The sequence below is a fragment of the Streptomyces sp. NPDC043876 genome (assembly GCF_056435825.1).
Genome location: NZ_JBWKDV010000003.1, coordinates 899,313 through 947,437, shown reverse-complemented (window position 1 = coordinate 947,437; position 48,125 = coordinate 899,313). Strand labels below are relative to the sequence as shown.

Below are 48,125 nucleotides of genomic sequence, written 5' to 3'. Positions count from 1 at the left end.
GGATCAGGATCATCTTGCGGAGCAGTTCGAATCCGGCTCGGCCGCAAAGCTGCCGCTTGATCTTCTTGATGCGGTTGACGGCGCCCTCGATGCTGTCGGCGCTCCAGTCGAGAGTGCATCCGGCTGTCACGGCAGCGCTCCTTGCGGCTCGCGGCCGAGCTGCGTGACGGACCGCCCGGCGAGCCCTTGTGGGAGGCAATCACTCGGGCGGCACTACGGCAGCTGGAGCCCGGCCCGGAGGTGGAACACATGCCACCCCAGGAGCCCGGTGAGTGGGCGGACGGTCTGCGGGTGATGTTGGCCGAACCCGCAGAACGCATCGCCCGCCTGCTCGCTGGAACCACCGAGGACTTCGCGCCCGACCTCGTGGTCCACACCGGCGCAGGCACCCGTCGGCTGGCCGACTTGACCACCACCGCCCGGCCCCTGCTGCTGGAGCTGTGCGGTGACTTCGCCGAGACCGCGAAGCCCTGGCACGACCGGGTCGATGTCATAAGCAGCAAGGCGGAAAACACGAGCGTGACCGGCCTGCTGCTGCGCCCCGACTCCCACATAACGTGGACCGGACACGAGCCGAAAGACGCCAGCGGTCTGCGAGCCGCACTGCACCAGTGCTTCGGCACGCCGCTGAGCGGCGCCCGTGAGCCGGAGCAGGTCAGCGGCTGACCCGGGCCATCAGCTCGCGATTCGCAGCGCGGGCGGCTTCAAGGTCCTCGTCCCGTTCGGCGTTGCAGTACTCGGTGGAACTGGTGCTACTGGTTGGCAGGGGCCTGCTGATAGAGCGTCACCAGCACACCGTGCAGCGGCTGGTCTTCTGTATCCTCCTCGGCATCGTCGACCAGTTTGGCGAGGGCCTCGCCGAGTTCTCTTGCCTTCGCGGGGCTGAGGCGCAGGTGGCGCAGTGTCAGGTGGGGCTCGCCGGGAGAGAGGTCCAGCTCCTGGGCGAACGCGGTGAGCATCGCGGAGGTGCCTGCCGCTTGGGGTTCGGCGACGACCATGTGGCGGGCAGTGCGCTGGTAGTACTGCTCCGTGCCACCGCGGACCTGGCGGGTCTCGGTGATGTGGACCAGCCCGGCCTCGCGGAGCACTTTGAGATGGTGGGCCACGTTGCCCTTCTTCGCATCGAGCTGCGCCGCAAGCTGCCCGACGGTGGCAGGCCGGTGGCCCAAGGCGAAGAGCAACCGTTGACGCAATGGGTGGGCGAGCGCTGCGAACTGCTCGGGCGCACCGATCTCCAGGACATCCTCGGGAGGCGGCGTGTGGGAAGGGTGATCACGCATACCGAAAGTGTCTAAATTCGTTGACGCTTTCGCAAGGGCGGTGCTCTACTCCCTGCCATGACGACTCTGACGAACCTTCAACCCGCCCCTGTCATCGATGAGACAGCCCGGCTCCTGACCCAGCACTACGTCTTCCCCGAGATAGCCGAGCAGCTCGCCGGCCTGCTGCAACGACGCCTCGCCGAGGGCGCCTACGACGTCGACGATGCCGAGGAGCTCGCCCGTCTGGTCACCGCGGACCTGCAGTCGGTCAACGGCGACCGGCACCTGAGACTGAAGCACCACGCCGACCCGGTCTCCCCGAAGCAGGGGGCGGCCACCCTGGACGCCATGCGCCGGGACTTCGACACCTCGCTGGGCGGTGCGCCCCGGGTGCAGTTGCTCGACGCAGGGGTCGCCGTGCTGGAGCTGGCGCCGATGCTGTTTCCGCTGGAGTGGGCCGCCGAACCGCTGGCCGCCGCACTCACCCTGGCCTCCCGCGCCCAGGCACTGATCGTGGACCTTCGCGCCAACCGGGGCGGCGACCCGGACACGGTCGCCTTCGTCTGCAGCTACCTCCTGGACGAGCGCACCCACCTCAACACCATGCACTGGCGCAGTGGCGACCGCAGCGAGCAGTCCTGGAGTCTGCCGCACGTTCCCGGCGCGCGCTTCGGCGGCATCAAGCCGTTGTATGTGCTCTCCAGCGCCACCACCTTCTCTGCCGCTGAAGAGCTGGCGTACAACCTCCAGCAGCTCGGCCGCGCCGTGATGGTCGGCGAGCCCACCCGCGGCGGCGCACACCCGTGCAAGGGCTGGACGGTGCACCCGCACCTGGAAGCCACCGTCCCCATGGGCCGTGCCATCAACCCCGTCTCCGGCACCAACTGGGAGGGCACCGGCGTGCAGCCGGACATCCCCTGCGCTGCTGCTGACTCCCTCGACCGCGCTCACGCACTGGCCGTCGCCCGCCTGGCAGGCTGACCCAGCCCCAGTTCATGGACGGCACTGCACGCAGCGCCTCCCCTATCCACGTCGGCGGCTGACTTCAGCGGCGGAGGACCCGGTCCCCGCCGTCCCCCGGCTCCAAGGGCGCGGTGAGAACCACTCGGGACGGCCTCCCCCAGCGAGCCGCGCGTGTACAGCAGGCCGAGCCGGCCACAGGACCCCTGCCATGGCAACAAGTGGGGCAGGCTACGGGCTCGCAATCAGCGAGCGGTCACAGTGGTCGCGGGCGAGTTCACCCACACCGCGGTGCCGGCTGATGTCATGGTCAGGCCGTACTTGTCGATGCGCGGCCGGCCGAGCTCCTCCCATCGGCGGTATGCCTCGGTGATCTCCTCCCACAGCTTTCGGGGCCCGGCCTGAGCGACCGCGAAGTCGGCGGCGGTGCGCCCGTCGTAGTCGACGCTCGCCCACGAGCCGGTGGCCGGGTCATCGACCGCGAGGCGGGTGTGGGCGTGTGCACCGCTGGTGTCCCAGGCGAAAGAGGCCCCGGGGACGGTGAGGCCGATGTGGAACTCGGCATCGAGGTCGCCGCCCGCGACAGTCCACGGAGACAACGTCGTCGACGAGTACACGGCTGCGCCCGCATCGCCCCCGGCTGCGGCCGGCGGCGGGTCCGTCTCGGCGTCGGGGCGGGCGATCTGCATGAAGGAGGCGAAGGGGTGGAAGCGGCCCTGGGCCCGGCCCTCGTCAGCCGCCGTCAGTGCGAGGGTGCCGTAGCGGCACCAGGCCGAGGTCCAGGGGGTCACGATGCGGCCACCGGGCCGGAGCTGGGCCGGCCATGCGGGCGGGATGCGGTCCACGGAGAACGTGGCAAGGACCACGTCGTACGGGGCGTTCGGCGGCCAGCCCAGGGCGCCGTCCCCGGCCACGACCGCCGGCGCGCGGCCGAGCGCCTGGAGGTTCTCCTGCGCGCCGGTGGCCAGGGTCGGGTCGAGGTCGACGGTGGTCACCTGCTCATCGCCCACCAGAGCGCACAGCAGACCCGCGTTGAAGCCGGTGCCCGCGCCCAGCTCCAACACCCCCGTCTGGGTGCCGTCCTGGGCGGGAGGCCCGGTGAGGCCGGCCAGGAGGAGCATGCGGGCGACCATGGAGGGCATGGACGCCGACGAGGACGGCAGATCGTCGGTGAACCGGGTCACCAGCGGCTGGTCCGAATAGGCCGCGGCCAACCACCCCTCGGGCTCCGCCGCGCGGTCCAAGGGCTCGTAACCGCCGCAGCCGTCGCGCAGCCAGATCCGGCCGGGCAGGAACCGGTGGCGCGGTACGCGGTGGAAGGCCTCCTGCAGACGGGCGGGCAGCGGTCGGCCGAGCTGCTCGGCGACCGCCGCCAGTAGAGCCTCAACGAGCACGTCCGCGGCGGGCGCGCCAGGGGCCGTGGGCACCGCTACTTCTTCGGACCGGTGTCCGTGGGCGGCGGCGGAGGAGGTGGTGGTGGGAGGGGCCGGTTCGGCTGATGACCGTCATCACCGATCGGTGAGCGGTGCTTACCCTCCACGATCCCCGCCACAGCAGCCCTCCCTCAGGTCCCGAACACCCAACGGTAGAACCGGAAGAACAGATACGGCAGAGCGCGCCCCAGACATACGGGGCAATCTCATGGCTACTTCCCGCCCCCCGGACCCGGGGCTCACGGTCACAGCGTGGCAGACCGCCGGGGGGCCAGGCCCCTTGGCACGCAGTCCCCATGGAGAGCGGTTGAGGGGCCGCCACGTCGTCGGTGCGTGGGCGTCATTGAACGCAACAGCTGACCGTTGTCGCCCAGACTGCTGGGAGCGCCTACGGTGACGGGGATGAGCGATGATTCCGTGATATTGCGTCCAGTGGTCCAGGATGACCTGGCGGTGCTCGAGCGGTTCCTCACGGATCCGGAGGCGACGGGGCCGTTCCAGTGGCTGGGCTGGTCAGATCCGGGGCGCTGGCGACGGCGTTGGGCGCAGGACGGTCTGCTGGGCGATGACGGCGGCCAGCTGATGGTGGTGGCCGGCGTCGACGGGCTCGGTTTCGTGGCATGGCGCAAGGTCGTGACGTCGCGGAGTTCGTACTGCTGGAACGTGGGGGCCCAGTTGTTGCCGGAGGGCCGGGGGCGTGGGGTCGGCACGCAGGCGCAGCGGTTGCTGGTTCGCTACCTGTTCGCCCACACCCCCGTGGTCAGGCTCGAGGCGGACACCGAGACGGAGAACATCGCCGAGCAGCGCGCCCTGGAGAAATCCGGCTTCACCCGTGAGGGCGTGCTGCGCAGCGTCGTGTTCCGGGACGGGCAGTGGCGCGACATCGTGCGCTACAGCGTCCTCCGCCACGAAATCGCCTGGGCGCAGTCGGAGGAAGGGGCCCGCACCAGAGGCGGGCAACTCACCTGATCCCGGATCGGGTTCGCGTCAGGGAGCCCGGCCGCACCGGCCGCCACCAGCACGGAGAGGACGCCTTCATCCCCACCGTGAGCTTGGCGGCCTTTCCGAGATCGCCCAGAACATCCGGTGCGTCGGTGCCGCAGCACCCGCGCTCCACACCGAACCGAGCAGGTCGACTGGAACGTTCGCCCAGCCTTGGCCCTCGACGCCTTCGCCAGTTCGACGGCGTGCCTCACGAAGCACTCGATCCCCTCTGAGGAGGACCGCGCCGCCGGGTAAGCCGCTCCCGTTTCCCGTCCCGTCGTTGGGGCTCAGTCGGCAACGGCCTCGATGAGGAAGTAGGGCGCGGCGCCCTCCAGCGGGGTGACCGCGGTGAGGGCGAGCCCTGCGCGGCGGCAGAGGTCCTCGAACTCCGCGCGGGTGCGTTCCCGGCCACCCATGTTCACCAGCATGTTGAGGTCGCTCAGGTAGGTGACCTCCTGGCCTCCGCGGGCGTCGGGGCCAGGGTCGGGGTCGACGGTTTCGGGAAGTACGGGCTCCACGATCAGCACGCGGCCTCCCGACGGGAGAACCTCACGGCAGTGGCTGAGGATCGTGACCGCTTGTTCGTCCCGCCAGTCGTGCAGGACGCTCTTGATCAGGTAGAGGTCCGAGCCCGGGGGGACGCTCCGGAAGAAGTCCCCGGCGACCAGCGAGCAGCGCCCGGTAAGACCGAGCCGCCGCAGTGTGTCGGGCGCCCGGGCCAGGCCCTGGGCCGAGTCGTGGACGACACCCACGAGTGCCGGGTGCGCCGCGAGGACAGCGGCGAGAAGGGTCGCGTCCCCGCCTCCGACGTCCGTGACCGAGGCGAACCGGCCGAAGTCGAAGGCGTGCGGGAGCGCGGCGGCGGCCGCCCCGGTCGCCTGGCTCATCGCCGTATTGAACGCCGTGGAGAATTCGGGGTGTTGGGCGAGGTGGCTGAAGAAGTCGGAGCCGAAGACGTCGTCGAACGCGACGTCACCGGTGCGGACACTCGTGTCCAGGTGCTCCCATGCCCGTATGGCCAACGGGTCTGTGAACACCTGCACGAAGGACGTGAGGGAGCCGGGGGCCGCGGGGTCGAGGAGCGCTCCCAACGGGCTTACGCAGAAGGTGCCGGAAGCGGGTTCCGTCAGCAGGCCCAGGCCGGCCAGGGCACGTAGCAGCCGGGTCGTGGCCCGAGGCTCCGCCCCGACGGCCGCGGCGACTTCACCGGCCCGGCGCGGTGCGTCGCCCATCAACTCGACCACCCTCAGCCGCACCGCCGCGCGCAGGGTCTGCGCGGCCATGCTGCCGAAGGCGATCCGTACGATCAGCTCGCGGTCGGCTGCGGCTGCTGATCGGTCATCAGTGGTCGTGGTCACAGGTCTTCCTTCGATCGTGTCCAGTGGGGTGAAGGTGAATGGGGCGAGTCACCGCAGGAGCGGTGTGGCAGCGCCGCGGGCCGCCGAAACCGTGTCATGCAGGCCGTGTCTCGTAGAGCCGGGCTCTGGTGCGAACCGGGCCCGCCTACGAATCGGCTCAAGCAGGAGAGGACTTCGGCGTGGCCAGGGCACTCGGTGTGCAGCCGGCGAAGGCCAGCACGTCACGATGGAGGTGGGGCTGGTCCACGTATCCGCAGGCCAGGGCGACATCGGCGGGGTTCTCCCCCGCTCTGAGCGCCCGGGCGGCGTGATCGAAGCGCACCAGCATGGCCGCACGCTTGGGCGTCAGGCCGATCTGGGCGCTGAACCTCGACCACAGCCGTTTACGGCTCCAGCCGCAGGACGCGGCGAGCTCGTCGACCCGGACCAGGCCGCGGCAGGCCACGATGTGGTCCCAGACGGCCGCGACCTCAGGCGCCATGGAGGGACCCGCAGCGGCCCGTCGCAGGAGGAACTCGTCCACCAGGAGCAGGCGTTGCTGCCAGGCCGTGGCCTGCGAGAGCTGTTCACGCAGGCGTTGGCCGGGCCGTCCCCACAGGTCGTCGAGGTCGAGGGCCGGCCGGTCGAGTTCGCGTGGACGGACACCGAGCAACGCATAAGCGGCGGGCGGTGACAAGCGCATTTCGATGCACTCGACCCGCTCGCCGCGCACGCGTGCCCGGCCGGGCGACAAGGGGGAGGCGAAGCCGCACAGGGGTCGTGCCCCGCGGTCGTCCTCGACCATGAACGGAAGGTCGCCGAGCCCGATGACGACGACCACGGAAGCCTGCGCGAACACCCGCTTGTCCAGGCCCAGGCCGACACGGTCACGGAACCCGGCCATCCGGACACCCCCGAGGGGCGGGCCACCGAGAGGGCGAGCGACCTCCCACCCTGTCCCGGCGTCGTGATCCGGCGCTGCCGGACCCGTTGCGTAGCTCTGCATGCCCCTACGGTCGCCGACTTCGGCGGCCCTGTCTTGGACGAAAGTTCCCCGCTGCCCCGGAGGACACGAAGCCGTCGCCTCGATAGGCGCCGTCTCGACGACCCTGCTGCTGCTCAACGCAGCCTGCATGCTCGGCGGCCGGGGGCTGGCGGGCACGTCATGGACGGTCACCCGCTCATCCAATCCGATGCCACAGACACCCCGACCCGCCAGGGATATCGTGAGCCACTCAGTTCCACGACTTCCCAAGTTCAGCCCTGAACCGACTGGTTGGATGCAGGTCCGAGCCCGGCGAAGGAGCGCATCATGCTCGAGTTCCGACACCAGCACCATCCCGAGGCGACTGGCACGGGCACCTTCCGATACGACGGACGCCGCTACCGGCGCACCGCTGGAATATCCGCCGACGGTGCGTGGACCCTGATCACGGCGCGCGCCGATCCGCGTCTGGGGACAGGCGTGCGGGGCTACCGCGGCTACCGACTGGCCATGCACCGCGCGCAGCGCCGCATCGAGATGCCCATAGGCGCGGTTTCGATGATCTTCAATTTCGGCGACCCGCTGCACATCTCGCGGATGCCCGGATCGGAATGCGACGAGCCGGCCTGGACCCCCCACGCCTCGCTGGTGGCGGGCCTGGAGACCCGGGCTGCGCTGGGAGAGCACAACGGCCGCATCAGGGGCGTCGAAGTCCTCCTGGAACCCTGGTTCGCTTTCACGGTCCTGGACCTGGCCATGCACGAGATTCAGGGGAGCATCCTGCCCCTCACCGATGTCGTCGGCCCGGCTGGTGGCCTGCTTGAAGAACAGCTCGCCCACACCCTGGACTGGTCCGACGCCTTCGCCTTGATCGACACCTTCCTCCTGGACCGCCGGACACGCGGCCGAGAGGCCGCGGCCCAGGTGGTGCACGCCTGGCAGCATCTGACCCGCACGACCGCGACGGAGCCGATCGGCCGCGTGTCCCGTTCCGTCGGCTGGAGCCAACGCCACCTCGAAGGGCGATTCCGTGAACAGATCGGCCTGCCGCCACGACGTGTCGCCCGCATGGCTCGTCTACGGTGGGCGCTACGTCTGCTGGCAGCGGGTCACCCCCCGGCCCACGTCGCTGCCGTCTGCGACTTCTACGATCAGGCCCATTTGAACCGAGACTTCAAGGCCACGGTCGGCTGCGCCCCCGGTGTTCTGGTCATGCACCATGCCCACCAGCCGCGCCCCCTCGACCGCCTCACGAACCAGCCGACCAGCGCGCTGCTGCCAGGAGCCGGCGGGTAGCCGGGCGGAACACGCCTGCGCGGCGGCGCGGCGGCGCGGCGAGCAGGGTGGTCGGCCCGGTGCACCGTCCGCTGGGACTGCGGTTTTTTCCTATACCGCTGAGATCGCCGTCTGCCACCGTTCCCGGCAGGCCAGCCAGGCCGATCTCCGTCCGAAACGAAGGATGCTGATGAAGACCCGAATCAAGTGCGCTCTCGGCCTCGCCGTCGTACCCGCCCTCGTGGCTCTTGCGGCCGGGCCCGCGCAGGCCGCGGGCGGGACGTACGACGTGACCCACTCCGGCGGGGACATCGCGGGCGCCTGGGCGCACGGAACCTTCTGGAAGGCGTCGGACGGCCGCTGGCACCTGAACGGCGAGCTCAAGGACACCGCCAGCGACGGGAAGGGCGCGGCCCTCAAGATCCTGGCGTACTACGCGGACGGCGGCACCCGCTACGAGGAGGTGAAGAACGCGAATGGCAACCAGGCGGTCGTGAACATAGGCGAGTTCAACTTCGCGTCGAGCCTGCGGTACATCCAGCTCCAGGAATGCACCATGACCAAGAACTCCCAGGGAGTCCCGTACATCAGCGCCTGCGCCAACGGCACCTTCACTTTCGCCGCCTCGTAGCGACAACGTCAAAGCCTCAACCCCGCTCACTCGTGACGGCCCATCGGTTCCCCCGGTGGGCCGTCTCGTCCGTCGAACGTGTGCGTGGTCAGACCGATGAGGCAGCTGCCGAGGCCGGAAGCGGAACGCAATATGCTTGGCTGAGCACATGTCTGACACGCTGAGTTCCAGAAAAACCGCGTCCGCGCTGCGGGCGTCCGCCCGGGTATCCGCCGAGTTGCTGCTGGTCCTCGTGGCGGTCGCGGTGGCCTTGTGGCTCCTGGGCCGTATGTGGTCGGTGATCTGGCCGCTGATAGTGGCTCTGTTCCTCACCACTCTGACGTGGCCCGTGGCCGCCTACCTCCGCCAGCGCGGGTGGCGCCCCGCCCTGGCCGCCTCATCGGTCACCGTACTGTTCCTCATCGCCGCCGCGGGCATCGTGGCGCTGATCGCCGTGCCCGTGGCCTCACAGTCCGGCGAGCTGGGCGACGGCGTGGTCAAGGGCATCCAGCAGCTGCGCGAGTGGGCCGCCGGGCCACCGCTGAACATCGGCGACGCCCAGATCACCGGGGCGTTCGATGCCGCCGTCGACCGCGTCCAGAACAGCGTCGGCAGCGCGGTCTCCACTGTCGTCACCGGTGTGAGCACTGTCTTCAACGGCCTGGTCACCGCCGTCCTGGCGCTCTTCCTGATGTTCTTCTTCCTCAAGGACGGCCCGCGGTTCCTGCCGTGGCTCACCCGTCAGCTCCCGGGCCGGCTCGCCACCGACGTCCCTGTGGTCGCCGCGCGCGGCTGGGAGACGCTCGGTTCGTTCGTGCGTTCCCAGGCCTTCGTCGGCCTGCTCGACGCCGTCTTCATCGGCCTGGGCCTGTGGATCGTCGGCGTCCCTTTGGTGCTGCCGCTGGCGGTGCTGACCTTCGTCTCCGCGTTCGTGCCGATCGTGGGCGCCTTGTTCGCCGGCCTCGTCGCTGTGCTGATCGCGCTTGTCTCGAACGGCCTGACGGACGCACTGATCGTACTGGCGATCATCATCGTGGTGCAGCAGCTGGAGGGCAACGTGTTCCAGCCGATGATCCAAAGTCGCGGTCTCGGCCTCCACGCGGCGGTGGTCCTCCTGGCCGTGACGCTGGGCGGCAGCCTGGCCGGAGTGGTCGGCAGCCTGCTGGCGGTACCGGCGGCGGCGCTGCTCGCGGTCGTCTGGAACTATCTCCGCGAACAGCTCGTCGAACCCCCGTTCGATGCCGAGACCACCGGGGCGACCACCGGCGCCGCCCCCTTGTAGCGCCCCCACAGCAACGGCCCGCCCGTGGGCCGATCCCGGGGCCTACGGGTCAGGGAAACCCCTTACGAGCGCGGACCGTCCGGCAGCCCGGGCGCCGATCCCGACCAGGGCGAACACGACGGCGAGCAGTACGAGGGCACGCGGGGCACGCACGCGCGCGGCCCGGCCGCGACAGGAGGACTGCCGCGGCCGGGCGCGTGGACCGCGTCAGCGGCGGGGGCCGCCACGGCCTTCGTCGCGGCGGGAGTCCTTGCCGTCCTCGTAGCGGATCTTCTCCTTGCGGACGGTGTCCGAGACTTCCTGCTGCTCGGTGACCTTGTCCGTCTCCAGACGCACGCGCTCGACGGGCACGGTCTCCTTGCGCGTCACCGCGCGCTCCGCGTGCAGGGTCACGTCCGTCTCGGCCTCGCCGATGTTGCCCCGGACCTTCTCCCCTTCACGAATGGGCTCGCGTACGACACGAACCTCCTCGTGGCTGACCGGGACGGTGGTGGTGACGTTCTCGGTGACGACCACCTTCTTGAGGCGGGCGCGGCCGACCTCCTCGTTGGTCGTCCCCACGCGCAGCCGCTCCTCGGAGCGGATCAGCTCGTCCTTGCCGCGTCCCTCGCCCCGGTCCTCGACGTACGTCCCCGTGGCGATGCCCGGCGCGTCCACGGCCGTACGGTGGCCGTTGCCGTTCCCGTTCCCGTTGCCTGCGGCAAGGCCGTAGTGCTGGTAGAGCCTCTGCTCCTCGTCGACGTCCAGGTGCTGGTCGGCGTCGACGCGCGGCGCGTCCTTCACGACGTCCTTGGAGTGCGGGACGTGGAGGGCCTCGCCGTCACTGCGGGCGCCCGACAGCGGAACGAACGACTCCTTCATGCCGAACAGACCGGTCTTGACGGTGACCCACTCGGGCCGGCCGGTCGCATCGTCGCGGTAGACCTGACCGATGCTGCCGATCTTCTCGCCGTCGGCGTCGTACGCCGTCAGCGTCATGAGCTGCTCGGTGCTCAGGAATCCGTTTCCAGCGCTCATCGAAAAATCCTCCAGTGCGTGGGCACGCGACGCGCGGCGACCTCGATGTCCCGCGTTCACCGCGTCCTATCCCAGACCGCCCCGAGAACGAGAAGAACGCAACCGGTACGAGCGGCCCGCATGCGGTGCCGATCCCGTTTCGCGCGGTGCTGAAGCCGTAGGGCCCGCCCCGTGACCCGGGCCGCGCTGATGGCCCCAACGGGTGACGCCGTCTGGGGTGACGCGCACGCGGGCATCGTGTCGGCTAGGTCCGCGGCACAGTGGTCGATGACCTGCGCGGCCCCCAGGGGCCGGGCATGGGCGTGGTCCTCACCGGCGGCGACGGCGATCACGTGGATGCCGCGGGTTGATCGAGACCACCCGCCATCGCTCCTTCGGCCTCCTTCCTGTGCCCTCAGACGTTCGGCGCCCGGAACACCATGTGGCCGAACTCGCTCGTGCCCGTCGCGGTGAGGGCTAGGTTCCCTTCGGCGTAGTCCACCGCCAGGGAGGAGATCGCGAGCAGTAGGTCCGGTGCCTGGACCGTGCTGATCTCCTGACGGGTGCCGTCCTTGGCCGCGTACGAGTAGATCCGCATGCCGAGCGAGGTCTTCCCGCCAAGGACGTTCGGACCCCGCGTGGGGGGTGATCAGCGGGGAGGCCCGTACGGCCGCACCCTGACGGTCGTGCACCACCACGGCGGGCGGGGTCGTGCGGTCGAAGGGCGCGGGCATGATGATCACGGTCAGGGGTGCGGCGGAGAGGATGCTCGCGGTGCCCTCCTCGGGGACGACGAGGCTCGGGGTGGCGGCGGCCGACAGCTGACGTCCACTCGCGTCCAGCGTCGAGAGGGCCCAGACCTCTCGCGTCGAACCGCGGGTCCGTAGCGTCATCATGATCGAGACCCGGTCCGGCGCCGTCACCATGTCGCCGTTCACGACGGGAATTCCGGTGGCGCTCGGGTTCACCCAGGTCCAGGCCTGGCTCCTGTCAGCGGTCCGCAGCCCCACGACCTTGGCCGATGACATGACGGCAAGGACGTCCCCGGTGAATCCGAGACGCAGCGTGTGCGCTGGGCGGCCCTTCGTCGCCTTCCACTCGTCGAACTGGGAGGCGAGGGAGAGGGACCACACGGTCTTCGTACCGGCACGGGTGTCGACCAGAGAAACGCGGTCACAGGACGCCATGGGTGAGAGCGGGTCACCCTCGACCCAGGCCAGCGCACCGAGGCCGTCCTTGCTCAGGCCGTCCGTCATCCCGCACAGGCTCAGGCCGGGCTCCGGCGGCTACACCGTGCCCAACGACGTCCCCTTGGCCGCGTCGAACACCTCCACGCCGGTACCACGCCCCACGTAGTACGCCGTGGGCGTCCGCCACGTGGTCAGCAGCTTCGCCAGCAGGGGTTCACCCCCCACCTGCGGACTCTTCCACGCCGGTCCCAGGTTCGCCCCACTGGGGGCGGCGCCGGAAGCGGAGGGGGAAGGCGCCCCACCGGATCCGCCCGTGGCCCACACCGCGGCGGCCGCTCCGCCGACCACCAGGACCGTCGCGCAGGCTGCGATGACGCGCCGCCAACGCCGCGAACCCGCTGGAGGCCCCCGGTGAAGTGGCTGGACCTCCGCAAGGCATTGGCCGCTGCCCGAAGGGACGTTGCCCGTTGACGCCCAAGAGGCTGGCGCCATCTGGACGGTGTCGGGCCGCGCTGGGGATCGGTCCTGTACCGGCTCGGGCGCGAGCACCATGTACGCGCCCGGGTGGCGCGCCGGGTCCGCGAGCCCGCCATCCGGGACATCGGCGCCGGGCGGGCCCGGGAGGCGTGTCACGACTGGCGGGCCGCAGGCCGCATGCGCTCCGCTCTGCCTGCGGCACGCCGGGCCCCGGGCCCTTCGCCGCCTTCTCGTTCTCATGACGCCGATGGGCCGGCGGGCGATTCCCGCTTTGACAGTGCTGACGAAGCTGATGGGGCGGCGTACCCGCAAACCGGTCAACTCCACGCGGGACGGAGAGGCGAAGCTGGACGAGAGGCTGTTCGCCGCCGCGATCGACGCCCGCATCGTGCGGTCCTCACAGCCCCGGCTCGTGGCCCCGTCGGGTGGTCGTCGTCAGCTCTGACCCGCGGCGCGCAAGGCCCGCGCCAGCCAGCGCAGTTCCTCCGTCGCGTCGGGCGACGCACGCTGCCCGCGCACACGGGCTACGAGACTGCGGTAATGCTCCGCTCCTGCCTCGATCCCGGCCTCCAGACTGCGCAGTACGGCGGCCCGATCGGTGTCGCCGAACAGCTCGGACAGCAACTCGGCCGCTGCCGGTGCCTCCGGAGCTGTCCCGCCCCTTCTGGCCTCCGCGACGGCCTGTACGGTCTGCCGCGCCCACCAGATGGACGCCCCGGGGGGACGGCCCTGCCCGGGTACGGGAGTGTTGAGTTCCATCCAGGTGCGCAGCCGCGCGCGGAACCCGGAGTCCCGCACCAGTTCGGCCAGTTCGATCCAGGCGTCGACCTGCTCCGGGGTGGGATCGTCGGGCAGGTCGACGGCGTAGCTGCGCATGCGGTCGCGTAGGCGCGGGTCGTCGAGGTCGCGGAAGACCTCCTCCTTGAACTCGTCGATGATCTGCTCGCGTTCGGCGGCGGAGAGCCGTGCCAATCGGTTCATCAGTGTTGTCTCCTCAACGGTCGAGCGTCGTTTCGCCACGGTGGACAGGACGGCCCGGCTCACCTTGAGCGACCGGATCCGTGCGTCGAGCGCGGCCACGTGCGCGTCGGCGACCTCGGCGACCGTGGTGCGGCCGCTCAGGATGCGGCCCACGTCGTCAAGCCCGAGGCCCAGCTCGCGCAGGGTGCGGACCAGCTCGACGCGGGCCACGGACCGGGCGTCGTACAACCGGTACCCGCCGGCGGAGCGGGACACGGGCGGCACCGCTCCCTCGTCGGACCAGAAGCGCAGGGTGCGCACCGGGAGTCCGGTGCGGTGCGCGAGTTCACCGATGGTGAGCACGTCGGGGTGTTCGTCGTCCATGGGGAAGATCCTGAACCTTCCAGCGGGTGGAGACGCAAGTGCCGTGCTCCCGCGCCTCCGAGGAAGGCGCCGCCCTCGATGGGGGCGTAGACGCCGATGCTGTCAGCCCTGTCCGCTGCCCCCTGGGATTACGGGTGGGTGTGCCCCTTCGAGGCCGGGTGTCCCGCCGATGTCGCACGGCGCCCGGATCGGGCTCACGAGGTGGACGGGACGGGGCCGGCCCGACAGTCGGCATGCCGAGGCCGGCACGCGCCGGGGCGCTCCGGCAGGATGCCCGTCGGCGTCGGCGCCGTACGAGCGGGACGCCGAGTACGGCGGGGCCACGGTCAGGGCCGCGAGGGCGGGCCGGCACACGGCTCCGATCGCCGAGAACGCCGATGCCGCCGAGGGCGGCCAGCAGCGGTCCGACGCAGCACACCGCGCAGGCAGCGGCTGTTGCAGCGCTGGCGCCGAGCGTGCCCGAGCGGCGGGGCGGGCGGGGAGCGGAGGCGGTCCCAAGGACGTTCCGCTCGGGGGCCGGGGCCAGACGCCGGCACCGACAGCACGTCGGTCACCAGCACGGTCATCTCCATCATGGCCACCACCACCCGGTCCCGGCCCTATCCCAGCCCTGTCCCACCTCTCTTCCGCGCCGGTCCCCCACCCCGGGCCCGGGTTCAGGGGTGGCGCGGCGCGTCCAGCCGGCCCTCATTGTGCCGAGCGCCCAGCACCGACGCACGGCGATGACACGGAGGGAGTCGATGCCCGAGCCGACCTTCTCCGTTGCGTCGGGGCATGTTCAGCAGGACCTGCAGCAGCAGGTCGTCGTCCTCCTGCTCGACGACCTGCCCGTCACCGGCGGCACCTGCCTGGCGGAGCCGGAGGGGCCGGAATTACTCCGCGATGTTGAGGCGCGCGATGTCCGCGGCGTACGCGGCGGTACGGACCGTCGCGGTGCCGGACATGAACAGGCCGGTGCCCCCGATGGCGAAGGGGAGGGAGAGCAGAAGGCCGGCGGTGATCTGGCCCCAGTCGCGCGCATCCGCACAGCTGTCGCCCGCGCCGTAGGACTCGCTGAGACGTCCGGCCTCGTGGAAGGCGCGGGACTTGCACTCGATGGTGCCGGGGTGGCCGTCAACGCTGAAAGGGAACACGAGGAGGTACCCCAGCCACAGCCAGATGAGTACGGCCACGGCCATCAGGCCGCGGCCCGCGCTCTGTTCGCGCAGACCCGGTACCCGAAACTCCCTGTCGTACGCCTGAGCCAAAGAGTTCATAGGGTTGACTTTCATACGTGTGAACCTAGCCCAAGCGGCCGTTGACCTCGTCCACTCGACTTCGGCATGGGGCCACACCTTGAGGTCCACGCAGAGGTCCACGCACCGTGAAGGCCGCATGGCCCGCCAGCATCCGCTGCATCGTCTCCGCTGCCCGTACGGACGCGTCGGCACAGCAGTTGTTGAACAGCACGTGGACGGAAGCGGATTGCTCCGCCATGTCCCGCAGCCGCGGCAGCCACTCGGCCAGCTCCGCCTCGGTGTAGGTGTGGCGGTACTTCGCCTCCCTGGAACCGGGGCCGCTGGAGCCCCATGCGGCGCTCCGCCCGTGGAAACGCACCACGGCGAGGTCCGGTGAGGTGACGCACGCGACCGGAGGGACGGACGTGGGCAGCCCCTGGGCCGTATCGACGGCCACGGTCGCGATCGCGTGCCGCGCCAGGAGGGCGGCGGTGGCCGCCCGCCGCTCCTCGGCCCACCACCCCGGATGGCGCAACTCCACGGCCAGCGGCCAGCCGACCGCCCGTTCGGCACACTCCTCCACCACCGCCTCACCACGGGCCCCCGGCGCGAGCGAGGCCGGGAACTGGAACAGCAGCATCCCCAGTCGTCCGGCCTCGCGCAGCGGCGCGAGCGCCCCGCCGAAGCGCTCCCACACTTCCTTGCGGAGTGCGCCGTCGGCCCGCACCCAAGGGCTGCCGCCGACCGGCCGCAGATCCGCGGGGAGGGCGGAGGTACGGGTCGGCTGGCCGGTCAGCAGTGAGAACGCCTTGACACCGAACAGGAAGCCCGGCGGGGTCCGTTCGGTCCACAGCCGGCTGTTGCGCGCGCTCGGCAGCCCGTAGTAGGTGGAGTCGACCTCCACGACGGGGAAGCGGGAGGCATAGTGCCTCAGCCGCCCCTCCGCGTCCCGCAGCCCTGCGGGGTACCAACCGCTGGCCACCAGCGCCGGATCCGTCCACGAACACGCGCCCACCAAGATCTCACCCATGGATCGCCGTATACCCCGCCGTGCCGACGGCACCGGCCGCGCCGTTCTTCAGCCGGGAATCCACGGGTGTACCGCGGGTGCGGGGTCGGGAACGGCCGCGGACGTTCGGGGTTTACGACGGGCGCCCGCCGAACTGCCAGTCATGCACATCGATGTCGGCGTACCGGTCGGGGGTCAGGATGGCCCGTGCCGCGTCCGGGTCCGGTGCCCGGATCAACGCCGCTGTGCCCAGCCAGGTGGCCCCGTCGTCGGACAACAGCGGCCCGTACGCGATCAGCGCGTCCCGGTCGGGCGGCGCCGCGAGGTCGGCGGGCTGTCCGGCGCCGAGGCCGAGCACCAGGTACCGGTTGCCGCCGGTCCGGCCGCCGGGAAAGTCCCACATGGTGCGCCCCAGCGTGTTGCGCCACCGTCGTAGCAGCACGTCCCGGTAGACGCCGGCCTGAAAATTCGGCTCGTCGAAGGCGAACGCGCGGGCCGCGCCGGGATCCGGCAGGTCGACGATGTGGATGCTTCCGGTAGGCGGGCCGCCGTCGCCGGCGAAAGTCGGGCCCCGGGCGATCATCTCCTTCGCATAGCGGTCCATGTATGCCAAGTGTTCTGCGAACAGCTCATCGCGCAAAGGCAGAGAGCCGGGCCGGTCGCGGTGATAGCAGAGGAACTCCATGTGCGTAGCGTCTCCTCAACGGGGTACCCAGGTCGAGGTTTCACTGCGACAACCTGCGACGACCGGTCGCGACCCACAACCGGCCGCGACCGGCGACAACCACTCGCCGGCCTCGCCCAGCAGCGCCCGGGCCGGACTAAGGCCGGGCCAGGACGTCGGTCACCCGGTGCGCGTAGATCACCCGGCCGCACGGGGAACCCGTGTCCGTGCACGTGGGGTCAGCGGTGTCCGCGCGGTGTTCGGTCAGCGACCAGAGGTACTGCGTACCGCCGCCCGGCACGCCCTGCCCGTGAGCGAAGGACAGGTCTTCGGGACCGACCGCATTGGTGATGTTGGCGCCGTAGTCGACCAGGCGCCCGCCGGAGACGGTCGCCCGGCGCAGGCTGCCGCTGTGCGTCGTCCAACTGCGGTTGAAGTAGTACATGCCGCCGTATCGCGCTGCGCCCTGGGTGAGGTCGCGGGGAAGGTAGAACGCTCCCGTGGCGCTGACCACGCCGTTGACCGACTTCAGCAGACCGGTGCTGTCGTCGATCGGCAGTGCGCCGACCCGGCCCTTCTCGGGGTGATCGGGATCGGAGTCGCAGTACTCCCCCATGATCAGGGCCGAAGCGGCCGGGGCGCTGCGGTCGACGGAAATGTAGGACGCCTTGGGCGCGCCGGTGGCGACGCACGTCCCGGCGGAGGAGTTGCCCTGGGCGCTGACGAACTTGTACGACGCCACCTGCGGCATCACGTACCGGTACGTGTGGCTGTAGTAGACGTTGTTCTGCCGGCCGATCTGGGATTCGTCCCGGACGTTGCTCTTCAGGCCGTCCAGCGTGGTGTCGTCCACCGAGGCGTTCTGGTCCGGGTTGAGGTCCAGGATGGAACGCATGTCGAAGACCCGCAGACCGTTCATGGTGTCCGCGACGTAGAGGTAGTACTTGTACCAGGCGATGCCGCCCGCGTGGACGTCGACAGCCTTGTACGAGACGTGGGCGTTGCTGTTGTAGTACGGCTCCACCAGCAGGACGTGACGGTACCGCCGGCCGTCGGGGTCTCCCGGCAGCGCGGTCTCCGGGTCGAGGAACGACAGCCGCACGCCTTTGCCGCCGACCTTGTCGTACCAAGAGGTGACCAGCGGCTTGCGGGACCCCCAGAGTTCATCGGTCTGGGCGTCCGAGACGCCGGTCAGGCCCTGGGGAATCCATTCCTCGGTGGCGGAGTCGCCGGGATCCCAGCAGAGCTTCCTCTCGGGAGCCAGCACCTTGCCGTCGTCGCCCGTGCCGAACGGGTCCGTGGCGCAGGACGTGCCCGTCCTCGCGACCCGGTTGCCCTGGTCGAGCAGCTCCTGAACACCCTGCACGGGCAGGGCACCCTTCAAGTCGGCCACCTGACGGCTCAGGTCGGGGCCGGACTTGAGATTGAAGGAAGAGGCGGCTGCCGGGTCTCCGGGGGCCGCCTGAGCGGGAGAGCCCGACACCGGAACCAGCAGGACCGCCGCGACGGCGGAAGCAATCCAACTGGCACGTCTGCCCTGGGCCTTACGGGATGTCATCGCTGATTCTGCACCTTCACTCGGAGCGGAAGCGAAGATCATACGCAGGCCCCGGGGGCGCCCGTGCGCCGGGGAAGCATCAGCGTCGCAGTTCGCAAACCCCCTCGGTGCAAGAGCGTTGCAGCCGCCCGGCCGAGATGGTTTCCATCAGGCCGATCGCCCAGCACATCGGGCAGCCGCGCAGCGCGATGAGGCCGACCGGGGCCAGGAGCAGGCTCACCGGCCCGGTGAGCGGCAGCAGCGCCAGCGAGCCGGCGAGGGCGCCGAAGCCGATGGCGCCCCGGGCCAGGTGACGGGGGACGGTGGTGCCTGCGAAGCCCCCGCGCTTCCGCGGGCGGGCGGCAGTGACGGACGAGGAGCCGGGCGGGGCGACGCTCGCCGTGGTCGGATCAGCTGTCATTCGTCGGCTCCCCCGGTGTGTGCCGGTTCCTCGCGCAATGCCTCGCGCACGGTCGAACGGGCCCGGTGCAGGCGGGACTTCATGGCGGCGGTGCTCAATCCGAGCCGGTCTGCCACCGTGTGGCCCGGCAAACCCTGGATGTCCCGCATGACCAGCACCTGCCGCTGGTCGGCGGGCAGGGCGGCGACCACGGCCGCTACGCGTTCGGCTTCCAGGCGCAGCAGTACGTCGTCCTCGGCGGACCGTGCGGTGGGGCCGGGCATGTCGTCGTGCCCGGCCGGCGACTCGTACGGTTCCTCGCGGCAGCCGGGTCCACCGCGGTCCCCGGCGGCCGGACCGCGGGGAAGCAGGGCCCGGGTGCGGCGCAGACATTCGTTGCGGACGATCCGGAACATCCACGACGCCAGCGCCCCCGACGCCCGCAGCATGCCGATCTTGCGGTAGAGGATGATCAGCGCTTCCTGCGCGGCGTCCTCCGCGTCCTGGGGGGTGGCGCACAGCGTGTGCGCGAACCGGCGCACGTGCGGGTACGAGCCGTACACCAGGGCGGTGAGCGCCTCCACCTCGCCGCGCTGCGCCGCGGCGACCAGGGTCGCGCCGGGCCAGATGTGCTCAGCCACGCCGACGCCCCCGGCGGCGCAGCAGCGTCACGGTACACGCGCACAGCAACAGCACGGCGGCCGCGACGATGACGGTAGTGGTCATGGAATCCTCCCGGTGGGACGGGGCGGACCGTCTCGTCCGCACACTCATGAGAGAGACGGCGGGCCGGAAAGGATTCACCCCGCGCGGAGAAGGATTCGCACGACGCAGTGGGCGGCAGTGGATGCCCCAACGGGCCCGCCCCCCAGCGGTGCCGGGCAGCGGGGCCGGGTGGGCCACCGGTCACGAGCGCGGAGCGGACTCCTCCGGCGCGAGCGAGTTGCCGTCGGCGATCCGGCCGCAGTCGGACGGCGCCGTCCGGCCGGCGAAGCGGTCGCCCAGCCAGCCCAGCGCGGCGGGGGCCCAGGCCAGGGTCGCGCCCGTGTGGCTGAGCACCTCGTACTGGCTGTACTTGACCGCGGAGCCGCCGGTGGCGCAGTACTGCCGGGCGAGCGAGCGCACGTCACCCGCGACCATCACGCCGTCGCCCGTACCGATGCCCGGCCGGTTGCTGAAGGTCCCCTCGAAGACACCACCGTTGCCCTGGGCGATGAACCCGGGGACGGAAGGAGTCCCGGCGGAGCCGAGGTTGAGCTTGTTCATCGCCGTCACGAAGGCGGGGATCGAGTTCGGGTCGGCGTATTCCGGCTTCGCCATCTTCTTCCAGGTCAGACCCGGGTAGTGGCCGAGGGCGTCGATGATGGAGCCGCGCTCCAGGTCCTGGTAGACGCTCAAGCCGTAGCCGTTGAGGTAGCTCTTGAGGTCGATGCCGTACGAGCGGGAGACGCCGATGACGGCCATGGGAATGACGCCGGACCACGCGAGCGAGCCGTCGACGTACTTCAGGTTGTGCGCCGGGTCCACGAGCAGGCCGCCCTCGGCGTATCCGACCAGTCGGCGGTTCACGTCCGGCGCGTAGGTCGGCGCCAGCGCGGCGGCCCAGTTGGTCGCGATGGCCCCGCCCGAGTAGCCGATGAGGCCGAACGACGTGGTGGGGTTCAGCCCGGTTTCGGCCGACCTCGTCGCGGCACGGATCGAGTCCAGGGTGTTGGTCCCGTACTCCGGTCCGGCGGCGAAGTTCGCCTGCTGTCCCTCGGTGTCCGGGATGACGAGGTTGTATCCCTGGAGCAGCAGCGGCGCCATGAAGAGCGCCTCCGCGTTGGGGATGGCGCCGCCGAGGCTGACGCCGCCGGCGATCGCCCGGGAGGGGCTGTCCTCCGGGTTCAGCGAATCGTAGAACGACTGGTAGGAGACCGCCTTGCCGCTGTCACCCGTCAGACTGCGCACCACGGTGGTCACGTTGGCGGCCGGGCGGCCCTGGGCGTCGGTGGTGCGGTACAGCAGCTGGACCGCCTTGAGCGGCGTGGGGATGCCGACGACGTGGTACTGGAGGGTCCGCGTCTTCAGCACGGTGCCCGGCGCGAACGAGGACAGCGGCTCGCTGCCGGAGTAGCTGTAGAACGCATCGCTCGCCGCGGCGACCGGGGTTGCCGCGACGGCGGTGACGGCGGCCGGAGCGGCCGCGACGGCGGTGACAGCGGGTGCGGCGGCCATGGCCGCGGCGGCGACAGCGACGGAGATGAGGCGAACGGCAGTCCTGGACACGCGTTCCTCGATTCCTGTGTGGGGGTCCGACGCGCCGACAGGGGGTCCGGTGCGCGGCACATCTGACCGGGCGGGCGGTGCCCGGCAGGGAAGTGCGGTGAACGATGCAGCCGAGGTCCCGCCACATCTGGCCATGCACCGGCCAGTCGTGTTACCAACCAGTAGGTGATGTCCCGGAAACATCATGGGGCCGGTACGCGGCCGCGTCTCCGGGTGGGGAAACAGAGATGTGCGAGGTGGATTGTGACCGCATCCAACGCGGCGGCAAGGGACCGGGTGCCGCGGTTCGGTGGTGTGCCGGTGCACAAGCGACTCCAGGACGCGGCCGGTGCGCTCGAACGCGCCGTCATGATCCGGCTGGTCGAGGGGCTCCCCGTGTACGGAACGCTGCCGGCCGAGCAGCTCGGCGGCGACATCGCCAAGCAAGTCACCCACGGCATACGGGGCTTCGCCTCGGTCCTGTGCACCGGCGAGATGCCCGGGCAGGCCGAGGCCGCGGTCGTCCGCGAGTCCTCGGCCCGGCGCGCGGACGAGGGCGTGCCGCTGGAGGCCGTGGTCGGCGCCTACCACCTCGGTGCGGAGGAGTGCGCCGCCCAGGTCTTCTCCGCGGCCGAACCGGGTGACCTGGCCGACGTGCTGCTGGTACAGCGCCAGATGCTCGCGTACCTGCGGCTGATCAGCTGCGAGGTGGCCGCCGGGTACGTACAGGAGCGCCAGACGGCGCTCAGTGACGAGCAGGTCGCCCTGCAGTCGCTGCTGTCCCGGCTGCTGGAAGGCGGCAACCCCCAGGGCGCGGCGGACCGGGCCGGCATCCGGCTGCCGGCCTGCTACCTGGTGCTGAGCATCGCGGTCGGGCCCCACCCGGACGAGCTGGTGCCCGGTGTGAACCACTCGGTCGCGGCCCGCCGCAAGCTCCGGCGGCTGCGCAACGAAATCCAGCGCCAGACGACGGGCGTTCCGCTCTCCGTCCTGTCCGGCAGCGGCGGCCTGGTCCTCATCCCGTACGAGGCGCCGCCGGCCGACTTCGGCGGCGCGGACCGTGCCCGGCTGTCCCGCCTGGTGGAGCAGCTCGGCCGGATGTGCGGCGCCGAGCTGCTGACGGCGGCGACGGCCGCGGCGCCCGAAGGGGTTGCGGAGGCCGCCCGGCTGGCCGGCGAGGTACGCGCGGTGGCGGAGGCGTCCGGCCGAGGGCCCGGGCTGTACCTGCTCGACGACGTGCTGCTGGAGTACCAGCTGAGCCGGCCGAGCCCGGCCAGGGCGGGGCTGGCCGCACTCCTCGACCCGCTGGACGCCCGCCCCGAACTGCTCGACACGCTGCGCGCCTTCCTGGCCGGGGGGCTCGACCGGCGCCAGGCCGCCGCCCGGCTGCAGGTGCACCCGAACACGGTCGACTACCGGCTGCGCAAGGCCACCGAACTCACCGGCCTGGACGCCTCCCGGGGCGCGGACATCCTGACCTTGCGCGCCTCCCTGGCCGCCCACGACGCCGTACGCCAGACCGCGCCGGGCACGAGCGGGCCCGTGACGCCCCGGCCGCCGAACCGGTGGTCGGGCCCGGCATGACCCTCCGCACACGATGCGGCTCCCCCCACGGGCGCGGGTACGGCTCGGCACGGCAGGTCCGGGTAGCTCGCCGGGGAAATGACCCGGGCCGCATCGGCGGTCGGCGCAGGATCACGACGGCGCGTCTACCGAGTACTCCCCCACGGGCGGCAACAATCGGCTGTGTACGGGCGTGCTCCGCACCCGGGTCGCGGGCCGGTTCGTGAGCGGGTCATCGAGGGGGGACGGGAGCACCGTCGTGAACACGTTCGCATTGATCCATGGCGCTGGTGACGGCGGCTGGTACGGCATGCTCATCGGCATGGTGGCCGATTCGGGGCGGGACGGCTGTTGACGGCCCACCATTGGCAGCCAGGGACCGGCGGACGATCCCACACCGTCCGAAGCCGCACTCCCAACGCCTCGACGACCTGGCGCCCGCGACAAGCCACTGCGAGAATCCAGGACATGCCCAGCCACACCACGGAAGAGCTCCTTGCGAACGTTCACGGACTGACCCCTGAACAGGCGCAGCAGACCGGTGATCGGATCGACGAATGCAGGCGGCTACTCGCCGCGGGCGTCGACATGGACACCGTCCAGCAGCATCTCAAAGACAACGGCATCAGCATTCTTCAAGCCATCCTGATCACCACCAGACTGGTGGGCGACAACCGGAGCACGCTGCGTGCAGCGCGAGAAATCGTGGAATGCAGCCCAGCCCGGACACACAGCACTCGCCTCCCCGCCGAGGCAACCGTCCCAGCGCCCCCTCGTGCCCGCGGCGCCCACCGGCCACGCTGACCACCGGCCCGAGCCGCACTTTTCGACGTGCCACCGCCAACCAGGCACGTACTCGTCAGCGTGCGTTGAACGCAACCCAAGTGTTCGCCGACAACTCGGGCCGCCCGGGCACCGGGCGCCGCTCCTCCGTCCAGGCCTCGCCCGCGACTTCGGAAGCGACGCGACGCCAGAAGCGTGCCGCGCCCACGTTCTCTTCCTGAAAGGCGATCTCCCACCGGCCGGGGTGCGCGCTCAGGACGGACTGCACCGCCCGCAGCCCGAGGCCCGCGCCAGGTCTTCCATCCGATCCCCTTTTCAGCGTGCCGGATCGGCCGCCTCCCGCGCCCGCGCGACGTAGCAGATCGTCGAGGACGACACCGCTGGTCTCATGGCCAGCGTACGGGCGCACCTGCCGCTGAACCCGTACACGCGGGTGTGCGGGCGGCAGCCTCACCCGAGTTCCCGTCATCGGCCTTCTGCCGACCCGGCTCCAGGCGGCCGCTCCGCTGAGGCCGCCGCGAGTTCCCTGAGGCGCCGCTTGTCCGGTTTGCCGCGGTCCGTCAGCGGGAGAGCTTCCATCCAGAACACCGCCGTCGGCCGGTGGCCCGGCGCCAGCGCCGCCTCGACCAGTGCGCACGCCTCGGCGGCCGCCGCGTCCGTCGGAGCGTGGCCGGGGGCCGCGACGAGGAAGGCGCACACCGCCTCCCCCGTGCGGGCGTCGGTCCGCCCCACCACGGCCGCCCTAGCGACGGCGGGGTGCCGGGTCAGCGCCGTCTCGATCGGGCCGCAGTAGATGTTCGCCCCGTGCACCATGACGACGTCCTTGATCCGGTCGTCGAGGTACAGGTACCCGTCGCCGTCGAAGTGGCCGACGTCCCCGGTGCGCAGCCAGCCGTCCCGCAGTACCTCGGCCGTCAGCTCGGGCAGGCCGCGGTAGCCGGCCATCACCATCGGGGACCGCACCCACACCTCCCCGGTGGCGCCCGGCGCGGCGCCGCGGACCTCCACCTCCACCCCGGGCACCGGGCGGCCCACGGAGGCGAGCAGGTGCGGGCGGTCGGCGAGCGCCGCCTCGTGGTCGGCCGGGGTGAGCCGGCAGAGCACCCCGGCCTCGTTCAGGCCGTAGCCCTGGCGCCAGCGCACCCCCGGACCCCAGCGGGACAGGGCGCTGCGCAGCCGCTCCGGGTGGACCGGGGAATCGCCGTACGAGACCTGCGCCAGGCCCGGTATGCCGTCGGCGGTTTCCGGGTCGTCGAGCAGCCGGTACAGCGTCGAGGGCGTCAGGTACGTGGACACGGGCCCCAGCCGCAGGCACGCGGCGGCGAACTCCCGCGTGCCGAAGGGGTGGAGGATCTCCGAACGGCCGCCGGTCCTCAGCTGTTCCAGGCAGCGGCCGCCGGAACGCTGGGAGAGGGCATCGGTCGACACGAACACCATGGGGCCGCCGGAGTCCGGGGCGGAGCCGCCGCGCTCGTCGCGGGTGGCGGTGCGGGCCGCCATCGCGGCGAACGTCGAGGCCACGCCCTTCGGCCGGCCCGTCGTCCCGCCCGTGTAGGTCACCCGGGCCACGTCCTCGTCGCGCGCCGCCACCGCCAGGGGCAGGGGCAGGGCCTCTCGGCCGGAGGCCAGCTCGAGGAGTGCGGCCAGGCCGATGCGCTCGCCCGGACCCGGCGGTACCGGGGTGTCGTGGACCACCAGGGAGGGTGCGCAGTCCCGTAGGAGGTGATCGAGGGCGTGGGTGGTGGGGCCGACACACACCTGGGTCAGCCGCGCGCCCAGCAGATGCGCGGCCAGCCGTACCAGCAGCGTCTCGGGCGGATTGCCCGCTGAGACACACGCCAGTCCGGAACCGCGCCGGATCCCCGACTCGCTCAGGACACCCGCCAGCCGGTACGTCCAGGACAGCACCTCAGCATGGGTCAGGACCCAGGCCCCCGAACCGAAGGCCGGGCGGTCGGCGTACCGTTCGCACGCTTCGACCAGGTCCGTCACGTACCGCGCGGCGCCGCTCATGACGCCAAGATACCCGGCGCCCGGATTCGGCGGGGGCGGCTACGGACCGGCCGGGCGGCGGGCGATGATGCAGGGCCGGTCAACCGGCTTGGGGCTGCCACATCTTGACGGTCGTCTTCGGGTTGTTCGCGGAGTTGGATTTGTGCGTCACCAGGCACCGGTACTGCTTGCCGAAATGAACGACACGCTCGTTCTCGGAATACTGCCGGTTCACTTTCCATTCCGAATGCCCTGCTGCCATGCGACGCCACCTTTCACCGGGCCGGCTCACTGCCAGCCCGTATGAAGCATCGCACCCTTCCGAGCAGGTCAGGCACCTGATCCTGACGGGCAGCCCTCAGTCGGCATCCGCCAGCACCCTCGTCCGCGCCGCCTGGTAGTGGCAGCCGGCGGCCTCGAATGCGTCCGCCGTGGCGAGCAGGCGCTTGTGGTCCTGGTCGAGAACGGCTTGTGCCCGCTCCACGATGGCGCCGGCGACCGGGTTGCCGGCCGTGATGGTGCGGCCTTCGGCCAAGCGCTCCGGCGCCTCGGGACTTCCGGCCAGAACGGCGGCCTCGGCGCGTATCGCCACGTACCAGTGCAGCCAGATCCAGGTCACCCATTTCCACACCTCCTCGGGTGCGGGCGCCATCCGCTGCACGGCTTCCTCGGCGCGTCCGTGATGGAGCAGCCGCATCGCGTCGAAAACCGCCCCGTAGCCGTACGTGCGCTCGGACGACTCGCCGAGCCGGTCCAGCACCACCCGCCATGCGCGCTCGGCATCGTGGTCGCCGCGGAAGTTGTGGATCATCGCGACCGCGGCAGCGGCCGGGCCGAGGACCGCCTTGGCCGGGCTCCCCGCGCGCTGCCACGCGTCGAGGAAGCGCGTGCTGCCCGTAAGCACCTCCTCGGCGTTGCCCGCCAGCGCGTCGGCGACCAGCAGCCAGCTCGTCGCGCGGTGGCCCACCTCGGCCAGGGCCGGATGGTCGGCCAGCCGGCGTCCACAGCGGAGGGCGTCCGCCAGGTTCCCCGCGCCGAGGCTGGTCTGCACGGCCATGCCGAGCGCGTCGATCAGTTCGTGGACACCGCCCGGCGTCTGCGGCCCCTCCGCCGTGGAGGAGAGCAGCGTGATCCGGCACCCGGCCGTCGCCGCGCAGGCGAACGTGTCACCGGCCCAGGCGTGCGCCGCAGTGAGCGCGTCCAGCGCAGCGGACTCCGCGAGCGGGTTGCCGGTACGGCGAGCCAGCTCGACCGCGCGTTCGGCGCGCGCGAGCGTCTCCGGCACGGCATTGTCGGCCGGGCCCTGCACCGCGCCGAACGCATCGCTGAGCACTCCCGCGTCCGCCAGCGCCACCGCCGCCCCGACGGCCGGGTCGTCGCCTCCCAGCTCCCGCGCTTCGCCGACCAGGGCGAGCGCCTCCTCTTCGGGCGGGATCCGCGTGAACGTGCTGGAGAAGCGGTACGCGACGGTGGCAGCGGTGGCCAGGTCCACCGCGGCCCCCGCGCTGTCCCCCGCACGGCGAGCGGCGGCCGCGGCGGCGCGGTGCAGGCGGTACATGTCGTTGCCGTGCGTACGGCAGCCCGCCACCTCCGCGGCCTGCCGGAGCATGTACGCGGAGACGGTGGGGTCGTCTGTGAGCGCGGACGCCTGCTCGTACCGCTGCTGCGACTCCCCGATCAGGTGGCGGGTGAACGTCAGCTCACCCAGACACCGGGCCAGGCGGCAGGCGGCCGCGCGCTGCTCCGGCTCGCTCGCCGCCCATCTCAGCGATGCGCGCAGGTCATCGGCGGCCGCGTCGAACCGGGCCCGCCAGTCCTGCCCGGCCACCGCCAGGTCGGCGGCCCGGGTGAGGCACCACTGCAGGTGCCGGGCCCGGACTCCGGCCAGCTCACCCGCCTGCTCCAGCCGTTCCGTGCCGTACTGGCGGATGGTTTCCAAGGCCCGGTAGCGGGTGCCCTGCGGGGATGTCGTCACGCCCAGCAGGCTCTGCTCGGCGAGCCGGGCCAGGCCGTCGGCGACCACGTCGACCGTGGATCCGGCGATCTCGGCCGCCGCCGGTACGTGGAACGGTGCCACGAAGACCGACACCCGGTGCAGGAGCTCCTGGTCGACCGGCTCCAGCAGGGCGTGGCTCCAGTCCAGCACAGCCCGCACCGAGCGGTGCCGCTTGTCGGCCCGGGAGCCGCCGGTGAGCATCCGGAGCGGGTGGGACACGGCGGCGGTGATGCCGTCCAGTCCGAGCGTCGGGCAGCGGGCCGCGGCCAGCTCGATCGCCAGCGCCATCCCGTCCAGCCGCGCGCAGATCGCGGCGACCTGCTCGTACTGCGGCTGCTCCAGCGGCCGGCCGGCCGCCCGGGCCCGCTCCATGAACAGCGCGACCGCGTCCGACTCGTCCGCCAGCGACAACGGCGGCACCTGGTACACCCGCTCGAACGGCACCATCAGCCGGGCCTGGCTGGTCGCCAGAACGGTCACTCCCGGACAGGCCGCGAGCAGCCGCTCCAGCAACAGCGCCACCCCGTCCACCACGTGCTCGCAGTTGTCGAACACGAGGAACGCCTGGCGGGCGGCCAGCGCCGTGACCACCGACTCGGTCAGATCGCGGCCGGGCTGCTCGCCGAGTCCCAGCGCACCCGCGAGAGCGGTCGCGATCAGCGCGGGGTCGGTGACAGGGATCAGATCGACGAACCACACCCCGTCGGCGTACCGGCCGGCCACCTCCGCCGCCACCGCCAACGCGAGCCGGGTCTTGCCCACGCCGCCGGGGCCGAACGCTGTCACCTGACGATGCGTCATGACAAGCTCGGACAGCTCTGCCCGCTCCCGGGACCGGCCGACGAACGAGGTCAACGGGGCCGGGAGCGGCGCCGGTTCCCGATGAGGCCGATCGACGGCCGCGCGCTGGGCCAGAGCCCGCCGGTCCGGCAGGTCCAGCTTGCGCAGCAGCGAGGAGACGTGGCTTTCGACGGTGCGAACCGAGATGAACAGCCGCGCCGCGATCTCGGCGTTGCTGAAGTGGGAGCCCAGGAGCCCCAACACCTCTGACTCCCTTGGGGAGATGTCACCTTCTCTGGCCATGGCCGCATTCTGTCGCATCCGCTCCGCGGCCTCCCCGGGACGGCGTTCCGTGATCCGTTACGTAGTCCATTACGTGGTCCGTTACGCGGTCACCACGGATGCCCGCAGACCCGGCCGGGACGGAAGCTGAGACCACAACCGAGCGCGCCGCCCACAGGAGCGAACATGATCAAGACCGTGCTGCACCCCGTGTCCGACCTGAGCAAGGCCAAAGCCGTCTACGCGGCCCTGCTCGGCCTTCAGCCGGTGAGCGACACCCCCTACTACGTCGGCTTCGAGGCCGACGATCAGCACATCGGGCTCGTGCCGAACGGTGGACCGCAGGGCATGACCGCCCCGGTGGCCTACTGGCACGTACCGGACATCGAGGCCAGGCTCACCGAGGTGACCGCGGCGGGGGCCACGGTGCGGGAAGCGGCGCACGAGGTCGGCAGCGGCCGCCTGGTGGCCACCTTCACCGATCTCGACGGCAACGTCCTCGGCCTCATCCAGGACCGGTGAGCACCGCGCCCGCGAGCGATTCATACCGGCGGACACACGCGCCGTGGTGGTGTCCGGGCCCTGCCCGGACACCCGATGGACAGACCCGGCACCCACGCACCACATGACCACTCACGCACAAGGAGCACGCCATGAAGGCACACGTCAGCTCGATCCTGCTCGGCGTCCGGGACATGGACCGGGCCAAGCAGTTCTACACCGAGGGACTCGGCTGGAAGGTCCGGAACGACTTCGGCATCTCGGTGTTCTTCGCATCGGACGGCGCCTCGCCCGTCGGCTTCTACCGCCGCGAAGGCCTGGCCTCCCAGGTAGGTGCGGACCCGGAGGGCACTGGCTTCAGCGGACTGGTCCTCACCTACGTCGTCCGCAGTGAGACGCGGGTCGACGAGATCATGGCGGAGGCCCGGGAGGCCGGTGCCACGGTCCTGAAGCCCGCCGACGCTCTGCCCTGGGGCGGCTACGGCGGCACCTTCGCCGACCCCGACGGCTACGTCTGGAGCGTCGGCTTCAGCGACCGGGGATCCGACCAGCCCTACGCCGAGTAGCCAGGACCTCCGTCTCACCGGCGTCCGGAACGGCGGTGCGCGCCGCTGCCCGTCCCGGACGCCGGTGACCCCCACTGCGGGAACGGGGGACGTGGCCGCCGTCCTGCCGCTGATCCCCGACAGACGAACGTCGCTGCCCGCATCCGACACAGGAGACCCGACACCATGACCACCTCGCCCCGACCGCTCCCGCAGCGCATACAGGACACCCTGCGCCGCCTCGACGAAGACGTCGATGCCTGGGTCGCCACCGCCGACCGGGCGGGTACGCCGTATCTGGTGCCGCTGTCGTTCCTCTGGGACGGCGAGGCGCTGTTGATCTCCACGGCGGCCGGCAACGCCACGGCCCGCAACCTCCGGGCCGGCGGCCTGGTCCGGCTCACGATCGGGCAGACCCGCGACGTGGTCCTGATCGAAGGAGCCGCGGCGGTCGCCGACGGGATCACCGACGAGGTCGCCGACGCGTTCGCGGCCAAGACCGGATTCGACCCCCGCGAGCAGCGGGACTGCCCGTACTTCCGCATCCGGCCGAAACTGATCCAGGCCTGGCGCGAGGTCAACGAGATCGCGGGACGGGACCTGATGGTGGACGGCGCGTGGCTCACGTAGCGGCTCGACCCGGCTGGGCAACAGGCAGTTGCCGGGCGAAGCGGGGAACCGCGCCGGTGAAAGCAGCGGGGTCGTCGAAGTTGAACAGGTGCCCGGCGCGGGATCAGTTCGACGCGTGCCTGCGGATGCGCCGAACGTCGCTGCCAAGGGGTCCGGACCTGACCTCGGACCGGACCCCTCAGCGCTGCTACGCCTCGCTAGACCCCTTGGCCCGCCGGGTGGAAGTTGATGCGTTCACGGATGACGGGGAAGCCGGCCTTGGCGAAGTTCGCGGCCATGGGGAAGTTGCCCTGGTCCGTCGCTCCGCTGACGAACTCCGCGTCATGCTCGACGAGGAAGTGGGTGCACTCCGCGAGGAGGTCGTAGGCGTAGCCGCGACCGCGCTGTTCCGGGACGACTCCGATGAAGCCGATGGTCGGGCCGGAGGGGTTGTGGGCCGGGATGTGGATGCCGGCCAGGTCACCCTCCGGCGTGTGCGCGATCTGCCACCACTCCCGGGGAGAGGGGCACCAGTGGAAGAAGTCGAGTTCCTCCTGGGCGGCCTGGTCGAGGCCGCCTTCCTCGATGGCCCTGAGTGCGTGGGCGTCCAGGGTGGCGGAGTGGATGCGCCGCAACGCGTCGAAGAACACGGTGTCGTCGGGTTCGGCGCTGAAGCGCAGGCGTCCGGGCCGCTCGGGCAGACCTCGCTCCGGGGTCCAGCGGTACAGGAAGCGTTCCACCAGGAGTTCGTACCCCGCTGCCCGTGCGGCGGCGAATCGTGCCTCGGCGGCGGCGCGCAGGTCGCTCTTTTGCCGCCAGTCGCCGGGCAGGTTGATCTCGAGTTCGACCTGCCAGGGAGCAGAGCGCAGGAGTTCGGCCCCGGCCTCCTCCTCGCCCTCGGCCACGTCGAACCAGTTGATGTTGACAGGCTCCGAGTCGTCGGGGCCGCCCCACCACGCGCCGCGTGCGACGACCTCGCCGTCGCGCAGGACGACGCGCTTCCAGTCGGGGCGGAAGTGGGTGCGCCGATGTCCTTCACGGGCACCCAAGGGGTCGGGGAATGCGTCGAAAAGATGAGCGTCGCTCGCAGAGAGCGTGCGGATGACCAGATCGGTCATGGATTCCTCCGGGGTACAGGCTGCTTGGAGCGCTCCCGGTCAGAACTTGTGAACCACGCCGGGACAGCGGAAAAGGGAGCGCTGGAAAGGTGTGAACCGCACGGCACTCGCCTCCTTCCATCCCTCTCAGGGCGTGGAGCCACACACTAAGTGATCTACCGCGGGCCCGTCCACGGATTTCCTGGCGGCGCTGGACTTCGACCCGGTTCAACCGGGACATCGTCGGCCGACCGCTGCCGAGCGGACGAGGGGGCGCAGGGTTGGAAGACGGCCTCGCGGCAACGCCCTTCGCTGTCGCACTTCTTGACAGTGCATGGACAGTGCGGGAGTGTCCTCGTGCCGGAGCTTCTCGGCCCTATCCCGCCATGGACATGATTCTGGCTGTCATGAATTGTTAGCGCTAACAATAAACGGATCTTGCTCAATGCAGAGCTGGGAGATCACATGAACATGCTCATACGGGCATGCCGTCGAGCCGGCGCGAAGCGCCGGGCACCAGCTCCGCCCCGCGGCGCAGGAGGGTCGCACACGCCGGATGCGGTCGCCGTCCGTCGGCCGACCCGTGGACCGGGCCGCACGCGGCTGGCCCGTCTGGGGGCCGCTGCCGCGGTGCTCCTCGGCGTACTGGCAGGCAACACGTCCACGAGCGCTCCGGCCCAGGCCGCTGTCCAGACGGTCGCGTCGATCAGTACGCCGCCGATGGGCTGGGCCTCGTGGAACAGCTTCGCCGCGCAGATCGACTACAACGTCATCACGTCGCAGACCGACGCCTTGGTGGCTTCGGGCATGAAGGACGCCGGATACCAGTACGTCAACATCGACGAGGGCTGGTGGCAGGGAACCCGCGACTCCGCCGGCAACATCACGGTGGATCCCGCCGACTGGCCCGGCGGCATGAAGGCCATCGCCGACTACATCCACAGCAAGGGCCTCAAAGCCGGAATCTACACCGACGCCGGCCGCGACGGCTGCGGCTACTACTACCCCACCGGCCGTCCGGCGGCGCCGGGCAGTGGCAGCGAGGGCCACTACGACCAGGACTTCCTCCAGTTCTCCCGGTGGGGCTTCGACTACGTCAAGGTCGACTGGTGCGGCGGCAACGCCGAGGGGCTGAACGCACAGGGCACCTACCAGGCGATCAGCGACTCGATCGCTCGCGCCACCGCGACAACCGGCCGGCCGATGGTGCTGTCGGTGTGCAACTGGGGCAACGACAACCCGTGGAACTGGGCACCGGGCATGTCCAGCCTGTGGCGCACCAGCGGCGACATCATCTTCTTCGGCGAGAGCGCGTCGATGCCCCGGGTGCTGTCCAATTTCGATGCGGCGCAGCATCCGAGCGCCCAGAGCCCGGGTCACTACAACGATCCGGACATGCTGGTCGTGGGAATGGCCGGGTTCACCGCGGCGCAGAACCGCACCCACCTGAGCCTGTGGGCCGTCTCCGGCGCCCCGCTGTTGGCGGGAAACAACCTGGCCACGATGAACAGCGACACGCGCAGTGCCCTGACCAACCCGGAAGTGATCGCTGTCGACCAGGACGCCCGAGGCCGGCAGGGCGTGAAGGTCGCCGAGGAGCAAAGCGGGCTGCAGGTCTACAGCAAGAACCTGTCCGGCAGCGGCCGGCGTGCGGTGGTCCTGCTCAACCGCACCGGCTCGGCGGCCACGATCACTGCCAACTGGGCCGACCTCGGCCTGACCGGCGCAGCGTCGGTACGCGATCTGTGGGCCGCCACCGACCGGGGCAGCTTCACCGGCAGCTACGCCACCAGCGTCCCGGCGGGCCAGGCCGTCCTGCTCACCGTGACCGGCACCGACGCCAGTACGACCGGCGCGAAGCAGATCGTCGGCGGTCAGTCCGGCCGCTGCGCGGACATCAACAACTCCTCGACCACCAACGGCACCCAGGCGCAGCTGTGGGACTGCAACGGGCAGGCCAACCAGAAGTGGACGTATACCGCGAGCAAGCAGCTGATGATCTACGGCAACAAGTGCCTGGACGCCTACAACCACGGCACCACCAACGGCACGGCGGCCGTAATCTGGGACTGCAACGGCCAGGTCAACCAGCAATGGAACGTGAACGCCGACGGCACGATCACCGGCGCCCCGTCCGGGCTGTGCCTGGACGGGGCGAGCGGCGCCACCGCCAACGGCACGAAGCTCCAGCTGTGGGCCTGCCATGGCGGCAGCAATCAGCTGTGGGCCATGCGGTAGACGGCGGGCGGTGGGGACGCTGTCTGCGACCAGCGCCCCCGGACCGGTCCGGGGGCTTCCGGCCGGGTCTCGATGACTGAGACCTGGCTGACCTCGGCGACTGCGGCCTGACCGCCCGGTTCAGCCGCGCTCCTAGATGATCAGGAGTGTTCAAAGCCCTGGTGATCATGCAAGTGTGCAGGTCACGGCGGCATGACAGGACCGCGCCAGGCTGTTGCGGACGGGCAGTGGGCCGCCGAGGCGCCCCGGTCCGGCGCGGAGCGCGGACCGTGGGCGCGTTCGGCGTGTGCGTGGCGTCCAGCACCTCGACGTTCCAGCGGGTGGTCGGCGCGGTGTGCCCCGGCCAGCCTGGCCGATGTGACCGGGAAGGATCCCGCCGGGACGGACACGGTCGCGGTGGCCGACAGCCCCGGTGAGCTGGAGCTCCCGGCTACTCCTGACGGGCGCTTCAGGGGGCGCGGTCGCCAGAAGGCTGCGCGGTCAGCGCCGGCCGCCGCCCATGCGGCGGTCGTCGGCCAGGGCGGTCAGCGGGCCGAACTCGCTGGCAAGCTCGTTCCACGTGAGGACCTCGCCACAGCGGGCCGGGAACTCCTTCGGGTTGAACTCCGGCATGGTCCAGTTGCCAGTGCCCCGGTCCCGCAGCCACAGGTCCCCGTCACCGTCGACCACAGTCGGCGGGACCGGTACGGGCTCGGCCTGATCGGTCGGATCCCAGGTGACCCGGCCCGGGTGGGAAGCGCGGCGCAGCTCGGTGGTGGCCAGCCGCGCAGCCAAGTCACGGGTGGACTCTTCGGCGTCCTTGACCGACGCGAGTCGGAATGCGTCGTCAAGGACGGGCAGGGCTGCGGTCTTGCTGCGCTTTGAACTCATACGCTGACTACCTCCGGTGGGGGGCGTCACATCCGATATGGCACCCCGTAGGGGAACACGGTATCCGACGCGGGAGCCTGGCCGGGGCGGGCTCGGTGGCGGTCGGTGATGTTCCCTGGTCTTCAGGTCCGGCCCTGCGGGTGGGGCCAGGCCGCTCTCAGCGGCGATACTGCTCTGGCCCTGGCCAGAGGGCCAGACTGGTTGTTTCAGCTCACCAGAACAGAGCGGTCCGGCTACTGCCACTGCCGTGAACCGACCCGGACCGCCGAGGCCGGGCCGCACACTGCGAGCCACAACCCGAACGAATCCGGAACGCCTGACCGGCGACGTGGCCCAACATCACACCACCGAGCGATGACAAGCCGGACGGAAGAGCACGTACCGCGGCGCTCTCACATCCCCAGTACGTCGTATACGGCATCCATGGTGGCATCAGTGCGGGTCAGCCTCCTGATGCGATCAGCCTTGGCCGTGGAGCCGAGCTTGTCGAGCACCGCGGCGTAAGTGATCAGTGCGCCTCTCAGGTCGTCCGCGTACTCGTGCGGCGCGTACGCGGCCAACTGCACGAACAGGGCGACCGCTTCCTCCAGCGCGGCCTCGGCCTGGGGGAGCCCGCTGCCCCGGGCGGCCCTCAGCCGGCCCGCTCCCCACAGCGCCTTGGCGATGAAGGGGCGGTAGACGGCCGGGTCGGCCGGAGAGAGGCGGCGCAGGTTCCCGACGACGTCGTCGGCCGCGGTGAGTGCTTCGTCGTACCGCTCATCTTTGACCAGCAGGCTGTTGAGCCTGTTCACGGATACGGCGAGATGCGGCAGATGGGTCGCGGGATCCGCTGCGACCAGGTGCCAATAGACGGCCAGCGCCTCGCGCGCGGCCGACAGCGCCCCGTCCTCCTCAGTGTCGGCCAGCAGACTGCTCAGGTCGACCAGGCTCCTGGCGAGGCCCGCCTGGTGGGCCTCGGAGCCGATTCCGGCCAGGCGCCGGTGGATCTCGACCATCTCGCGCAGGGGCACCAGCGTCTCCCGCAAGCGCCCGGCTGCCCGGAGGCGGGTGGCCGACTCTTCCAACAAGGCGAGGAGACGGTCGAGTTGGGCGTCCGGGTCGGCTTCGGCCAGTCTCCTGCGCACGTCGGTCGCCTCCCGCAGGGCGGCCAGCACCTCGGGGCGCCGCATGCCCCCCAGCAGGGCGCACAGGTTGTCCAGGGCCAGCGCGAAGTCGGCCAGGTGGGCGGCGGGGTCCACCTCGGCCAGTCGGCGGCCCACGTCGACCGCTTCCCGTATCACCTGCGACGCCTCGTCCAGACGCCCCAGGCGGGCGAAGGCGGCACTCAGGTTGTTCAACGACTTGGCGAGGTCGGGCTCGTGGGTGTCGGGGTTGACCGCGGCCAGCCTTCGGAAGAGCGCCACGGCCTCCTCAAGCGTCGGCACCGCCTCGTCCGGCCATCCGGCCTCGACCTGGTAGCTGCCGAGATTGTCCAGGGCCGCGGCGAGGCCCGGTTCATGGGCAGCGGAGTTGGCAGTGACCAGTCGTCTCGAGGTGGTGACCACCTCCTGCAGGGCCAGGGCCGCCTCCTGCGGCAGTCCGAGTTCCCGCAACCACATCGCCCGGTGGCGCAGCGCCCGGGCGAGATCGGGCAGGTAGGCGGAGAGATTCTGCTCCGCGACCAGCGAGAGAAGCTCGATGGCACTGTCGGCTGCCGCCAGCGCGTCCTCCGGCCGCTCCAGGGCGGAGAAGATCATCCCGAGGTTGTCCGCCGCGGTGGCGACGGGGACGACGTAACGCTGTCGCGTGGCATCGTCGCCCTGGAGCAGGATGGCCGCCGCCTCCATCGTGACCTGCAGAGCCTCTTGGGGCCGTCGGTGTCGAAGCAGGGCGGAGCCCAGATTGATCAAGGCTGCGGAGAGGCCGCTCGGGTCGCTCTCCGGGTCGGCCCGCATCAGTTCCCGCGAGATCGCCACGGCCTCTTCCGCCACCAGCAGTTCCTCGGCCTCCCTGCCCACGCCGGGCAGGCGGGCGCTGAGGTTGACCAGAGCTCCTGCCAGGCCTGCCCGGTGAGCCCGAGGATCGGCCTCTGCCAGCGAGCGGAACATCGCGGTGGCACGTTCCGCAGAGGCCACTGCTTTGTCGGCCAGACCGGCATGGGCGAAGCGTGCGGCGAGATGGCTGTGCAGGATCGCCCGGTCGACGGCGGATTCGTTGTCCGCCAGGCGGCGGTCGGTGAGGCGCTCGGCCACCGCGGCGATGCCCGCGTCGAGGTCGATGTGCCGGTGGGCGGGCAGGACCGTGTCGATCGATTCGAGGACCCCGAGCAGGCTGCCGTCCAGCACCTCGCCGTCCGCGATCCTCGCCAGGGCGCCGAGCGCGGCCGAGCCCGCGTCCAGCGCGATCCGGGGATCGGCCTGCACCAGCGGGTACAGGTACCTCTCCCCTACGTGCGGCCAGCGGTCCGCCGCCGCCGCGAGGTGGGCGACGGTCCGCGGCGTCCAGGTCGGCGCAGCGCCGTCGTCCCCGCGACGCAGGACCGCGGCGGGAACGGAAGCCGCCCAGTCGTCCGACGGGTACCCGGTGATCGGGCTGCCGGGCAGCATGAGGGCGACGAAGTCCTCTGCCAGGCGATCGGGCAGCAGCGGTTCGAAGGAGTTGACCCGTGCGGGGTCGCCTGGCGGGTAGCAGATGCCGTGGTCCAAGAGGATCCGCTCGGCGGGTGCGTGCGGCATCAGTCGTTCGATGACGCTCCTGGCCGTCCCCCGGTCAGCGGGTCCGACCAAGGTGGCGGCGAACACCGCGCGTGCCATGTCCCGGTCGGGGGTCCGGAAGTCGAGGCCGTGCCGGGCGTTCTCGTACAGCTGGCGCCAGTTCTCGTGCTCCCGGTCCAGCAAGTAGACCGTCCGGCCGACCATGTCGGCGGGGGCACGGCGGCCGTGGGCCGCCGCGTCCACCGCCACCAGGGCGGTCATGTGCACCACCAGTGTCACCCCGGAGTCCGGATCGTCGAGGGCATCCGGAGGCGGGATCGCCCGGGGGTCGTCGATCTGCGGGTAGTGCCGGGCGAAGCACTCGCACGCCGTGGTGAACATGCGCTGGCGCGCACTGCCATCGTCGGGCAGCGGCGGCAGGAACTGATCGGACGTGCCGATGCTCTCCCGGAACTGGCCGAGCTTTCCCCGCAGTGCCGGCCATCCGGTCGCCGACCGTGCGATCAGCAGGACCCTGGCCGGGACGGAGTGGCGCAGGATGCGGTTGTGGAGCAGCCAGCTCAGGTCCGCCAAGGGCCAGCGGTCCGCGTAGTCGATCAGCAGCAGGATCCCGGTGTGCCCGTCGGGACGCAGGTCCTCGCCGCCTTCCGTCGGCGGGTGGGCATCGGTGCCGTGGATCGCGTCGACCACTTTCCAGCCCGCGCCCAGGGACTCGGCGGCCAGCAGGTTCGCCAGGCGCGTCTTTCCCTGGCCGCCCTTCCCGTGCAGCCACCGCACCGAGAGCCGCGGCCCGGTGTCCCGCCACGTGACCAGCTCCGCCAACTCGGCCGCGCGGCCCGTGAAGTCGACGACCTCCGCACGTGCGTCGAGCATCCGGCTGGGCTGGGCCCGTAGCCACGGCGACTCCAGGCCCGTCCGCCGGCGGTGGCCGAACAGCAGGTACACCGGCCTGCCGTCGCCGAAGACATGGATGTCCGCGCCGACGCACCCGTAGCCGAAGCCGTTCTCGACGTGCACGACCTGCTGGACACCGGCCGATCCCCCGGAGGGCGCCTGGGTCATTCGGGGGCCTCGGACTCGTCGCCGACGACGACCGAAGGTGCGGGCGGCAGCTGCGCCGGCCCGTGATGGACGATCACATTGCCCCCGAGAGAGGCGAACACCTGCCCGTGGTCACGGGCAATGTTCGTCTGTCGCTGCTGCCATACCTGTTGCGCCGACGGCAATTGCTCCTGGATCTCGCGCACCAGCAGCTGAAGTTCCTCCGCCGCGTCGGGATGCTGTCGCAGCAGGGCCGCGAGCTGGAGCCGCCAGACCGGAACCAGGTCCTGACGGACCGCCTCGGCGTCGTCGGAGTTCGCCACCAGCGCGGCGTGTCCGTCCAACTGTCCCTCGACGGCAGCTCGCTGGATGTCATCGGCACGGCGGAACAGTCCGGCCATCCGTGCGCGCGCCGTCGACCAGCCGTCGGTGGCCATGGCAGCCACTACCGTTGTCGCCCCTGTCATGGCCAGGGCGGCCACCTCTTCGAACACGACGCTCCTTCGCCATCCGGAGTCGGATCCCGCTCCCTCGACCACTCAACTTAACCGCACGCACTGCAAGTTGGCCCCCTCCTCTCCCTCCTCCCCTACGTGACGGCACCGTGGGACGCCACGTCTCCGTCGAGTAGGGCGACCACCAGCGGAGCGAGCTCGGGCCGGCAGAACACCACGGCCGCGAGCCATTCCGGGTCCTCGTCCGCGTCGCCAGCAGGCGCATGATGTAGCGGCGGCAGAGCGCGGGATCGACGGCCACGGCCGCGAGCACCAGTGCCCGCACCTCGCGCTCCTTGTTGGCCAGGCTCCGCGAACCGAGGCAGCCGAAGGCTTCCTCCAGCAGGGCGGCGGCCGCGTCCTGGTCGCCGTCGCGGGCCAGTGCCTCGGCACGGGCGGCGAGCACCGGGATCCGCGGGTTTCCGAGCGCATCGTCCGCGAGACGAAGCATCACGTCGGCGCGGTCCGGACGGCCCATGCGTACGGCCGCCTCCGCCACGGCCGCCCCTTGCTGTACCCGCACGCCCTTCGTAGCCTCCGTCCATCCCTCGGCGGCCTGACGGGCCAGATCCAGGAGGCGGTCGACATGCTCGTCCCTCCCGAGGGCGGCCGCGATCTCCGCGACTCTGAGCAATGCCTGCGCCCTGTTCGGCTTCGCCACCGCCAGCGCCTCGTACTCGGCGGCGGCGAGATCTCCCCCGACCGCGCGCTTCACCGCCGGTCCCGACTGGTCGCTGAACATGTCGGGCATCCGGATCCGGTCGGCGAACCTCCCGGCCCACTCCGGTTCCCCGCCGCGCAGGGCCGCCGACGCCGCAACGGCGGCGGGGTCCTGCTCCAGGCCCCTGCGGGACCTGGAGACCGTGGCCTTGGACGCGGACCGGGCCGCGGTCAGCAACCGCTCCGCCAGGGCGAAATGGCCCCCTTCGGCAGCTCCGATCGTGGCCTGTTCGAGGGCGAAGACGTGGCTCTTCTCTCCGGCGTGCGAGGCGAACTCCCGGGCGAGGGCGTGATCTCCGGCGTGTCCCGCACCCCGCCCCAGGATCGCCGCGATGCGGTGCACCGCATCGGCGCCGCCGTTCGAGTGGGCCAGCGTGAACAGCGGTCCCGCCTGATCGAACCGGCCGTGGTGGGCCACCGCCTCGGTCACTGCCAGGGTCTCCCAGAAATGGCCCGTGCCGGGTGCGTCGAGGTCCCGCAGGATCCGTTCGGCGCGGCCCGGACTCCCGCATCGGGCCAGGGCCACGGCGAGATCGACCCGGCTGTCCGAATGATGGCGTGGCCGGTCGATCGAGGCGGCCGCCCGCACGGCGTGTTCCAGATACACCGACGCGGCATCGGAGTTGCCGCCCTCGTGTGCCGCCTCGGCGCAACGTATCAGCGCGGCCAGCCGCGCCTCCGGGTCCACGAGACCGTCGAGCAGACGCCAGGCCTGACCGGGGCGGTCGAGCAGCTGGTACAGGTGCGCCACGCGGGCGGCCCCCTGGCTGCCCTGCCCGGCCGCCTCTTCCACCAGACGGAGGCAGAGGTCCCGATCGGGCACGCGCGCCGCGGCCTCGGCGAGGCCGAGCACGGCGAGGAACCGTTCCCGGACCGCTCGCAGCACAACGGCGTCCGTCGCGCCCGGTACGGGAGCGGGGAGCCTGGCCAGCATCTGCTCCGCGACCCGCAGCAGCGCGGCACCGGCCTCGGTCCCCTCCTTGTGGGCGGCCCCTCGGGCGAACTCGGCGTACACACGGATCTGCGCGCCTGCGCCCTGGGGCCGAGGAAAGACGAGAACGCACTTCTGCGCCCCGCGCACCTGGGCCGAGCGGGCGGCGATGCCGACGAGGGTGTCGATGCTTCGCCCGCCGGCGCTTGCGGCGAGGCCCTCGGCGGTCCCGAGAATCCGCAGGGCGTCGGCGCGGTCGCCGATCTCTATGTGGGCCTCGGCCACCGTGGCCAAGGCCACGGCCATGAGATCCGTGCCGGGGCTGGGCGGTGCGGCACAGGCGATGTGCTCCGCCTCCCGGAGCAGTTCCAAGGCCGTCGTCCACGCACCGCACGTGTGCGCGGTGCGGGCCAGGGCGGCCAGGGAAGGAGCGTTCCAGACTCCGCCGGCCGGATCGTCGAGCGCGATGGCCCGGGCCCGAGCGACGTACCGGAGGGCGCGCTCGGTGTCCCCGCGGCCTGCGGCCACCCCGGCCATGCCCGTGTACGCCCGGACGGAGTGCCAGATCACCGATGCCAGGCACTCGGCCCAGGACCACTCCCCCTGCTCGGCCCAGGCCACCGGGAGAGCCGGTGCGAAGCCGAAGCTCACATGCCCCGGACCTTCGGTCAGCCGGTAGCGGCGCATGGCCAGGACGCAGGCCTCGCCCAGCCTGTCCGCCTCCGTCGCGGCCAGGACGTTCAGGACATCGGTGATTTCCTGCCAGGCAGGGGCGGGGTGACCGGCCCGGCGCTGCCACAGCGCGATCCGCTCGGGCGAGGGGAGGGCGGCGAGCGCGTCGATGTCCGCGCCCGCGACGAGCACCGCGGGGTAATGGTCCAGGAGATACGCCGGGGTGTCGTCCGGCCAGGCCCGACGGGCGAACTGTTCGGCCCAGGCGCGCAGAGCGGCACGATGCCGCTCCGTCTCGGCGTGACCGATGGCGGCGACGGTCTCCCGGCGCAGTGCGTCGTCGGCGAGGCCGAACCGCTCCTGTGACGAGTCCGGATCGCTACGCGACGCCAGTAAGCCGGAAGGGACCGTCCGCAGCACGGCCCGCGCGTCGTGCGCGTCCATGCCGCCGCCTCCCGCGGCGAGGACCGCTTCGAGGTCGTCCGCGGTCAGCGGGCCGCCGACGGCCAGAGCCCCCAGCACCGCACGGGCATCACGGTCCGCCAGCACGGTGGCGAGGGGACTCGCGGACAACCGGACGCGAGGGCAGCGTCGCTCGTCCCGCAGCGGGTGGGACCGGGGCACGGCCTCCGGAATCCGGGGCAGGGCGCGGCTGAGGACCAGAACGTGACCGTGGGAGCCCGTCGCGGCGGGCAGCAGGGCCGCGATCGGCGGGGACTCGTGGTCCCCGTCGAGGCCGTCCACGAGCAGCAGCAGGTGTCGGCCGCTCGCCTCGGCCCGCGCGCAGGCACGGGCCCAGAGGTCGTGGAGCGTGCTCGGTCCGGAGAGCGGCGGAGCCGACTCGCCCAATAACGCCGCGAGCCGGTCGCGGACTTCCTGTCGAAACCGCCTTGTCTGTCCGCCGGAGGCGCCCGACACGAAAAAGGAGACGACGTCGACGTCCCCCGGCGGGTGAGCGGCGAGCCGCTCGGCCAGAGCGGTCTTGCCGGACCCGGGCGGCCCGATGAGCCAGCGGTAGGACTCATGGGAACGCGCGAACGCTTCGAGCTCCGCCAGTTCGCCGTCCCGGCCGCGAACGTCGGCCATCAACTCCCCCTCGCCGTAAGCCCGGTAGGATGACCCTTGTCCCCACGATGACAGAAAACACCGTCAACGGTCAGGGCGAAGATCCCCGTACGGCCGAGGATTGCTCATGTCAACCCGGACCTCCCCCGGCACACCCAGGTGCCAGGACTCGTAGGCCTGGCCCTTTTTGAGCCCTCGGTGGGCGAGGTGATCGGAACCAGCCGACTTCCGCCCATACTCGGCGTGGCAAGGGCGGCGACCGCTAGCCTCCCGGGCATGCTGACCGAGATGAGGCGCGGACCGAAGTCCACCCCGCCGCCAGGAGGACCGTCCACCAGGGCGCCGACGCGTCCGGACAAGAATCCACCGATGCCTCCCAGCGACCCCCAGAACCCGCCGAGGCCAGGCAGGTGACCAGCTGATGCGCGTGGAGCGGCTGTCCTACGAGGAACTGCCCGAGCTGACCCGGAAGGCCATCACCGACCGCCTCGGAGAGGGCTGCCCCAGCATCCCCGTCGACAGCAGCACCAGCTCTGCGCTCGCCTCCTGGTTCTGGCCGTCGGGGGGCGGGCCGATGGTGTTCATCAAGGGGTTGCCGACCGACCATGAGGCGATCGGGGAGCTGGAGGCTGAAGCGGCCGTGAACCCGTACCTGCCCGACTGCGCCCCCAAGCTGCTCTGGACGGAGCGGGCGGGCGGTTGGCTGCTGCTGTGCTTCGAAGGCCTCAACGCTTCCCGGTGGACCTACTTCGGCGATGACGGCGATCACGTCGCGTCGGTCGCCGCTGTCCTGGACCAGCTGAGCCGTACGCCCGCGCCGGACGTCGTCGCGCGCACCCCATGGGATCGATGGGACGTCTACTGCGACCCCGGCGCCGAACCCCTGTTCACCGGGGACCGGCTCGTGCACTCCGACCCGGCGGCCACGAACTTCATGACCGAGCCCGACGGCCGGGTCAGGGTGATCGACTGGGCATGGGCGATGCGCGGCCCCGCATGGATCGACCCCGCGCTGTGGGGGTTCCGGCTCATCCTCGACGGGGGGCAGACAGTCGAGCAGGCCGCCCGCTGGTGCGCGACGATCCCGGCGTTCGCCCACGCACCCCGGGACGGCCTGCGCGTGCTGACCAAGGCGGAGGCACGGGCGTGGGAGGACTGGCGTGAGCGCGGGCTGACCGAGGCCGACGAAACGATCAAGGCCGCCCGCGCGTGGGCGGCGCACTGGGCGTGAGACAGAGCCCGCGCCGGCAGGATGCCTCCCCGTACCCCGCTCCCGGCACACCTCCGTCCGCACGCTGGAGGCATGAACACCCGCCCGGTCACCGGGTGCCCCTGCGGTTCTGTACCCATGCCGATACAACTACGGGCAGCCCGTTGCAGTTACCGGCAGGCCGGTGCTGGTGCGTCGGATGCTGGGCTACCTCGGGGCCGGTGCCTTGCCGGACATCTTGATGCCCGCCTGGCGGAAGTCGTCCAAGGTGGAGGCGATGGTTTCGGGGGCGACACCGACCGTGTAGTCCAGGCGTACTCGGGTGGTGAATCCGGCCGCGGCAGCGTCCAGGGCGGTGGCGCGCACGCAGTGGTCGGTTGCGATGCCCACCACGTCGACGTGCCGCACCCCGCGGGCGCGCAGCCAGTCCGCGAGGGCGGTGCCTTCGGTGTCCGTGCCTTCGAAGCCGCTCTTGGACGCGCTGTGGGCGCCCTTGAAGAAGACGGCGTGGACCTTGCCACCGGTGGCGGCCGGGGCGAAGTTCGGATGGAACTCCCCGCCTTCGTCTCCGGCGACGCAGTGGACGGGGAAGCTGTCCTTGAAGTCCGGGTTCGCGGAGAAGTGCCCGCCCGGGTCGATGTGGTGGTCGCGCGTGGCCACGACGTACTGGTAGTGACTCCCCGCGGCCTGTTCCACCAGATCGGCGATCGCGGTGGCGAGCTGCGCGCCTCCCGCGACGGGAACACTGCCTCCTTCACAGAAGTCCTTCTGCACATCCACGACGATCAAGCTACGGCTCATCACGAACACCCCTCGGACGACGGAACGACACCTGACGTCTACCGGCCCCCTCACCTACGCCAAAGGCTCATCGAGCTGCGCTCACCCAGACAGCCGCAGACATTCACCGCAGGAACGATTCACACGGTCGCAGCAGTCGGAGCCACATGCGGGTCGCGGGCGGGGGCACGGCTGCGCAGGGCGCCGATAGCGCGGCCGTTGATCAAATCGTTGGTCGGTAGCATCCCGGTGGCTGCGCGCAGATCGGGCAATCGGTTGTGGCTCCGGCAGCTGGGCCGGGCTGTGGGCGCCGTCGGCCGCCCGGGCCGGCGGGAGGGACCCGTACCTCTATGCGGGGTCCAGCGGTCCCAGCAGCCACACACCGGCGGAGGTCGGTTCCTCGCTGAAGTAGAACTCGCGGATTGCCTGGAGCATGTCGTCTCGGCTGATCAGCCCGTCGGCGTCCCGGTCGAGGCGGCCGAAGACCTCGCGAGCGTCCCCTTCAGACAGTCCCATCAGGGCGCCGGACCACCGGACCTGCTCGTCACGGGTCAGTTTCCCGTCGCCGTCCTCGTCGACGATGTCCATCAGCGCATCGAGGAACGGCACGTACCCGGCGTCGAAGGAAGCGGGCGTGACCAGCAGCCCGGCGGCGAACGCCGACTGGTATTCGGCGAGGCTGATGCGTCCATCGAGGTCGGTGTCCGCAGCCTGGTACAAGTGCTGCCACAGGCCGTCGCTCAGCTCCCGCATGTGCTTGAGCTCGGGGGCTTCAGGCGCGAGATGGAAGGCGGCGGCGAGGCGGTCACAGGCCGACTCGAAGTCGGCGCGGTCGATGTAGCCGTCACGATTACTGTCGAAGGTGTCGAAACGGCGGGCGAGCTTGCGCAGCAGGAACGGCGAGATCTCCATGCCCGACACCCTGCCCTACCAGTGCGGTGCCTGGAAGCGGCTCACGGCCGGCAGTACCCGAACGAGCAGATTGAACGTGAGCTACGACAGGTGAAGCGCTCATCCGACGCCGCTGCGCCTGGCGGCGAGCCGCGGGCACACGGCAGTTGTCGGGTTCTGCTCCATGCCGGTGCCCGCACGGGAGCCCAGGGCCGCCTCGGTTGCGTACCCCTGGTACTGGCAGCAGCCACGGTTCACACCAGAGCTCCGGGGCGGAGGCTGGGAATCCGACGTAGCGACCGCTCGTCATCGCAATGGCGTTCGTCGACAGCAGTCGGCGGGCACGCTCCCGGAGCATGCCCGCCGAGGGTGGTGCTGGTGTTGCTGTTACTTCAGGTACGGGCCGTCGGCGCCGATCTTGCCCGGGGCGGCGTTCTTGCCGTCCAGGTCGAGGACGTAGACCCGCATGTTGCCCTTGCCGGGAGCGGCGAGGGCCAAGGTGCCGTCGGTGACCAGCTTGACGTCACCGGAGACGGCGTCCTTGTAGGTGCCGTTGGGGAGGCCGGTGAAGGTGGCCGCGTCGGTGACGGAGACCAGGGCGAAGGAGTCGACGCCGTCGGCGACGTCGGTGTAGCGGCGTTTGAAGGACATGCCGCCGCCCTGGACACCCTCGGTGGAGTACTGGCCCATCTGCAGGGCGGGGACCGCCCGGCGGATCTGGTTGAGCCGCTGCAGCTGCTTGACCAGCGGCTGCTGCAGGGTGGTGGCGACGGCCCCGTCGGCTGAGGAGACGACCGAGAAGTCGCCGGCGGTCACCTGGCCGGCGATCTTGTCGCCGTAGTAGGCGCGGCCGGTGGTGGCGAGCGGGCAGGAAGGGCCGCAGTCGATCTGCTTGCCGGCCTGGAACTCGATCTCGGAGCCGTAGTACAGCGTCGGGATGCCGCGAAAGGTCCACATCAGCGCCATGTTCTCCGCCCACGCGTCGGTACCGCCCGCGTACCGGGTGGACGACTTGTTCGGGCCGAAGTCGTGGCTGTCGACGTAGACCACGTTGTACGTGGCGTCGTTGGTCGAGTCGTCGGAGTCCTTGCCGTTGGAGAACGCGTTGTGCGCGTCGCCGAAGTTCATGTGCATCCGCATGTCGATGATGTTCATGCCGGAGAACTTCGAGTGGTCGGGCGCGCGGTACGCGTTCCCGGTGAGGAACGCGTTGGCCGAGGTGGGCTGGTTGCCCGGGCCGAGTTTCTCCTCCTGGTCGTACTGGTCGAGCGCGGCCTGTACGTCGGCGTCGGTGTACTGCGTGCGCTCCTTCCAGGTGAAGAACTGCGCGGAGTGGTTGACCGAGCCGCGGTTCCACTTGTCGTTGACGAACGCTCCGACTTCACCGAAGACGAAGAAGTTCCGCGCCTTCTCGGGGCCCCAGTCCTGGGTGACGCGCTGCTGGATGGCGGGCAGGAAGCGCCGGTTCCAGGTGACGCGCGGGACGTGCACGGCGGTGTCGACCCGGAAGCCGTCCACGCCCATGTCGATGTACTTGTTGTACGCGCCGATCAGGTAGTTCTGGACCGGGGCGCTCTCGGTGTTGAAGTCCGCGAGGTCGTCGTGCAGCCAGCAGGAGCGCGAGTCCTCGCCCTCCCAGTTGCCGATCCAGCACTGGTGGTAGTACTGGGCGGGGAACATGCGCGACGTGGGGCTGGGCCACTGGCAGTTGTAGATGGTGTAGCCCTCGGGGCTCTTGTACTGGGTCGGGGTGCCCCAGCCGACGCAGGTCTGCCCGGCGGGCTGGGTGGTCGACCACAGGTCGCCGTTGTAGTACGACTTGCCGGTCTTCGTGTCGATGGTCAGGCCGTCGTACTCGAAGCCGTCCTTCTTCTCGTCGTAGTACCAGGACCATTGGGCGTCCCGCACACCGTAGGCGGTGGGCACGAACAGGCCCTTGGCGCCCCAGCGGGAGCTGTGGTTGTAGACCACGTCCTGGTAGATCTTCATGCCCTTGGCGTGCGCCGCGTTGATCAGGTCCTGGTAGGAGGCGCCTGCCGACTCCAGCCGCGGGTCGACCCGGTAGAAGTCCCAGCCGTGGTAACCGTGGTAGTCGTAGTCGGACCGGTTGAGGACCACGGGCGTGATCCAGACGGCGGAGAAGCCGAGCGCCTTGATGTAGTCGAGCTTCTGCACCAGGCCCTTGAAGTCGCCGCGGAACATCGGGTCGTTGTTGGCGGCGTTCCCGGACTTGACGTCCTGGTTGCCGCCCCGGTTGTTCGAGCTGTCGCCGTCGTTGAAGCGGGCGGTGAGCACGAAGTAGATCGGGTCCTTGCGCGGGTCGGTGCCGATCATCTCGCCGGTCTTGGCGGGCGGCGGGGACTCCCCGGTGGTGGCGACCGCGGCCGCCGAGGCGGCCGAGACGTTGCCGGCCGCGTCCACCGCCTTCACGGTGTACGTGTAGGCGGTGCGCGGCTCCAGGCCGGCGTCCGAGTACACGGTGGATCCGACGGTGATCACCGAGCTGCCCTTGGTGCCGCCGGTGCGGGTGATCTGGTAAGCGGTGACCTTGGTGTCGTCTGTGGACGGCTCCCAGGTCAGCACGATCGAGGTGCCGGTGGCGGTGGCCTTGACCGTGGTCGGCACGCTCGGCGCGGTGGTGTCCGGTGTGACGCCCGCGCACGGGTCCGCGGCGTTCGCGGTGACCTTGCCGTTCTGGACGATCGAGACGCCCTTGGGCACAAGGTAGTTCGCGCCGTTGTTGTTGTCCCAGGTGCCCGAGCCGTTGTTGAACGTCGCCGCCATGGTGCCGGCGGAGCCCAGGTCGACGGTGCGCTTGAACCAGCCGGGGCAGGCGGTTTCCATGCCGACGCCGGGCACCGCCGTCCACGACCCGCCTACCGGGGCGTAGTGCAGGTTGACGATGCTCCAGCCGACCACGGCAGTCGAGTAGAAGACGGTGGCGGTGTTCCCGGCCGGCGGCGGGGTGCTTGCGGACGGCGATGGCGAGGCGGACGTGGAGGCGGAGGCGCTCGGCTTGGGGATGTTCGTGCCGCACGGGTCGGCGCTGCCGACCGTGCCGTCCTTGACCGTCACCACACCCGTACCCAGGGCGTAGTTCTTGCCGCTGTTGTTGTCCCAGGTGCCGGAACCGTTGGTGAAGGTCGCCGCCAGGCCGTTCGCC

At 70.9% G+C, this 48,125-nt stretch carries 40 protein-coding genes (1 of these 40 only partly in view); 14 read left to right on the top strand and 26 right to left on the bottom strand.

Features of this window, described 5'->3' with window-relative positions:
• Positions 1-249: 249 nt before the first annotated feature.
• Positions 250-666 carry an aromatic-ring hydroxylase C-terminal domain-containing protein gene (locus AC0693_RS13770; RefSeq protein WP_478801845.1) on the top strand — a complete coding sequence of 139 codons (417 nt, stop codon included), beginning with the start codon at positions 250-252 and terminating at the stop codon, positions 664-666.
• Between the two features lie 86 nt (positions 667-752).
• On the opposite strand, the gene AC0693_RS13765 is transcribed toward AC0693_RS13770, so the two are convergent.
• Positions 753-1,280 carry an ArsR/SmtB family transcription factor gene (locus tag AC0693_RS13765; RefSeq protein WP_478801844.1) on the bottom strand — a complete coding sequence of 176 codons (528 nt, stop codon included), beginning with the start codon at positions 1,278-1,280 and terminating at the stop codon, positions 753-755.
• 57 nt (positions 1,281-1,337) lie between these two features.
• Between AC0693_RS13765 and AC0693_RS13760 the strand changes: the two genes are divergently transcribed.
• Positions 1,338-2,243: a S41 family peptidase gene (locus AC0693_RS13760; protein ID WP_478801843.1), complete on the top strand. Its 906-nt coding sequence runs from the start codon at positions 1,338-1,340 to the stop codon at positions 2,241-2,243.
• A 224-nt stretch (positions 2,244-2,467) separates the two neighbouring features.
• Here AC0693_RS13760 and AC0693_RS13755 read toward each other — a convergent pair whose 3' ends face one another.
• Positions 2,468-3,649 carry a methyltransferase domain-containing protein gene (locus AC0693_RS13755; RefSeq protein WP_478801842.1) on the bottom strand — a complete coding sequence of 394 codons (1,182 nt, stop codon included), beginning with the start codon at positions 3,647-3,649 and terminating at the stop codon, positions 2,468-2,470.
• A 408-nt stretch (positions 3,650-4,057) separates the two neighbouring features.
• On the opposite strand from AC0693_RS13755, the gene AC0693_RS13750 reads away from it, so the two are divergent.
• Positions 4,058-4,624: a GNAT family N-acetyltransferase gene (locus AC0693_RS13750; RefSeq protein WP_478801841.1), complete on the top strand. Its 567-nt coding sequence runs from the start codon at positions 4,058-4,060 to the stop codon at positions 4,622-4,624.
• Between the two features lie 302 nt (positions 4,625-4,926).
• On the opposite strand, the gene AC0693_RS13745 is transcribed toward AC0693_RS13750, so the two are convergent.
• Both AC0693_RS13745 and AC0693_RS13740 read right to left on the bottom strand, forming a co-directional pair.
• Entirely contained in the window at positions 4,927-5,997 is a 1,071-nt protein-coding gene (locus AC0693_RS13745; RefSeq protein ID WP_478801840.1) for a methyltransferase, read from the bottom strand.
• A gap of 157 nt (positions 5,998-6,154) precedes the next feature.
• Entirely contained in the window at positions 6,155-6,880 is a 726-nt protein-coding gene (locus tag AC0693_RS13740) for a helix-turn-helix domain-containing protein (protein WP_478801839.1), read from the bottom strand.
• A 408-nt stretch (positions 6,881-7,288) separates the two neighbouring features.
• Here AC0693_RS13740 and AC0693_RS13735 point away from each other — a divergent pair, with 408 nt between their 5' ends.
• From AC0693_RS13735 to AC0693_RS13725, 3 genes are all read left to right on the top strand, one after another.
• Positions 7,289-8,257, top strand: coding sequence for a helix-turn-helix domain-containing protein (locus tag AC0693_RS13735; RefSeq protein ID WP_478801838.1), 969 nt, complete (start codon positions 7,289-7,291; stop codon positions 8,255-8,257).
• Between the two features lie 169 nt (positions 8,258-8,426).
• Positions 8,427-8,867, top strand: a complete 441-nt coding sequence (locus tag AC0693_RS13730; protein ID WP_469318445.1) for a hypothetical protein — start codon at positions 8,427-8,429, stop codon at positions 8,865-8,867.
• A gap of 148 nt (positions 8,868-9,015) precedes the next feature.
• Positions 9,016-10,128: an AI-2E family transporter gene (locus AC0693_RS13725; RefSeq protein WP_478801837.1), complete on the top strand. Its 1,113-nt coding sequence runs from the start codon at positions 9,016-9,018 to the stop codon at positions 10,126-10,128.
• Positions 10,129-10,335: 207 nt separating this feature from the next.
• Here the strand turns inward: AC0693_RS13725 and AC0693_RS13720 are convergent, their stop codons facing one another.
• The 3 genes from AC0693_RS13720 to AC0693_RS13710 form a co-directional block, all read right to left on the bottom strand.
• A complete protein-coding gene (locus AC0693_RS13720) occupies positions 10,336-11,145 on the bottom strand; it encodes a DUF2382 domain-containing protein (protein ID WP_469318443.1) in 810 nt (269 codons plus the stop codon).
• 394 nt (positions 11,146-11,539) lie between these two features.
• Positions 11,540-11,722 (bottom strand): hypothetical protein, encoded by a 183-nt coding sequence (locus AC0693_RS13715; protein ID WP_478801836.1) that lies wholly within the window; start codon positions 11,720-11,722, stop codon positions 11,540-11,542.
• A 688-nt stretch (positions 11,723-12,410) separates the two neighbouring features.
• Positions 12,411-12,539 carry a hypothetical protein gene (locus AC0693_RS13710; protein WP_478801835.1) on the bottom strand — a complete coding sequence of 43 codons (129 nt, stop codon included), beginning with the start codon at positions 12,537-12,539 and terminating at the stop codon, positions 12,411-12,413.
• A 523-nt stretch (positions 12,540-13,062) separates the two neighbouring features.
• Between AC0693_RS13710 and AC0693_RS13705 the strand changes: the two genes are divergently transcribed.
• Complete coding sequence (locus AC0693_RS13705) at positions 13,063-13,236, top strand: hypothetical protein (protein WP_478801834.1); 174 nt, start codon at positions 13,063-13,065, stop codon at positions 13,234-13,236.
• Here the strand turns inward: AC0693_RS13705 and AC0693_RS13700 are convergent.
• The 8 genes from AC0693_RS13700 to AC0693_RS13665 form a co-directional block, all read right to left on the bottom strand.
• A complete protein-coding gene (locus AC0693_RS13700) occupies positions 13,227-14,135 on the bottom strand; it encodes a helix-turn-helix domain-containing protein (RefSeq protein ID WP_478801833.1) in 909 nt (302 codons plus the stop codon). The genes AC0693_RS13705 and AC0693_RS13700 overlap by 10 nt on opposite strands.
• A gap of 872 nt (positions 14,136-15,007) precedes the next feature.
• The gene (locus tag AC0693_RS13695; RefSeq protein WP_478801832.1) at positions 15,008-15,391 is read right to left on the bottom strand and encodes a hypothetical protein; all 384 of its coding nucleotides are present in this window, start codon (positions 15,389-15,391) and stop codon (positions 15,008-15,010) included.
• Positions 15,392-15,416: 25 nt separating this feature from the next.
• Positions 15,417-16,382 (bottom strand): DUF72 domain-containing protein, encoded by a 966-nt coding sequence (locus tag AC0693_RS13690; protein WP_478801831.1) that lies wholly within the window; start codon positions 16,380-16,382, stop codon positions 15,417-15,419.
• Positions 16,383-16,494: 112 nt separating this feature from the next.
• Positions 16,495-17,046 carry a YciI family protein gene (locus AC0693_RS13685; protein WP_478801830.1) on the bottom strand — a complete coding sequence of 184 codons (552 nt, stop codon included), beginning with the start codon at positions 17,044-17,046 and terminating at the stop codon, positions 16,495-16,497.
• A gap of 136 nt (positions 17,047-17,182) precedes the next feature.
• Positions 17,183-18,583 (bottom strand): hypothetical protein, encoded by a 1,401-nt coding sequence (locus AC0693_RS13680; RefSeq protein ID WP_469318435.1) that lies wholly within the window; start codon positions 18,581-18,583, stop codon positions 17,183-17,185.
• 79 nt (positions 18,584-18,662) lie between these two features.
• The gene (locus AC0693_RS13675; protein ID WP_469334551.1) at positions 18,663-18,983 is read right to left on the bottom strand and encodes a hypothetical protein; all 321 of its coding nucleotides are present in this window, start codon (positions 18,981-18,983) and stop codon (positions 18,663-18,665) included.
• Positions 18,980-19,603: an RNA polymerase sigma factor gene (locus AC0693_RS13670; RefSeq protein WP_478801829.1), complete on the bottom strand. Its 624-nt coding sequence runs from the start codon at positions 19,601-19,603 to the stop codon at positions 18,980-18,982. Before AC0693_RS13670 ends, AC0693_RS13675 begins: the two co-directional genes overlap by 4 nt.
• Positions 19,604-19,868: 265 nt before the next feature.
• The gene (locus AC0693_RS13665) at positions 19,869-21,230 is read right to left on the bottom strand and encodes a lipase family protein (RefSeq protein WP_478801828.1); all 1,362 of its coding nucleotides are present in this window, start codon (positions 21,228-21,230) and stop codon (positions 19,869-19,871) included.
• Between the two features lie 243 nt (positions 21,231-21,473).
• On the opposite strand from AC0693_RS13665, the gene AC0693_RS13660 reads away from it, so the two are divergent.
• A complete protein-coding gene (locus tag AC0693_RS13660; protein ID WP_478801827.1) occupies positions 21,474-22,793 on the top strand; it encodes a PucR family transcriptional regulator in 1,320 nt (439 codons plus the stop codon).
• Between the two features lie 447 nt (positions 22,794-23,240).
• Complete coding sequence (locus AC0693_RS13655) at positions 23,241-23,576, top strand: hypothetical protein (protein WP_478801826.1); 336 nt, start codon at positions 23,241-23,243, stop codon at positions 23,574-23,576.
• A gap of 444 nt (positions 23,577-24,020) precedes the next feature.
• Here AC0693_RS13655 and AC0693_RS13650 read toward each other — a convergent pair whose 3' ends face one another.
• The 3 genes from AC0693_RS13650 to AC0693_RS13640 all read right to left on the bottom strand — a co-directional run bounded on the left by AC0693_RS13650 (position 24,021) and on the right by AC0693_RS13640 (position 28,626).
• Complete coding sequence (locus AC0693_RS13650) at positions 24,021-25,568, bottom strand: class I adenylate-forming enzyme family protein (RefSeq protein ID WP_478801825.1); 1,548 nt, start codon at positions 25,566-25,568, stop codon at positions 24,021-24,023.
• 79 nt (positions 25,569-25,647) lie between these two features.
• Positions 25,648-25,809 (bottom strand): carbohydrate-binding protein, encoded by a 162-nt coding sequence (locus AC0693_RS13645; RefSeq protein WP_468469319.1) that lies wholly within the window; start codon positions 25,807-25,809, stop codon positions 25,648-25,650.
• Between the two features lie 96 nt (positions 25,810-25,905).
• Positions 25,906-28,626 (bottom strand): ATP-binding protein, encoded by a 2,721-nt coding sequence (locus tag AC0693_RS13640; RefSeq protein ID WP_478801824.1) that lies wholly within the window; start codon positions 28,624-28,626, stop codon positions 25,906-25,908.
• A 165-nt stretch (positions 28,627-28,791) separates the two neighbouring features.
• Here AC0693_RS13640 and AC0693_RS13635 point away from each other — a divergent pair, with 165 nt between their 5' ends.
• The 3 genes from AC0693_RS13635 to AC0693_RS13625 all read left to right on the top strand — a co-directional run bounded on the left by AC0693_RS13635 (position 28,792) and on the right by AC0693_RS13625 (position 30,281).
• Positions 28,792-29,127 carry a VOC family protein gene (locus AC0693_RS13635; RefSeq protein ID WP_478801823.1) on the top strand — a complete coding sequence of 112 codons (336 nt, stop codon included), beginning with the start codon at positions 28,792-28,794 and terminating at the stop codon, positions 29,125-29,127.
• A 131-nt stretch (positions 29,128-29,258) separates the two neighbouring features.
• Complete coding sequence (locus AC0693_RS13630; RefSeq protein ID WP_478801822.1) at positions 29,259-29,672, top strand: VOC family protein; 414 nt, start codon at positions 29,259-29,261, stop codon at positions 29,670-29,672.
• A 165-nt stretch (positions 29,673-29,837) separates the two neighbouring features.
• Positions 29,838-30,281: a pyridoxamine 5'-phosphate oxidase family protein gene (locus AC0693_RS13625; RefSeq protein ID WP_478801821.1), complete on the top strand. Its 444-nt coding sequence runs from the start codon at positions 29,838-29,840 to the stop codon at positions 30,279-30,281.
• Positions 30,282-30,478: 197 nt separating this feature from the next.
• Here AC0693_RS13625 and AC0693_RS13620 read toward each other — a convergent pair whose 3' ends face one another.
• The gene (locus AC0693_RS13620) at positions 30,479-31,378 is read right to left on the bottom strand and encodes a GNAT family N-acetyltransferase (protein ID WP_469318423.1); all 900 of its coding nucleotides are present in this window, start codon (positions 31,376-31,378) and stop codon (positions 30,479-30,481) included.
• 609 nt (positions 31,379-31,987) lie between these two features.
• On the opposite strand from AC0693_RS13620, the gene AC0693_RS13615 reads away from it, so the two are divergent.
• Positions 31,988-33,595, top strand: a complete 1,608-nt coding sequence (locus AC0693_RS13615; protein WP_478801820.1) for a glycoside hydrolase family 27 protein — start codon at positions 31,988-31,990, stop codon at positions 33,593-33,595.
• Between the two features lie 480 nt (positions 33,596-34,075).
• Here AC0693_RS13615 and AC0693_RS13610 read toward each other — a convergent pair whose 3' ends face one another.
• From AC0693_RS13610 to AC0693_RS13595, 4 genes are all read right to left on the bottom strand, one after another.
• Positions 34,076-34,465: a hypothetical protein gene (locus AC0693_RS13610; RefSeq protein ID WP_469318421.1), complete on the bottom strand. Its 390-nt coding sequence runs from the start codon at positions 34,463-34,465 to the stop codon at positions 34,076-34,078.
• Between the two features lie 392 nt (positions 34,466-34,857).
• A complete protein-coding gene (locus AC0693_RS13605; protein WP_478801819.1) occupies positions 34,858-38,220 on the bottom strand; it encodes a tetratricopeptide repeat protein in 3,363 nt (1,120 codons plus the stop codon).
• Complete coding sequence (locus tag AC0693_RS13600; RefSeq protein ID WP_478801818.1) at positions 38,217-38,636, bottom strand: hypothetical protein; 420 nt, start codon at positions 38,634-38,636, stop codon at positions 38,217-38,219. The genes AC0693_RS13605 and AC0693_RS13600 overlap by 4 nt, the downstream gene beginning before the upstream one ends.
• On the bottom strand, positions 38,572-42,102 hold the full coding sequence (locus tag AC0693_RS13595) for an AAA family ATPase (RefSeq protein ID WP_478801817.1): 3,531 nt from the start codon (positions 42,100-42,102) through the stop codon (positions 38,572-38,574). Before AC0693_RS13595 ends, AC0693_RS13600 begins: the two co-directional genes overlap by 65 nt.
• 400 nt (positions 42,103-42,502) lie before the next feature.
• Between AC0693_RS13595 and AC0693_RS13590 the strand changes: the two genes are divergently transcribed.
• Complete coding sequence (locus AC0693_RS13590) at positions 42,503-43,312, top strand: aminoglycoside phosphotransferase (RefSeq protein ID WP_469318417.1); 810 nt, start codon at positions 42,503-42,505, stop codon at positions 43,310-43,312.
• A 186-nt stretch (positions 43,313-43,498) separates the two neighbouring features.
• Here the strand turns inward: AC0693_RS13590 and AC0693_RS13585 are convergent, their stop codons facing one another.
• The 3 genes from AC0693_RS13585 to AC0693_RS13575 all read right to left on the bottom strand — a co-directional run.
• Positions 43,499-44,092 carry an isochorismatase family protein gene (locus AC0693_RS13585; protein WP_478801816.1) on the bottom strand — a complete coding sequence of 198 codons (594 nt, stop codon included), beginning with the start codon at positions 44,090-44,092 and terminating at the stop codon, positions 43,499-43,501.
• A 327-nt stretch (positions 44,093-44,419) separates the two neighbouring features.
• Positions 44,420-44,983, bottom strand: a complete 564-nt coding sequence (locus AC0693_RS13580) for an EF-hand domain-containing protein (RefSeq protein WP_469318415.1) — start codon at positions 44,981-44,983, stop codon at positions 44,420-44,422.
• Positions 44,984-45,349: 366 nt separating this feature from the next.
• Positions 45,350-48,125: the 3' portion of a carbohydrate binding domain-containing protein gene (locus tag AC0693_RS13575; protein WP_478801815.1), read on the bottom strand. The gene runs 653 nt beyond the window's last position; the window shows 2,776 of its 3,429 coding nt (coding positions 654-3,429); its start codon lies beyond the right edge, outside the window; its stop codon occupies positions 45,350-45,352.

Bases quoted from the DNA above. Each gene is read 5' to 3' on its own strand.
- AC0693_RS13770 (WP_478801845.1), top strand. From the start codon at position 250: ATGCCACCCCAGGAGCCCGGTGAGTGGGCGGACGGTCTGCGGGTGATG.
- AC0693_RS13765 (WP_478801844.1), bottom strand. From the start codon at position 1,280: ATGCGTGATCACCCTTCCCACACGCCGCCTCCCGAGGATGTCCTGGAG.
- AC0693_RS13760 (WP_478801843.1), top strand. From the start codon at position 1,338: ATGACGACTCTGACGAACCTTCAACCCGCCCCTGTCATCGATGAGACA.
- AC0693_RS13750 (WP_478801841.1), top strand. From the start codon at position 4,058: ATGAGCGATGATTCCGTGATATTGCGTCCAGTGGTCCAGGATGACCTG.
- AC0693_RS13740 (WP_478801839.1), bottom strand. From the start codon at position 6,880: ATGGCCGGGTTCCGTGACCGTGTCGGCCTGGGCCTGGACAAGCGGGTG.
- AC0693_RS13735 (WP_478801838.1), top strand. From the start codon at position 7,289: ATGCTCGAGTTCCGACACCAGCACCATCCCGAGGCGACTGGCACGGGC.
- AC0693_RS13730 (WP_469318445.1), top strand. From the start codon at position 8,427: ATGAAGACCCGAATCAAGTGCGCTCTCGGCCTCGCCGTCGTACCCGCC.
- AC0693_RS13725 (WP_478801837.1), top strand. From the start codon at position 9,016: ATGTCTGACACGCTGAGTTCCAGAAAAACCGCGTCCGCGCTGCGGGCG.
- AC0693_RS13720 (WP_469318443.1), bottom strand. From the start codon at position 11,145: ATGAGCGCTGGAAACGGATTCCTGAGCACCGAGCAGCTCATGACGCTG.
- AC0693_RS13715 (WP_478801836.1), bottom strand. From the start codon at position 11,722: ATGCGGATCTACTCGTACGCGGCCAAGGACGGCACCCGTCAGGAGATC.
- AC0693_RS13700 (WP_478801833.1), bottom strand. From the start codon at position 14,135: ATGGACGACGAACACCCCGACGTGCTCACCATCGGTGAACTCGCGCAC.
- AC0693_RS13695 (WP_478801832.1), bottom strand. From the start codon at position 15,391: ATGAACTCTTTGGCTCAGGCGTACGACAGGGAGTTTCGGGTACCGGGT.
- AC0693_RS13690 (WP_478801831.1), bottom strand. From the start codon at position 16,382: ATGGGTGAGATCTTGGTGGGCGCGTGTTCGTGGACGGATCCGGCGCTG.
- AC0693_RS13685 (WP_478801830.1), bottom strand. From the start codon at position 17,046: ATGGAGTTCCTCTGCTATCACCGCGACCGGCCCGGCTCTCTGCCTTTG.
- AC0693_RS13680 (WP_469318435.1), bottom strand. From the start codon at position 18,583: ATGACATCCCGTAAGGCCCAGGGCAGACGTGCCAGTTGGATTGCTTCC.
- AC0693_RS13675 (WP_469334551.1), bottom strand. From the start codon at position 18,983: ATGACAGCTGATCCGACCACGGCGAGCGTCGCCCCGCCCGGCTCCTCG.
- AC0693_RS13655 (WP_478801826.1), top strand. From the start codon at position 23,241: ATGCCCAGCCACACCACGGAAGAGCTCCTTGCGAACGTTCACGGACTG.
- AC0693_RS13650 (WP_478801825.1), bottom strand. From the start codon at position 25,568: ATGAGCGGCGCCGCGCGGTACGTGACGGACCTGGTCGAAGCGTGCGAA.
- AC0693_RS13645 (WP_468469319.1), bottom strand. From the start codon at position 25,809: ATGGCAGCAGGGCATTCGGAATGGAAAGTGAACCGGCAGTATTCCGAG.
- AC0693_RS13640 (WP_478801824.1), bottom strand. From the start codon at position 28,626: ATGGCCAGAGAAGGTGACATCTCCCCAAGGGAGTCAGAGGTGTTGGGG.
- AC0693_RS13635 (WP_478801823.1), top strand. From the start codon at position 28,792: ATGATCAAGACCGTGCTGCACCCCGTGTCCGACCTGAGCAAGGCCAAA.
- AC0693_RS13630 (WP_478801822.1), top strand. From the start codon at position 29,259: ATGAAGGCACACGTCAGCTCGATCCTGCTCGGCGTCCGGGACATGGAC.
- AC0693_RS13625 (WP_478801821.1), top strand. From the start codon at position 29,838: ATGACCACCTCGCCCCGACCGCTCCCGCAGCGCATACAGGACACCCTG.
- AC0693_RS13620 (WP_469318423.1), bottom strand. From the start codon at position 31,378: ATGACCGATCTGGTCATCCGCACGCTCTCTGCGAGCGACGCTCATCTT.
- AC0693_RS13610 (WP_469318421.1), bottom strand. From the start codon at position 34,465: ATGAGTTCAAAGCGCAGCAAGACCGCAGCCCTGCCCGTCCTTGACGAC.
- AC0693_RS13605 (WP_478801819.1), bottom strand. From the start codon at position 38,220: ATGACCCAGGCGCCCTCCGGGGGATCGGCCGGTGTCCAGCAGGTCGTG.
- AC0693_RS13600 (WP_478801818.1), bottom strand. From the start codon at position 38,636: ATGGCCACCGACGGCTGGTCGACGGCGCGCGCACGGATGGCCGGACTG.
- AC0693_RS13595 (WP_478801817.1), bottom strand. From the start codon at position 42,102: ATGGCCGACGTTCGCGGCCGGGACGGCGAACTGGCGGAGCTCGAAGCG.
- AC0693_RS13590 (WP_469318417.1), top strand. From the start codon at position 42,503: ATGCGCGTGGAGCGGCTGTCCTACGAGGAACTGCCCGAGCTGACCCGG.
- AC0693_RS13585 (WP_478801816.1), bottom strand. From the start codon at position 44,092: ATGAGCCGTAGCTTGATCGTCGTGGATGTGCAGAAGGACTTCTGTGAA.
- AC0693_RS13580 (WP_469318415.1), bottom strand. From the start codon at position 44,983: ATGGAGATCTCGCCGTTCCTGCTGCGCAAGCTCGCCCGCCGTTTCGAC.